Origin of the sequence: Algibacillus agarilyticus, assembly GCF_003286125.1 — a bacterium.
In the GTDB taxonomy this organism is placed as follows: Bacteria; Pseudomonadota; Gammaproteobacteria; order Enterobacterales; family Alteromonadaceae; genus Algibacillus; species Algibacillus agarilyticus.
The window spans coordinates 115,343-166,801 of the sequence record NZ_QMED01000008.1 but is presented as its reverse complement, the minus strand read 5'-3'; the positions used below and the strand labels follow the sequence as shown (position 1 = coordinate 166,801).

At 38.9% G+C, this 51,459-nt stretch carries 44 protein-coding genes and 1 rRNA gene; 27 read left to right on the top strand and 18 right to left on the bottom strand.

Annotated features, from left to right (window positions below; translation table 11 throughout):
- Positions 1 to 109 precede the first annotated feature (109 nt).
- The 5 genes from rrf (at position 110) to DPX34_RS08840 (ending at position 8,019) form a co-directional block, all read left to right on the top strand.
- A 5S ribosomal RNA gene (gene rrf / locus DPX34_RS08865) occupies positions 110 to 224 on the top strand.
- Positions 225 to 922: 698 nt separating this feature from the next.
- On the top strand, positions 923 to 1,315 hold the full coding sequence (locus DPX34_RS08855) for a helix-turn-helix domain-containing protein (RefSeq protein ID WP_111978053.1): 393 nt from the start codon (positions 923 to 925) through the stop codon (positions 1,313 to 1,315).
- 671 nt (positions 1,316 to 1,986) lie between these two features.
- On the top strand, positions 1,987 to 2,286 hold the full coding sequence (locus tag DPX34_RS08850) for a hypothetical protein (RefSeq protein WP_111978052.1): 300 nt from the start codon (positions 1,987 to 1,989) through the stop codon (positions 2,284 to 2,286).
- A gap of 149 nt (positions 2,287 to 2,435) precedes the next feature.
- Positions 2,436 to 5,288, top strand: a complete 2,853-nt coding sequence (locus DPX34_RS08845; RefSeq protein WP_198673659.1) for an EAL domain-containing protein — start codon at positions 2,436 to 2,438, stop codon at positions 5,286 to 5,288.
- A 244-nt stretch (positions 5,289 to 5,532) separates the two neighbouring features.
- Positions 5,533 to 8,019, top strand: a complete 2,487-nt coding sequence (locus DPX34_RS08840) for an EAL domain-containing protein (RefSeq protein ID WP_111978050.1) — start codon at positions 5,533 to 5,535, stop codon at positions 8,017 to 8,019.
- 88 nt (positions 8,020 to 8,107) lie between these two features.
- Here DPX34_RS08840 and rraA read toward each other — a convergent pair whose 3' ends face one another.
- The gene (gene rraA, locus DPX34_RS08835) at positions 8,108 to 8,638 is read right to left on the bottom strand and encodes a ribonuclease E activity regulator RraA (RefSeq protein WP_111978049.1); all 531 of its coding nucleotides are present in this window, start codon (positions 8,636 to 8,638) and stop codon (positions 8,108 to 8,110) included.
- A 223-nt stretch (positions 8,639 to 8,861) separates the two neighbouring features.
- On the opposite strand from rraA, the gene DPX34_RS08830 reads away from it, so the two are divergent.
- On the top strand, positions 8,862 to 9,362 hold the full coding sequence (locus tag DPX34_RS08830) for a phosphatase PAP2 family protein (protein WP_111978048.1): 501 nt from the start codon (positions 8,862 to 8,864) through the stop codon (positions 9,360 to 9,362).
- A gap of 8 nt (positions 9,363 to 9,370) precedes the next feature.
- Positions 9,371 to 10,435, top strand: coding sequence for an MJ1255/VC2487 family glycosyltransferase (locus DPX34_RS08825; RefSeq protein WP_111978047.1), 1,065 nt, complete (start codon positions 9,371 to 9,373; stop codon positions 10,433 to 10,435).
- A 246-nt stretch (positions 10,436 to 10,681) separates the two neighbouring features.
- Here the strand turns inward: DPX34_RS08825 and DPX34_RS08820 are convergent, their stop codons facing one another.
- Positions 10,682 to 13,648 carry a TonB-dependent receptor gene (locus DPX34_RS08820; RefSeq protein WP_157964670.1) on the bottom strand — a complete coding sequence of 989 codons (2,967 nt, stop codon included), beginning with the start codon at positions 13,646 to 13,648 and terminating at the stop codon, positions 10,682 to 10,684.
- Between the two features lie 555 nt (positions 13,649 to 14,203).
- Here DPX34_RS08820 and DPX34_RS08810 point away from each other — a divergent pair.
- The 8 genes from DPX34_RS08810 to DPX34_RS08770 all read left to right on the top strand — a co-directional run bounded on the left by DPX34_RS08810 (position 14,204) and on the right by DPX34_RS08770 (position 22,525).
- On the top strand, positions 14,204 to 15,805 hold the full coding sequence (locus DPX34_RS08810) for a sugar porter family MFS transporter (protein ID WP_269815517.1): 1,602 nt from the start codon (positions 14,204 to 14,206) through the stop codon (positions 15,803 to 15,805).
- A 147-nt stretch (positions 15,806 to 15,952) separates the two neighbouring features.
- Entirely contained in the window at positions 15,953 to 16,927 is a 975-nt protein-coding gene (gene mltB / locus DPX34_RS08805) for a lytic murein transglycosylase B (protein ID WP_111978044.1), read from the top strand.
- The gene (locus tag DPX34_RS22280) at positions 16,917 to 17,645 is read left to right on the top strand and encodes a septal ring lytic transglycosylase RlpA family protein (RefSeq protein WP_269815516.1); all 729 of its coding nucleotides are present in this window, start codon (positions 16,917 to 16,919) and stop codon (positions 17,643 to 17,645) included. The genes mltB and DPX34_RS22280 overlap by 11 nt, the downstream gene beginning before the upstream one ends.
- A 152-nt stretch (positions 17,646 to 17,797) precedes the next feature.
- The gene (locus DPX34_RS08795) at positions 17,798 to 18,943 is read left to right on the top strand and encodes a serine hydrolase (RefSeq protein ID WP_111978042.1); all 1,146 of its coding nucleotides are present in this window, start codon (positions 17,798 to 17,800) and stop codon (positions 18,941 to 18,943) included.
- 79 nt (positions 18,944 to 19,022) lie between these two features.
- The gene (gene ybeD, locus DPX34_RS08790) at positions 19,023 to 19,286 is read left to right on the top strand and encodes a DUF493 family protein YbeD (RefSeq protein WP_111978041.1); all 264 of its coding nucleotides are present in this window, start codon (positions 19,023 to 19,025) and stop codon (positions 19,284 to 19,286) included.
- A 57-nt stretch (positions 19,287 to 19,343) separates the two neighbouring features.
- Positions 19,344 to 19,997: a lipoyl(octanoyl) transferase LipB gene (gene lipB / locus DPX34_RS08785; RefSeq protein ID WP_111978040.1), complete on the top strand. Its 654-nt coding sequence runs from the start codon at positions 19,344 to 19,346 to the stop codon at positions 19,995 to 19,997.
- Positions 19,990 to 20,955, top strand: a complete 966-nt coding sequence (lipA, locus tag DPX34_RS08780) for a lipoyl synthase (protein WP_111978039.1) — start codon at positions 19,990 to 19,992, stop codon at positions 20,953 to 20,955. The genes lipB and lipA overlap by 8 nt, the downstream gene beginning before the upstream one ends.
- 481 nt (positions 20,956 to 21,436) lie before the next feature.
- On the top strand, positions 21,437 to 22,525 hold the full coding sequence (locus DPX34_RS08770; protein ID WP_157964669.1) for an ABC transporter substrate-binding protein: 1,089 nt from the start codon (positions 21,437 to 21,439) through the stop codon (positions 22,523 to 22,525).
- A 15-nt stretch (positions 22,526 to 22,540) separates the two neighbouring features.
- Here DPX34_RS08770 and DPX34_RS08765 read toward each other — a convergent pair whose 3' ends face one another.
- The gene (locus DPX34_RS08765) at positions 22,541 to 23,731 is read right to left on the bottom strand and encodes a XylR family transcriptional regulator (RefSeq protein WP_111978037.1); all 1,191 of its coding nucleotides are present in this window, start codon (positions 23,729 to 23,731) and stop codon (positions 22,541 to 22,543) included.
- A gap of 282 nt (positions 23,732 to 24,013) precedes the next feature.
- Between DPX34_RS08765 and DPX34_RS08760 the strand changes: the two genes are divergently transcribed.
- From DPX34_RS08760 to DPX34_RS08745, 4 genes are all read left to right on the top strand, one after another.
- The gene (locus DPX34_RS08760; protein ID WP_111978036.1) at positions 24,014 to 25,498 is read left to right on the top strand and encodes a xylulokinase; all 1,485 of its coding nucleotides are present in this window, start codon (positions 24,014 to 24,016) and stop codon (positions 25,496 to 25,498) included.
- Between the two features lie 88 nt (positions 25,499 to 25,586).
- A complete protein-coding gene (xylA, locus tag DPX34_RS08755) occupies positions 25,587 to 26,921 on the top strand; it encodes a xylose isomerase (protein ID WP_111978035.1) in 1,335 nt (444 codons plus the stop codon).
- Positions 26,922 to 27,311: 390 nt separating this feature from the next.
- Positions 27,312 to 28,496 carry a XylR family transcriptional regulator gene (locus DPX34_RS08750; protein ID WP_111978034.1) on the top strand — a complete coding sequence of 395 codons (1,185 nt, stop codon included), beginning with the start codon at positions 27,312 to 27,314 and terminating at the stop codon, positions 28,494 to 28,496.
- 182 nt (positions 28,497 to 28,678) lie between these two features.
- Positions 28,679 to 29,539: a transporter substrate-binding domain-containing protein gene (locus DPX34_RS08745; protein WP_111978033.1), complete on the top strand. Its 861-nt coding sequence runs from the start codon at positions 28,679 to 28,681 to the stop codon at positions 29,537 to 29,539.
- 88 nt (positions 29,540 to 29,627) lie between these two features.
- On the opposite strand, the gene DPX34_RS08740 is transcribed toward DPX34_RS08745, so the two are convergent.
- The 3 genes from DPX34_RS08740 to DPX34_RS08730 form a co-directional block, all read right to left on the bottom strand.
- Positions 29,628 to 30,617: a hydrolase gene (locus tag DPX34_RS08740; RefSeq protein ID WP_111978032.1), complete on the bottom strand. Its 990-nt coding sequence runs from the start codon at positions 30,615 to 30,617 to the stop codon at positions 29,628 to 29,630.
- Positions 30,618 to 30,734: 117 nt separating this feature from the next.
- Positions 30,735 to 31,268 carry a hypothetical protein gene (locus DPX34_RS08735; RefSeq protein WP_111978031.1) on the bottom strand — a complete coding sequence of 178 codons (534 nt, stop codon included), beginning with the start codon at positions 31,266 to 31,268 and terminating at the stop codon, positions 30,735 to 30,737.
- Positions 31,269 to 31,413: 145 nt separating this feature from the next.
- Positions 31,414 to 31,557, bottom strand: a complete 144-nt coding sequence (locus DPX34_RS08730) for a DUF3149 domain-containing protein (RefSeq protein WP_111978030.1) — start codon at positions 31,555 to 31,557, stop codon at positions 31,414 to 31,416.
- Positions 31,558 to 31,828: 271 nt separating this feature from the next.
- Here DPX34_RS08730 and DPX34_RS08725 point away from each other — a divergent pair, with 271 nt between their 5' ends.
- Positions 31,829 to 32,671, top strand: a complete 843-nt coding sequence (locus tag DPX34_RS08725; RefSeq protein WP_111978029.1) for a peptidylprolyl isomerase — start codon at positions 31,829 to 31,831, stop codon at positions 32,669 to 32,671.
- A gap of 102 nt (positions 32,672 to 32,773) precedes the next feature.
- Here DPX34_RS08725 and DPX34_RS08720 read toward each other — a convergent pair whose 3' ends face one another.
- On the bottom strand, positions 32,774 to 33,076 hold the full coding sequence (locus DPX34_RS08720; protein ID WP_111978028.1) for a hypothetical protein: 303 nt from the start codon (positions 33,074 to 33,076) through the stop codon (positions 32,774 to 32,776).
- A gap of 6 nt (positions 33,077 to 33,082) precedes the next feature.
- Positions 33,083 to 33,433: a hypothetical protein gene (locus DPX34_RS08715; RefSeq protein ID WP_111978027.1), complete on the bottom strand. Its 351-nt coding sequence runs from the start codon at positions 33,431 to 33,433 to the stop codon at positions 33,083 to 33,085.
- Between the two features lie 553 nt (positions 33,434 to 33,986).
- Between DPX34_RS08715 and DPX34_RS08710 the strand changes: the two genes are divergently transcribed.
- On the top strand, positions 33,987 to 35,729 hold the full coding sequence (locus DPX34_RS08710) for a bifunctional lysophospholipid acyltransferase family protein/GNAT family N-acetyltransferase (protein ID WP_111978026.1): 1,743 nt from the start codon (positions 33,987 to 33,989) through the stop codon (positions 35,727 to 35,729).
- A gap of 18 nt (positions 35,730 to 35,747) precedes the next feature.
- On the opposite strand, the gene DPX34_RS08705 is transcribed toward DPX34_RS08710, so the two are convergent.
- The 6 genes from DPX34_RS08705 to DPX34_RS08680 form a co-directional block, all read right to left on the bottom strand.
- Positions 35,748 to 36,506, bottom strand: coding sequence for an NRDE family protein (locus DPX34_RS08705; protein WP_111978025.1), 759 nt, complete (start codon positions 36,504 to 36,506; stop codon positions 35,748 to 35,750).
- Positions 36,507 to 36,545: 39 nt separating this feature from the next.
- Positions 36,546 to 37,664, bottom strand: a complete 1,119-nt coding sequence (locus DPX34_RS22275) for a methyl-accepting chemotaxis protein (RefSeq protein ID WP_111978024.1) — start codon at positions 37,662 to 37,664, stop codon at positions 36,546 to 36,548.
- A 149-nt stretch (positions 37,665 to 37,813) separates the two neighbouring features.
- Positions 37,814 to 38,344, bottom strand: coding sequence for a DinB family protein (locus DPX34_RS08695; RefSeq protein WP_111978023.1), 531 nt, complete (start codon positions 38,342 to 38,344; stop codon positions 37,814 to 37,816).
- A gap of 196 nt (positions 38,345 to 38,540) precedes the next feature.
- Positions 38,541 to 39,203: an HAD family hydrolase gene (locus DPX34_RS08690; protein ID WP_111978022.1), complete on the bottom strand. Its 663-nt coding sequence runs from the start codon at positions 39,201 to 39,203 to the stop codon at positions 38,541 to 38,543.
- Between the two features lie 11 nt (positions 39,204 to 39,214).
- Positions 39,215 to 39,727 (bottom strand): TIGR02444 family protein, encoded by a 513-nt coding sequence (locus tag DPX34_RS08685; RefSeq protein WP_157964668.1) that lies wholly within the window; start codon positions 39,725 to 39,727, stop codon positions 39,215 to 39,217.
- Between the two features lie 35 nt (positions 39,728 to 39,762).
- On the bottom strand, positions 39,763 to 41,685 hold the full coding sequence (locus tag DPX34_RS08680) for an ABC transporter ATP-binding protein (protein ID WP_111978020.1): 1,923 nt from the start codon (positions 41,683 to 41,685) through the stop codon (positions 39,763 to 39,765).
- A 129-nt stretch (positions 41,686 to 41,814) separates the two neighbouring features.
- On the opposite strand from DPX34_RS08680, the gene DPX34_RS08675 reads away from it, so the two are divergent.
- A complete protein-coding gene (locus DPX34_RS08675) occupies positions 41,815 to 42,015 on the top strand; it encodes a YheV family putative zinc ribbon protein (protein ID WP_198673658.1) in 201 nt (66 codons plus the stop codon).
- A 13-nt stretch (positions 42,016 to 42,028) separates the two neighbouring features.
- Here the strand turns inward: DPX34_RS08675 and DPX34_RS08670 are convergent, their stop codons facing one another.
- Together DPX34_RS08670 and DPX34_RS08665 are read right to left on the bottom strand one after the other, a co-directional pair.
- Positions 42,029 to 42,244, bottom strand: a complete 216-nt coding sequence (locus DPX34_RS08670; RefSeq protein WP_111978019.1) for a SlyX family protein — start codon at positions 42,242 to 42,244, stop codon at positions 42,029 to 42,031.
- A complete protein-coding gene (locus DPX34_RS08665) occupies positions 42,222 to 43,223 on the bottom strand; it encodes a WD40 repeat domain-containing protein (protein ID WP_157964667.1) in 1,002 nt (333 codons plus the stop codon). The genes DPX34_RS08670 and DPX34_RS08665 overlap by 23 nt, the downstream gene beginning before the upstream one ends.
- A gap of 108 nt (positions 43,224 to 43,331) precedes the next feature.
- On the opposite strand from DPX34_RS08665, the gene bamJ reads away from it, so the two are divergent.
- The gene (gene bamJ, locus DPX34_RS08660; RefSeq protein ID WP_111978017.1) at positions 43,332 to 44,093 is read left to right on the top strand and encodes a BamJ family beta-barrel-assembly machinery protein; all 762 of its coding nucleotides are present in this window, start codon (positions 43,332 to 43,334) and stop codon (positions 44,091 to 44,093) included.
- A 604-nt stretch (positions 44,094 to 44,697) separates the two neighbouring features.
- On the opposite strand, the gene DPX34_RS08655 is transcribed toward bamJ, so the two are convergent.
- Positions 44,698 to 46,059 carry a hypothetical protein gene (locus tag DPX34_RS08655; protein ID WP_111978016.1) on the bottom strand — a complete coding sequence of 454 codons (1,362 nt, stop codon included), beginning with the start codon at positions 46,057 to 46,059 and terminating at the stop codon, positions 44,698 to 44,700.
- A gap of 145 nt (positions 46,060 to 46,204) precedes the next feature.
- Here DPX34_RS08655 and DPX34_RS21715 point away from each other — a divergent pair, with 145 nt between their 5' ends.
- From DPX34_RS21715 to DPX34_RS08645, 3 genes are all read left to right on the top strand, one after another.
- On the top strand, positions 46,205 to 46,375 hold the full coding sequence (locus DPX34_RS21715; protein ID WP_157964666.1) for a hypothetical protein: 171 nt from the start codon (positions 46,205 to 46,207) through the stop codon (positions 46,373 to 46,375).
- Positions 46,376 to 46,395: 20 nt separating this feature from the next.
- Positions 46,396 to 47,298 (top strand): histone deacetylase family protein, encoded by a 903-nt coding sequence (locus DPX34_RS08650; protein ID WP_198673657.1) that lies wholly within the window; start codon positions 46,396 to 46,398, stop codon positions 47,296 to 47,298.
- A gap of 275 nt (positions 47,299 to 47,573) precedes the next feature.
- The gene (locus DPX34_RS08645; protein WP_157964665.1) at positions 47,574 to 48,914 is read left to right on the top strand and encodes a LamG domain-containing protein; all 1,341 of its coding nucleotides are present in this window, start codon (positions 47,574 to 47,576) and stop codon (positions 48,912 to 48,914) included.
- A 251-nt stretch (positions 48,915 to 49,165) separates the two neighbouring features.
- Here DPX34_RS08645 and DPX34_RS08640 read toward each other — a convergent pair whose 3' ends face one another.
- On the bottom strand, positions 49,166 to 50,350 hold the full coding sequence (locus tag DPX34_RS08640; RefSeq protein WP_111978013.1) for an MFS transporter: 1,185 nt from the start codon (positions 50,348 to 50,350) through the stop codon (positions 49,166 to 49,168).
- A gap of 149 nt (positions 50,351 to 50,499) precedes the next feature.
- Here DPX34_RS08640 and DPX34_RS08635 point away from each other — a divergent pair, with 149 nt between their 5' ends.
- The gene (locus DPX34_RS08635; protein WP_111978012.1) at positions 50,500 to 51,387 is read left to right on the top strand and encodes a LysR family transcriptional regulator; all 888 of its coding nucleotides are present in this window, start codon (positions 50,500 to 50,502) and stop codon (positions 51,385 to 51,387) included.
- Positions 51,388 to 51,459: the final 72 nt, after the last annotated feature.

The window sequence follows — 51,459 nt, the reverse complement described above, 5'->3', positions numbered from 1 at the left end:
TAGCACACTGTCAGGCACTTATTAAGATGAAGCCCAGTTTTATGACTGGGCTTTGTTGTATCTACTACTTTCTTCTGCGTTTTAAACGCCAAGTAGTGAACCGTTTATGCCTGACGGCAATAGCATTATGGTCCCACCTGATCCCATCTCGAACTCAGTAGTGAAACATAATAGCGGCGATGGTAGTGTGGGAGTTCCCATGTGAGAGTAGCACACTGTCAGGCACTTATTAAGATGAAGCCCAGTTTATGACTGGGCTTTGTTGTATCTGGCGCTTGGGTTTAGCTAATCTCTCAGAATGCATCCAGCGTTTTTTGAACAAGGCGTCGGTGTACTTCAGGCAACCTGCCTTTCGCTAAAGCCAGCAAATCTATTCAAAAGTATTCCAGACATTTTTGCGTAGGAATGGTTGTTCCCTTTCAAATACCGATAACACAGGTCAAAAGCCCTTGGGGCGTTCTTTTCAGGCGAGTTTTAAATGCGCTTACTCTGTGTTGCTCGAACTCGAAAGAGCACCAATATTCTTTAATTCAAGCACCTTGATTAAGCGCATTTCATATGTAGGATCTTAAGAAAAAAAGAGGTGTCTTCATGTTCAATTTGTGANCGGCGATGGTAGTGTGGGAGTTCCCATGTGAGAGTAGCACACTGTCAGGCACTTATTAAGATGAAGCCCAGTTTATGACTGGGCTTTGTTGTATCTGGCGCTTGGGTTTAGCTGATCTCTCAGCATGCATCCAGCGGTTTTTGAACAAGGCGTCGGTGTGTAGGAATGGTTGTTCCCTTTCAAATACCGATAACGCGGGTCAAAAGCCGCTGGGGCATTCCTTTCAGGCGAGTTTTAAATGGGCTTACTCTGTGTTGCTCGACCTCAAAAGAGCACCGCTATTCTTTCATTTAAGCGCATTTAAACGCTCGCTGAGTGGGCACTTATTATTACGGATTGGTATTAGCAGTATCATATTTCCTTGATGGAAAAAATAGAGCCGAAATCGCTAGAATATTAAAAGTGAGTAGGCGCTCAGTCAACGACTGGGTTTCTAATTACCTAGCATCAGGCTTAAAAGGCTTGGAGACTAAAAAGCAGAAAGGTCGCGAACCTTACCTATCAGAGCAACAACAACAACAGCTTCGTGAGTTTATTACTGAAAGTAGTCAGTCTGATTGCGGTGGTCGGTTAATTGGCGCTGATATTCATGCCTATATAGTTGAGCATTTTGACATTAATTATCACAGTAACTCTATTTATCGTTTATTGAATTCATTAGGGTTCAGTTGGATAACGTCGCGCTCTCGCCACCCTAAGCATCAGTAGACGCTCAAGAAGCGTTTAAAAAAACTCATATTGGAAGTGATCAAAAAACTCCAGGTCACCTACCACTTGAACGTGTTGATATCTGGTTTCAGGATGAAGCTCGATTCGGCCAGAAAAATACCACAACACGTTTATGGGCACCTAAAGGCACTGTCGAAGCATATACAGTCCTTGGAATGCATTTGTTGAAGACACAAAAATGTTATTTAAATATGCACAAGAAGCTGGGCTAAAGTAAGCAGAGATTAAAGAGGATTGGTTTAAAAAAGGTGAGCAAACGTTAGCGGGTTAATTTTTGCAGGAATTAGAGAAATTCAATTTTATTATTTCAATTAGCTTTAGATTTATAGCCCTAAATAAATCAAGATAATCAGCGTTTACCAAGGTATTTTTTCAAGTATTTAAGATGTTACTATTTGGCTAAAAATATCGTGAGTGTTTACTGATAGATGTTAAACCGGATAGATTTAGGAACCGTAAAATGAACAAAATAAACGCCAAATTTATTTTAGAGAATATTTAGCTCAAGAAGCAATCGCTGCTGTGCCAATTAACGTCTATACTAAAGTTCAGTAATTACATGATGTAGTTACTTAACCATTTGGTGAGCAAGATTCATTTAATAATTATGCGAAGCCCGAACCTAATTGGGCTCAAGAGTTGGAAATATCATGCAGCAGTTAACTTACTCAATTCTTGAGTGTGCGGAAACGCCGGATCATTGGATAGTTGAATGTACTATGTCTTATATTCCTGATTGGGAAGTTTGTCAGCAAGACATTAGTGATTGGCTTTTATCTTTAGGATTTATTATAAAAGAGTTCAGCTTGGGTGCTGATCGATTTTCTTGGCGACTCGATTTAGCTGGCTTAATTTGCATGTTTCATGTTGAATTTTTAACTGAAACATTTTGGTTTGATTGCGATGATGCAATAACAAGAGACACTATTGTATTAGGGCTTGTTAATTAATTGCATTCGAATGACATCCATTTTATTAATTAATACGCGTGATATGATGTGGCGTTTTCCGCATTATTATAATTAAATCATTATTTAGGCTGTTTATGAGAATTAGTTCGTTTGCGTCAATATTATTAGTGAGTTGTATATTGCTCTTTATGAGTTTTATAACTAATAGTTATGCATCTAACTCTCTTGATTTGATCGGTAATGAAACTAAGATAAAAATGGGACAATTTCTTAGTTATGTCGAGGCCGATAGTGATTTATCAATAGAGCAGCTTTTGCAGAACCATCGCTCAATTGATTGGCATGCTAATACTCGGCAATCTCCTTCTTTTTATAGTACAGATCAAGCTTGCTGGCTCAAATTTAAATTAAACAATTTAAATGATAAGTCAAATGAATATTTTCTCGCGATTGATTTTCCTCTACTTGATGAAGTTGAAGTATACGTTGTTGATCCTCTTGCTAACGTTAGCCAACAGATCGGTCGTTCTGGTTTGTCCCAGCCTGTATATGAACGTGATATACAGCATCGTAGTTTCGTGTTTCCTTTGATGATAGAGCCTGAAACACAGGTTGATATTTACCTCAGAATTAAAAACGATGGTTTTACTCAACTTCCTATTACGTTGTGGACGCCTAGCACATTTTATCAACTTGAATCGCTCGCTATCGGCTTAATAGCGGCCTTACTGGGCGTTATTTTAGCGATTAGTGTTTATTCTATTTTTGTTTATAATGCCGTAAAAGATAAAACCTTCCTTTATTATTCATTATATGCCCTTTGCTTTTTTGGTTTTTATGTCAGTTTAAAAGGCTTTGGCTTGCAATTTTTCTGGGACGACCAACCTAACCTGAGTCAAAGTTTGTTTATTGTTTTTATGGGCTTTGCTTTAGCATTTTTAGGTTTATTTAATATTTCGTTTCTGAAAATTCAGTCTCATAGTTATTACGCCTACCGTCTCTTTAGAATTCTGATCTTTAGTTGTTTTTCATTAATTTTAGTTCCTTTTATATTTCCGCATATTGTCGGTATTGTTATCGGCATGAGTTTAGCGCTAATTATTTCGTTATCGACTTTGTACGTTGGCTACCGCGCTTATCAACATAAACTAGAAGGCAGTGGCCGATTTTTAATGAGTTGGATATGTTTTGCGATTGGTATTTTTATTATTATATTAAATCGTAGTGGTGTCATTGATCGGACTATATTCACTGAATTTGGTTTGGTTATAGGGCAAATCGTCAGTTTTGTGATTTTATTCCATGCTTTAATGGGAAGAATTAAATTAGCACAAAGTCAAAGTGTGGCCGCACAAGATAAAGCGATGAGCCACTATCAAATGTTTCATGATATATACCAACATGCTGTTGAGGCGCATTATACAACCACTGAAGATGGACGTATTGTTCGAGGCAATCAGGCTTTTGTTGATTTATTAAAGTTTGAAACAATTGAAAATTTACTATCTGAACAAACTAATATGGCACACTTTTATTTAGATGTTAAAGATCGCCAACAGCTCGTTCGCAAAGCTAAAGAGTTAGGGCGGATGATTGGCTATCATGCACAGTGGCGCAGAAAAGATGGGCGTAATATTTGGGTTTCTATTAATTTACGGTATCAAGCTGATACGATTGATGGCAACGTATTAATTGGTTCTATTATTGATATAACCGAAAGTAAAAAAGCGGAAAAGCAACTTGAGTTTATGGCAACTCATGATGCTTTAACGGGTTTGTATAATCGTAGAGAATTTGAAAAACGCCTTAATGATGCCTTGTTTGAGTGCAATGATGAAGTAAGTCACACCTTACTGTATATGGATTTAGACCAATTTAAAGTCGTGAACGATACTTGTGGTCATAAAGCGGGTGATATTTTATTACGCCAGTTAACCGAAGAAATGCGCGATATAATCGAAGGTAAAGGAACTCTAGCTCGTTTAGGTGGCGATGAATTTGGCGTGTTGTTAATGGATTGTACCGGCGATGAAGCTTTTGTTCTGGCTTATCAAGTTAAGCAATCTGTGCAAGAGTTTCGCTTTGTATGGGATAGTCGAGTTTTCACGGTTGGTGTGAGCATTGGCATGGTTGAAGTGAATGAAAAAATACAATCTATTGATGAAGTTTTAAGCATTGCAGATACCGCCTGTTTTACTGCTAAAGAACAGGGGCGTAACCGGATCCATACCTATACCGAATTAGATAAAGATGTTAAGCGCCATCATGCCGAAATGGAACAAGTCACACAAATTAATAAGGCTTTAGAAGAAGATCGCTTCTTTCTCGAATTTCAAATCATTATGCCTATTAAAGTGCACGAAAAATTGCATTATGAGTTACTCATTCGTATGCAAGGTGAAAATGGCGAGCGTATTCCACCCGGTTTATTTTTGCCCGCTGCGGAACGATATAACTTAATGGCACAAATCGATCAATGGGTTATTAATCATTACTTTAATTGGTTAAGTGAACATCCTGATCACATGCAAAATTTAAGTAAGTGTGCGATTAATCTTTCGGGTCCTTCGCTTGGTAATGAAGATATGCGGTTATATATTTTAAATGCATTTGAACAATATAAGATCCCTTATAATAAAATTTGTTTTGAGATCACCGAAAGCTTAGCTATTACTCAATTAGATAAAACACTTGGTTTTATTAAAACGTTTAGAAATTTAGGTTGCCATTTTTCATTGGATGATTTTGGTAGTGGTTTTTCATCTTATGGTTATTTAAAAAACTTGCCGGTTGATTATTTAAAAATTGATGGTGCATTTGTGAAAGACATGCTCGTTGATCCAATCGATTGCGCAATGGTTAAATCTATTAATGAAGTCGCTAAAGCTATTGGTATGTCAACTATTGCAGAGTTTGTTGAATCAGAAGAAATTTTACTACAATTGCAGGAAATAGGGGTTGATTATGCACAAGGCTACTTTGTTAATAAACCTAAGCCATTAGCGGAACTGCTCGACATTTCGATACCTGAGATCAAATAATCGCTATATCTCAGTGACTTGGGGGTATATGATTACTTTACAATTTGTAATATCGGCACTAGGCTAAGAGCTAAATTCGATTTAAGTTCATACTTTTTAGTTTTAATATCTGATGATTTAACTCACTATGAGCTTACATTCTACTGACAAATAGATGGTTGTAATTTATAAACTTTAGTCTAATTATATGTTTATATTATTCAATCTATGTGTATAAGACTCATTACAGTAAGCTAAAAATAATATGAAAAATACAGCTGCATTCACTTACTTCACTTTTATCTCTCGCATTATTCTCTTCATATATTGTGTATTTAATACGGCGAACTTACAGGCTGCTGATATTCAATGGAAACACAGTATTGATGAGCGTTGGCAACAGTCGGCGCAGCAAAGTTTAAAAGTTAATAGTGTAGATAAACTTGAATTATCTATTGCGCCAGCCCCCGATATTTTATACCTGGTTATTGAAAACCCTAGAGTTAAATTGACAATTGATCAACGAGTCGAATATGTTGCGAATATGTTCGGGCAAGTTATTAAACTACAGCCAAATACCGCTTACCATTTTCAGCTTACAGCTCCTTATACTGCTTATACTACAGTTGAGTTATTGAATGCTGAACAACTTGTGAGCCAACAACAGCATGAAGCTTGGATCTGGGGTGTAATTTGTAGTGTATTGGTTGTGTTAGCTATGTACGCCATTATTAGTGGTAATTGGTGGCAGCAAACCATGCACTACTGGTTTTTAGGCCTTGTAATTGCTGCTCTTAGTTTTATCTCAATTCATTCGGGTATGATCCAAAATTGGCTTAAATTACCTAATGCTGTCTTGAGTAGTGGTTTGTACCATTTTTCGATGGTGTTAATGACATTATGTTTTGTTGGTATAACCAAAAGCGTATTAACGTTTAAATGTGCAACTCGCGCTTTTCGGCAGTTATTTAATATTGTGATCTCATTGTTAGCGGTTGTTTCGTTAGCTTGTTTATTTGTGCCATTACCATTTGGTTATTATTTGGCATTGAGTTTTGCGTTACTTAGCGCTTTGATTTGTACTTATAGCAGTTTAGTCGCAAAACCAGATAAAAAATCGGGTTCATCGCAGCGAGGGTATACTGGTAGTTGGGTTATTTTTTCAATCATGCTAGGGGCTATTTTAATCTCTAGTGTTTTACCGTTAAGTGCTAATTTTAATTATTTGTTACCTGCGGTCATTACATTACATATATTTACGATGGCTTTGATTTTAGCTGAACGGCAAGTGGGAATGCTAAAACAAACATTATCGGTTGTTAATCACCGCCGTAAACAAGGCTCTTCTCTACAGTATGCGGCTTTACACGATAAGTTAACCGGTTTGCCCAATCAGCTAGCGCTTGAAACTTATTTTATGCAAGTCATAAAAAAGCACAATTCGTCCAAGTATGCGCTTGTCTTACTTAAATTGAAAAACTTTGAAACCTTAAATCATAATTTAGGTTATTCGACAGGTGATATGGTCATTGTGCAAATGGCTCGCCGTTTAAACCGATTATTGGCCGAGCGAGCAGAAGTGGTGCCTCTTGCTTCAAATGGAACAGATGAGCAATTATGTTTAGCCGCGTTGAGTGGGGTTACCTATGCATTTGTTTTAGACGTAACAGAGCAAAAACATGTACTCGAATATTTAGCGCTAGAATTACGCCAGCAGTTACCCGATCCAATCGCGTTAGATGCGTTAGTCATTGAGAATGATATTTCAATGGGCGCTGCTTATTTTCCTGCCGATGGTGATAATTTTGATACATTACTTAACTCAGCCCATACGGCACTTGAATTTGGCGTAGTCAATAATCAACTACTGTCGGAATTTACGCCTGATCAGGAGCCTATTTCGATTGAACAAAGAGAGTTAGCGGCAGAGTTAAAAGAAGCGCTTAAGCAAGATCAATTACAATTGATGATTCAGCCTGTGGTTGAAATTAATTATAAAAAAATTGTCGCTGGTGAAATTCTAATCCGCTGGCGGCACCCTGAAAAAGGCTTGATCCAACCCAATGACTTCATTCATTTGGCTGAAAAAACCGGTGCTATTTATGGAATAACACGTTGGGTTATTAAATCTGCGGTTGAAGCTTTAGTTGATTGGCGTAAACAATCGATTGATGCTCAGGTCTCGGTAAATATTTCTAATCGAGATTTACTCCAACATGAACTTATTGATTACATTGCTGATTTACTCAAACAACACGATATTCCTGCTAATAAATTAGTGTTAGAAATTAATGAAAACGCTTTAACATCAGACACGTTACAAGCACATGATGCTTTGTTACGTTTACATAAGTTGGGTGTACACACCGTTATTGATGATTTTGGCACGGGTATAACATCATTAAGTTTGATTAGAAAGCTACCGCTAAATGGTGTGAAAATAGATCGTGCATTTGTGCAAAGTTTAATGGAAGGTGAAACGGCAAAAACCATTGTTAATACGGTTATTGATATAGGACGTAATCTCGAACTAGATGTCATTGCCGAGGGCGTGGAAGATCTTGAATTAGAGGATAAGTTACGTCGTATGGGTTGTAACTTAACGCAAGGCTTTTTGTATTCAAAGCCTTTTGCTTTAGAAGGGTTTGTGAGTTGGGTGCAGCAGTGGGAAAAAAGCCGCTCTAGTACAAATAATATGGCAAAAAAGAATAACCAAGAAACGGATATAAGCACTGATCTCCAGAATGATTAATTGGGTCTGAGTGGAAATGTGCAGCTTATAAAAAAGCCTGATTTATCATCAGGCTTTTTTAATGGATAGAAAGATAAAATGGATAAAATTACTTATCGTCTAAGTCGTTTAAGCCGTCTTCATCATCACTGTCATCGGGGAGCGCTAAAACTTCTGGAGATAAAACAACACCTGTTGAATCTGCATAAATAATATCTTCAGGTAAAAAAGTAACGCCCGCAAAATTCACCGGTATATTTTCTTCGCCATGCAGATCATCATCTGCACCAACGGGAATCGAAACGAGTGCCATAATACCAATATCCATTTCTTCAAGTAAATCGACATCACGTACGGCTCCGTAACAAATAATGCCGCTCCAGTTATTATAAACGGCTAAGTTAGCGAGTTCAGCATCAATTAAAGCGCGTCTCATTGAGGCGCCACCATCAATTAATAAAACTTGGCCTTCACCATCTTGTTCTAATACTTGCTTAATTAAACCGTTGTTTTCAAAGCATTTAATGGTGGCTATTGGGCCCGAAAAAGAAGCGATAGCGCCATAATGACTAAAAATAGGTTCAACAACGTCGATCATATCGGTATATAAGTCACAAATTTCAGAGGTACTGTATTCCATAAAGTTTTATCCCGTTTCTTTTTATGTCTTCAGTATATAGAAAGCCTAACGACTGTCTAGCTCACATTGATGATTTTACGGTTAACAAGTAGGCGAATGATTAAATCAATAACGAACTAACTCCTTTTTTAAGTTTGTCATCTATTTGCAGTAATTCGGTCAATTATCCGTCACATAACCCTCTTAGAATTAGCCGCAAATAAGGTTATTGTCGAGGTCGCTAATGAATAAAGTCACAACGGTAGATTTACAATTATTTTATTGGTTGTTCACCCGTACACATAACCGCTCTACTTCTTGGGTTAAGCGTTTATCTAAAACAGGCGATGGGCCGGTATATGCGTTATTAGCGCTCATATTATATTGCTTTGCTGAACAAGGGGACGATTTTGTTGCTACTGGGTTATTAGCTTTTGCTATCGAATTGCCTATTTATATGCTACTAAAAAATATGTTTAAACGTAATAGACCATCGGCGGTGGTTATTTCTGCGCATATTATACCGTCTGATCAATTTAGTTTGCCTTCTGGGCATACTGCCGCGGCTTTTTTAATGGCCGCGGTTTTAAGTCATTTTTGGCATGATCTTTACTTATTTTTTTATGCATGGGCAAGCTTGATTGGTATTTCAAGAATTTTATTAGGTGTGCATTATCCTTCTGATGTGATCGCAGGAGCCCTTTTAGGTATAGCTTGCGCGTCGATTAGCCTTTCGTTTATTTAGGATCGAATATGAAAATATTTTATGGAGTACAAGGAACCGGCAACGGTCACATAAGTCGTGCGCGTATTATGGCTAAGCAATTTGCTAAAATGAACATATCGGTTGATTATTTGTTTACAGGCCGGCCTGCTGATAAATATTTTGATATGGAATGCTTTGGTGATTACCAAACACGCAATGGAATATCTTTTACCAGTGCTAACGGACGAGTCCAGCATTTTGAAACACTGCGTAATCTTAAACTTGCTACTTTCATTCAAGATGTAAAAAGCCTTGATCTGTCAGGCTATGATTTAGTGTTGAATGATTTCGAACCTGTTTCGGCTTGGGCCGCTCGTAAACAAAATGTGAAATGTATGGCCATTAGTCATCAAGCATCTTTTTTACGTCCAGTACCGACTAAAGGCTTAACATGGCTCGACAGTGTGATTTTACAACATTTTGCGCCATCGGATATTCAGCTTGGGGTGCACTGGTATCATTTTGGTTACAATATTATTCCACCTTTTATTGAGCCTATGGTTCAAAACGAAACGTCCTCAAATAAAATAATGGTTTATTTGCCGTTTGAATCACTTGATTATGTGACCTCTATTTTAACGGGATTAAGTGATTATGAATTTTGTTGTTACCATCCTGATGCGCAAAATTTAGTGTTAGATAATATAGAGTTTAAAGCTTTATCACGTGAAACATTTAAATTTGATTTAGCGGCGTCAACCGGTGTCATTGCCAATGCGGGGTTTGAATTATCAAGCGAAGCGATAAGTTATGGTAAGCCTTTATTGTTGAAACCCTTAAATGGTCAGTTTGAACAAAAGAGTAACGCCCATACTTTATCGTTACTAGGGTTAGCTGATGTGCTACCTGACCTTGATATGGATGCAATCGAAACATGGTTACAAAAACGCGATGCCGGTAAAGTTGTTTTCCCATCTAATCCAGACGTTTTTGCCGAATGGATTATCGCAGGGGACTGGAGTAATACTAAAGCGTTAAAAGATAAGTTATGGGCAGATGTTGAATTTCCACAATTTGTTTATGATAAATTATCACGTATGAAAGCGGCGTAACATGAATTGTCGTTGACGGCAGATTGCCATATCGGGGTATAAACTTGATAACAGCGTTAAATTTACCGGTAGAATAGCGACTTAGTTGAATTATTGCCTTGTTAATTGAGAAAGGGATAACACGCATTTTAGATTGCCCTTATGTGTAATTCTTTCGAGTTATCGCCTTTTATTAACAAGAAAAGCCAGCGTTTGATTGCTGGCTTTTTAGTTTTTAAACGTAAGCTAAAAATGAGTCAGTGTGCCTTAAAACTTACCGCGTAAACCCACATTAAAGCGTGCACCAAAAGCTTGCGCGCTAACAAGTTGATTATCAAAACGACCGTGTTGACGTAAGGTTTCATCGGTTAAGTTTAAAGCCTCAACAAAAACAGTGAAATTATCGTTTATGTCATAGCTCGCATTTGCATCGAATTGGCCATACGTCTCAGTATAAACCGGTTCGCCTGGTGAGCGTAACTGACCTACATAGGCTAAGAATTCATCACGCCAGTTATAAGCAACACGTACTTGAAAACCATTTTGGTCATAAAAAGCGACAAAGTTAGCTGAATCACTTAAGCCCGTTAATGATGTTTGCTCTTCAACAGAGCTAACATCGAACTCGACATCGCCATCCACGATTGTAAAGTTGGTTTGTAAGCCAAAACCTGTATCAGCAAATAGATGCTGTAAGGCAACTTCGATACCATTTACAGACGCAGATTCTTTATTAACAGGCGTCGTGATTGTCCAATCGATTTCAGGGGCGCCGGTAACAACACTGCCATCACAAATAGCGACATCTGAACCATTGGTTGGGCACTGACCTGGCCCCCCAACATCTCCTTGACTCGGATCGGTATAAGCTACGTTATCAGCGTTATATAATTTACCGGTTGTTGTTTCATTTGAAATGTAGTTATCAACCCACTTTTTAAAATAGCCAATTGATGCATAACTACCTTCGTCGTAATACCATTCAAGTGATACATCAAAGTTGGTTGATAAATACGGTTTTAAATTTGAGTTACCTTGGTAAGCTAAATAGGGGCCAGAAGGGCGTGAAGTCGCGATGGTAGCTGCGGGGCGCAATGCGGTTAAATCATTACGGGTCAAACTTCTGCCGATCGATACACGTGTGATTAAGTCATCTTGCACTTCTAAACTTAAATCAATGCTCGGTAAAAAATAAGAATATTCGCCGTTTAATTGTGTTGTACCAAATTCAGGTGTATCAGCGTATTGTGCTCGTAGCTCAGTTAAACTTTCAAAGCGTAATGCATAAGGCGTTACTTGACGTGTTGAACCGCTAACATCAGTGCTTTCATAACGAGCACCCGCTGTAATGTTTAAAGGCATATTATCAATATCGCTTTCAAACTCGGATTGTACATATACTGAGGTCGTTTTTTCGTTGATTGAATTATAAACCTCAGGGTTAAATGTAAAGCCATAATCTTTTTCAAGTTCACGATACATCGTACCCACATCAAATTCTAAAAAGTGAGTAAATAAAGTTTCGCTGCCACTGAAGTCATTACCCACATCTCCACGAGGAACTAAATTGACTTGATCGGCTGTTGGGTTCCAAGCTCGGCCTAATGTGGTCATATTCATACGCCAAGTTGTATCATATTGGAAATCAACAATGCTGGTGCCAAATTTAACACGTGCTAATGGGCTATCAGCATCATTTACCCAAGTAAAATCAAGTTTTGCTTGGTCAATCGTATTTTCCACTTCATTACCACGGCCAATAACTAAATTTCCACCGAGATAATCTAAATCATATGGGCTATCACCTGTATCTGCGTAGTCATATAAGTAATGCATATAGCCATTAAAATTAGCATCTGCAAATGAATCAGCACTGTTTAATAAAGGTAAATCACTGTCGTCGTTATAATCTAAAGTAAATTGACCTGCATAGCACTGCTCATAAGTAGAGCAATTAAAGTCTGCATTGGTTAATAAAATCGATTGTTCTGATAAATTACCCTCTGGCTGCGCGTGAGATGTTGAGCTATGGATATCAAACTTCATTGCAAGCGTGTCATTAATTTGCCAATCAACGTTAAAGCCCACAGAGTCGTTAACGGTTTCAATTTCATCATAATAACCAATGAAATCGGTACCGCCGCCGCCATTTACTATTTTTGCTAATGTACCGTTTTTATCTGCAGTCGCCGTGACCCAATTCCCAATCCAGTGAGCGGTTTGGTAGCGTTCAACCGTATCGGTATAATCTGAGAAGAAGTAATCTAAGCCAAACTTTATATCTTTAGTGGGCGCGAATTGCACAACAATTTGGCCATTTGTTCTGTCTCGTTCATGGTGGCTTACATCCATGTTATAGTTTTGTGGTAGCCAAATGTTACCTTTCGGATTTATGTTTGGATCAATAGCATCAACATTAGCAGTGCCACTGGCACCGCCACAATCTGGCGAAAACGTTGTATTGTAGCCTAATTGGCAAGCACCACCTTTTTGTAATAACCAACCATCGGTTGCAATAATTTCTTGAGCGCTATCACGTTGAGAGCTAGAAAAAGCAGCTAAAACACCTAGTTTTCCCGCTAAGAATACATTACTGATCATGCCTGATATTTCTGGTGTGATGTCACGGCCTTGTTCGTTAGAGGTGTCCATCATACCTTTAATACCAAAAGCGGCTTTAAATCCATCATAATCTAATGGTTTAGCTGTTTGTATGTCTACTGTGGCGCCAATTCCACCGGTTGCTTGGCTAGCCCGAGCCGTTTTGTAAATATTTACACCACTCACTGATTCAGATGCGATCTGTTCAAAATTAAAACTACGGTTTTGAGTGCCCCCCGCGCCTTCTTGTTTAGGCGAATCTGCAAATGGCATTGAACGACCATTTAGGGTGACTAAGTTAAAGCTAGGCCCAAAACCCCGAACCGTAATTTGATTACCTTCACCGTTTTTGCGATCGATGGATACGCCAGATACACGCTGTAAAGATTCTGCTAAGTTGGTATCTGGGAATTTACCCATATCTTCAGATGATATGGCATCAACAACACCGCTTGATTCACGTTTTACATCCATTGACTTGATCATTGAGCCGCGAATACCGGTTACTTCAATCGTTTCCATTTCTTCGGCTGCTTCTCCAGCCGCAATAGCATGTGTTGCTGACATGCTTAAAATACTGGCTACTGATAAAGACAATAGGCTTGGTTTGAAAAATGCTGTGTTCTTTTTCATTTGGTTGTTCCCCATTCACTTGTGATTGCTCTTAACCTGTTAAGGCCGAAACCAACAGGACAAAGAGTGTGATTGACTCTGTTGTTATTGTTGTGTTTCTTATTAGTTAAAAAATCAGTGTTTTTTGCTTTATCAAAAGTGTTGTTATTAATAGCCGTTATTAATACTAGTACACTTTTTAACATAACAAATGTTAACGATAACAAATCTAACAACAATGAAAGTTTGAGTCAAATTAAAAATGTTACTATTTTTTATCAAATCGTTAATGTTTAATTAATAAATCTGTTTATCCATAGTTTTTAGCCTATTAATAGGCTTTAACGCGATCCTAATATAGTGTTAAATCGATTTTATGTGGTTTTATATAGCAAATTAATCTGAGTTAACTATTTTTAAAATTACATTTTTATTGTTTTTGGTATTGATAACATTTATGTGGTTAAGTGCGATGTGCTTTGTTAGTCTTTTATCATCAAATTAACAATGTGTTAATTTAAAGTTGGTGTTTTGTGTTTAAGCGTTTTTAGCAAAACAACAAAAAGGAGAGCGTTTGTGGTTCAAAATAACTATTACACATACATGCTGGCTATTATTGTTTCGATAGGTGGTTTTATTTTTGGTTTCGATGCCTCGGTTATTTCTGGTGTTGTTGGCTTTGTAACGGCTGAATTTAGTTTAAATGCATGGCAGCAAGGCTTTGTTGTGAGTGCGCCAACTTTGGGGGCTGTTTTGGCCAGCATTGGCGCCGGGCCATTAAGTGATCGCATCGGTCGGCGAAAGGTGCTTATTATTATTGCCGCCTTATATGTTGTTTCTGCCATTATATCGGCTTTTGCACCGAGTTATGCTTTTTTGGTTGTCGCGCGTTTTATTGGCGGTTTAGCATTTGCGTCATTGTTATTGGCGCCTATGTATATCGCCGAAATAGCGCCTTCGCATTTACGTGGTCGGCTGATCTCAATTAACCAACTTAACATTATGATTGGCTTTTCGGCTGCTTATTTTTCTAATTATCTGTTTTTACAATTAAGTCAAACTGCCGGAGTGGGTTGGTTGGGTTTTTCATTTAACGAAAATACATGGCGTTGGATGCTCGGTATAGAAGCTATCCCTGCCATTGCCTATTTTGCTTTGTTGTTTCTCATTCCTGAAAGTCCACGTTGGCTGATTATTAATGGCCAAGCAGATAAAGCCGAAAGTATATTTGCTCGATTATTGAATAAAGCGCAAGCGCAAGTCCAAATAAATGAGATTAAAAATACACTGTCAGAAAAACCACTTTCTATTTTTCAGGCACTTAAGCAATTATTTGGTTCAAAAATGCGTTTAGCTTTACTTGTCGGCTTAAGCATTGCGGTTGTGCAACAAGTTACCGGTATTAACGCCGTTTATTTTTATGCCCCCAGTATATTTGAACTCAGTGGTGTCGGTAAAAACGCGGCGTTTATTCAAGCTATTTGGATTGGTTTAATTAATTTGTTTTTTACCATTTTTGCTATTTTCATGATCGATAAATTAGGGCGTAAACCGTTATTACTGATTGGCTTATTTGGCGTTGTAGTTAGTATGGCAACGATAGCTTATGGGTTTAGTCAGGCGACTTATCGAATTGATCAGCAGTCGGTACACGATTTTAGTACAACCATTGATAAGCAAGCGTTAACACCGGTACTTGATATTGAATTTCATTCTGATGTTGAATTTAAACAAGCGCTCAACAGCGCGTTAGGTGAAAACGTTGTTAGTGAGCACCAGGGTGAATTAATGAAAGCAGCAACAACAATGAACTCGACACTTATTTTAGTGGGGTTATTGGCTTTTGTTTCATCATTTGCGATCTCGTTGGGCCCTGTCATGTGGGTATTGCTCGCCGAAATTTTCCCTAATCAGGTGAGGGCTGTTGCGATTTCCGTATGCGGTATTATTAACAGTGGCGCTAGTTTTTTAACCCAGCTCGTATTTCCTAGTGAATTAGCCACTTTTGGAGCCGCTTGGACATTCAGCCTTTATGGTCTATTTGCCGCCGTGGGCATTATATTAATGTATTGGTTATTACCCGAAACCAAAGGCAAATCATTAGAAGAAATGGAAGCCGTTTTTGCAAAAAAACAACAGGGAAACTTGGCTCCCAATCTCGATATAAAATCGGCATAAAGCAACTTGGCTATCAAAGCGCTAACATGTATTTGTCAGCGCTATTTTATTTACGTAAGGTATAAATTTAAGCCATAATTCAGTGTTATTAGCCAAAAAATAATGCTACCGTTTGCGTACATTTTTTTAGGTTATGCACTCTATTATATGTTCAAAGCGTTACTCTTCAGTTTCTTATCTTTATCTATTCCTTTTTCTTCTTGGGCTGTTAACCAAACCAACGACGAGTTTATTGCACAAACCGCCGAAAAATATAAATTACCGGTTACTCGAATTAAACATTGGCTCGATCAAGCTAATAAAGATCAAACCGTGCTTGATGCGATGGCTAAGCCATGGGAAGCCAAACCTTGGCATCAATACGCGCCTATTTTTTTAACTGAAAAAAGAACGCAAGCCGGGGTTAAATTTTGGCAAAAACACCGTTTAACTTTAGACCGAGTTGAAAAAGAGCTCGGTGTAGATGCGGCTATTGTTGTTGCCATTATTGGTGTTGAAACGCTATACGGGTATTACAAAGGCAAATACAGTGCGTTAGATAGTTTATATACGTTAGGTTTTTATCATAAATCGCGCGGTAAATTCTTTAGGAAAGAACTAGCTGAATTAATGGTATTGGCAGAAGACGAACAGTTTTCAGTCACCGATATAAAAAGCTCTTACGCAGGGGCCATGGGCTGGGGGCAGTTTATGCCATCAAGCTACCGTTATTATGCGGTTGATTTTGATGGTGATGGCAAACGTGATTTATTTAACAATGAAGTGGATGCAATCGGCAGTGTTGGTAATTATTTTAAAAAACATAGATGGCAATTTGGTCAGCCCGTGGCATTTAAAGCCCGTGTAACAGGGAATGAACATAAAGCTATTTTAAGCCGAAACTTAAAACCTAAGCGAATAATATCGGATATTTTAAGCCAAGGTGTATTTGTAAATGCCGATATTAATACCCAAGATAAAGGTCATTTAATTAAATTAAAAGGCGCGACCGAAGATGAATATTGGCTGACGCTACAAAATTTTTATGTGATATCTCGATATAATCACAGCCCTTTATATTCAATGGCGGTATACCAATTAAGTGAAGCGATTAAAGCTGAAATGGCAAAGCATGATGAATAAAGGACTTATCGTTTTATGTTGTGTGTTACTCGGGGCGTGCACGGCTAATACTAGTCGTTATGCATTAACAAATGATTTAGCCCCCACCCGGATCCCGACCACAAAAGAAATGCAAAACCCGATCGCGTATTACACCGAAAAAAGCCGCGGCGGCAATAAACCTTATGAAGTCAATGGTCAAGCGTACGATGTGATTCAAGATGCAAAGGGATTTGAAGAAACCGGTATCGCAAGTTGGTACGGACGTAAATTTCATGGCCATTTAACGTCTAATGGCGAAATTTACGATATGTTTACCATGACCGCCGCACATAAAAATTTACCTTTGCCCATTTATGTTGAAGTGACTAACTTAGATAACAATAAAACGGCTATTGTGCGGGTGAATGACCGTGGCCCATTCCACCCTGAGCGAATTATTGATTTATCCTATTCTGCCGCTTATAAGTTAGGCATGACCGATACCGGTACGGCGAATGTTAAAATTAAAGCGTTAGCTACCACCCCCGGTGGGTATTTATTTATCGAACGCAGCCAAGATAAAGCCGCCCTACAGGGCTCGGCTTCGGTATTGGCCTTGTTATACAATGTTGATTCAAAGATAGTTGAAAGTGAAGGAGCGTTTGAGCTGATCATGGGGCCGATTGCTGAAGAAGAAAAACTCCTTGAGTTGCAAGCATATTTAACACTCTCGGGGTACAGCCCTAAGCGATTATAAGCGTGTCATCGCGGCTAAATCGTCATAGCATTAAGGTTATGACAATAAACTTAATGATATAGATGAAACCTGAACAACTGCTTGATAGTTTGTTACAATTTACGCTGTATTTTTAGCCGATTTATTCATTACAGGATCAAAAATAACTCACTATGAAAAATCTTCGATTACGCGTGCTATTCGTCGCTGCCATTTTCTCATCATCAGCCTACGCTATTACGCCCAAAGCACCCGATATTAACGCCAAAGGCCATTTATTAATTGATTCTAAAACCGGTATGGTTTTATCAGAAGAAAATTCACATACCCAATTAGCACCTGCTAGTTTAACTAAAATGATGACTAGTTATATTATTGGTATGGAAATCAAAAAAGGGAACATTAGTCTTGATGATAAAGTGACCATTAGTGAAACGGCTTGGGCTAAAAACTTCCCTGAATCATCAAAGATGTTTATCGAAGTGGGGAAAGAAATTTCTGTTGCCGATTTAAACCGCGGCATTATTATTCAATCCGGTAACGATGCCTGCGTGGCCATGGCTGAGCACATTGCTGGATCAGAATCGGCGTTTGCTGATTTAATGAATGCTTATGCTGTTGAGTTAGGCATGAACGATACACATTTTGAAAACAGCCATGGGCTGTCAAGTTCAGAGCATTTCACTACACCCACTGATATGGCGACTCTTGCCAAGGCCTTAATCAACCATGTGCCAGAAGAATATGCAATTTACAGTGAGAAATCTTTTACTTTTAACGGTATAAAACAATATAACCGAAATTCACTTTTGTGGGATAAAAGCTTAAATGTCGATGGCATTAAAACAGGTCACACCCAAGAAGCGGGTTACAGCTTAGTTTCGTCGGCGATAAAAGATGAGATGCGACTCATTTCAGTTGTGATGGGCGCTGATTCAGAGCGTGGCCGTAAAACAGAAAGTAAAAAATTATTAAACTATGGCTTCCGTTTTTTCGAAACGATTACGCCATACAATGCGGGCAAAAAATTTGCTGATCAAAAAATCTGGTTAGGCAATAAAGAAACCGTTCGTTTAGGTATTAATCAAGACACGTCGATTACGATCCCACGTGGTAAACGCAAAGATTTAAAAGCCAACTTAGAACTTGATAACGTTTTAGAGGCTCCAATTACAAAAGGCGCGGTTGTTGGCACATTATATTTACAGCTTGACGGTGAAGATATTGCTTCATACCCACTTGTAACGCTAGAAAGTGTTGAAGAAGGTGGTTTTGCGAGCCGTATGATTGACAAGATCAAAATGAAATTTGCTGAGTAATACTGAACGCGATTTCTAATTATTATTTATAAGGCGAAGCATTTATGTTTCGCCTTTTTACCTTAGTAGAGAAGAGTATATGAAAACAAAATTCGATGAGTATTTAGAGTTTCCTTGTCGTTTTCCATTTAAAGTTTTGGCTTTAAAAGATCCTGCTTTAGTCGATAATGTTGTGGCTGTTGTGCAGCAGTATGTTCCTGGTGAATACTCACCAAAAATGAAAGATAGTGGTAAAGGCACCTATCAGTCAGTTACCATAGATGTCACGGTAAGCAGTAAAGAACAAGTAGAGACGTTATACCAATCACTGTCTGAAGTGAAGGGTGTGAGAACGGTACTGTAGTCAACCTATTTACACTTGTTTTTCTTGGTCTGTATATAAAGTAAAAAGGCATGTTAGTTGTTAGATAATGTAATTGTTCGCGATTTAGGCAGACAAAACTATATACCTATTTTTGAAGCGATGCGCAACTTCACCGCAACGCGTGATGAAAGTAACGCCGACGAAATTTGGTTTGTTGAACATGAACCCGTCTTTACTCAAGGACAAGCAGGCAAAGACGAACATGTATTACTGGCGGGTGATATTCCTATTGTCCAAGCCGATCGTGGCGGTCAAGTGACCTATCATGGTCCAGGGCAATTGGTTGCTTATGTGCTTATTAATATCAAACGAAAGAAAATGGGCGTACGCGATTTAGTCACCGCAATAGAAACCGCTTTGGTTAATATGCTTGCCCCCTATAACATTAAAGCTTATCCCAAAGCCGATGCACCGGGTGTATATGTAGATAATATGAAAATAGCCTCACTTGGCTTACGTATACGCCGTGGTTGTTCATTTCATGGTTTAGCCTTAAATGTGGATATGGATTTATCTCCTTTTAAGCGAATTAACCCATGTGGTTACCAAGGTTTAGAAATGACTCAATGTAAAACATTGGGTGGTCCGCAAACGATTGAACAAGCAAAACAAGATTTACTTGTTGAGCTTAAAAACGTGCTGAATTTTGAACAGCACAGCCTAGAATCAGGAAACGTAATAAATGAGTAAAGCTCCGCGTCCACAAGTCGGCGAAAAACTTCGCGACGAAGATAAAATGCGCTTGATCCCTATTCAAGTATTACCAACAGAAAAAGAAGATATGTTGCGTAAACCAGAATGGATTAAGATTAAGTTGCCTCGCACAACTGATAAAATAGATGCTATCAAACAAGCGATGCGTAAAAATAATTTACATTCAGTTTGTGAAGAAGCGGCTTGTCCTAACTTATCAGAGTGCTTTACTCACGGTACTGCTACCTTTATGATTTTGGGTGACATTTGTACTCGTCGTTGTCCTTTCTGTGATGTAGCACATGGTCGACCACAAGCACCTGATGCAGGTGAACCAGAAAAATTAGGCAAAACCATTGCGGATATGAAGCTAAAGTACGTTGTTATTACTTCGGTTGATCGTGATGATTTACGTGATGGCGGTGCTCAGCATTTTGTTGATTGTATTAATGCTATTCGTAAATATAACCCAAACATTAAAATTGAAGTGTTAGTGCCAGATTTCCGTGGTCGTATGGATATCGCACTCGATATTTTAAATACGAGCCCACCCGATGTCTTTAATCATAACTTAGAGACCGCTCCACGTTTATATAAAATGGCACGTCCAGGCGCTGATTATAAATGGTCACTTGAATTACTGCGTAAATTTAAAGAAGCTAACCCAACCGTTAATACCAAATCGGGTTTAATGATGGGCATGGGCGAAACAAATGAAGAAATCGCTGAAGTGTTAAAAGACTTGCGTGAGCATGATGTTGACATGCTTACTTTAGGTCAGTATTTACAGCCATCAAAACATCATTTACCGGTTAAGCGTTATGTACACCCAAAAGAGTTTGATGCCTTAAATGATATCGCTAATGAATTAGGCTTTGAACATGCAGCTTGTGGCCCAATGGTGCGTTCAAGCTACCATGCCGATCGCCAAGCGGCGGGTGAAGAAGTTAAATAATACTTTAACTTTTTAGGGTATTACCAATGAAAAGCCGAGTTAACTAACTCGGCTTTTTTGCATATTTAATACGTTTAACAACCATTTATACCAATCCGTAATAATAAGTGCCCACTCAGCGAGTGTTTAAATGCGCTTAAATGAAAGAATAGTGGTGCTCTTTTTAGTTCGGGCAACACAGAGTAAGCGCATTTAAAACTCGCCTGAAAGGAATGCCCCAGCGGCTTTTGAACTGCGTTATCGGTATTTGAAAGGGAACAACCATTCCTACACACCGACGCCTTGTTCAAAAACCGCTGGATGCATTCTGAGAGAGCACTTATTTATATGAATTGGTATTATTTAAAAAATCATTATTTCCCACTTTATGATATTTCATTCTTTGTAGTTACTGTATTAAATATAGACTAACCTTAAATAATCGAAATAAGCTCTGTTAATGAGGTTAATAATGAAGCCTGCTTCTTGGTTGTTAAGCCTTATGTTTCTGCTTTTAATTTTCCCTTCTGTAGCACAAGAGTGCGCTTACCAAAAACCAAAAGTACATTTTTATATGCCCGATGAAAATCACTTTTTTTGGGATAATATGTCTCGTTTTATGCAACATGCCGCTAATTCATTAGGTATTGATCTAACGGTGAAAGTAATACCTAAAGCTGATCGTAATCGGTTTACTGCATCGATAGCGACTGAAAAATATTTACTCAGTGGTACTAAACCAGACTATTTAATTAGTTATTTATGGTTGGGTGGTGAAGATCGCATTTTACAAGTCGCCGACAAACTCAATGTCCCGCTGATTACCTTAAACTCAAACCTTAGCGACGACATTATAAAAAAAACGGGATTTCCACGGCAAAAGTATAAAAATTGGTTGGCGCACATTGAACCTGATGACTTTATAGCGGGTTATCAATTAAGTAAATCATTACTTAAACAACAGCGAAAAGTGAATTCAGCCGCGGCCAATATTGTAATTGTCAGTGGCTCTCATGATTCATCAGCACACAAAATGCGTTCTTTTGGTTTAAACGCTAATATTGAACAACACCCTGAACACCAAATATTACAATATATTTATACGGACTGGTCTGCAGATGATGCTGAACAAAAATCGATCGCGGTATTGAAGCGATTTAACGATATTGATGTTATTTGGGCGGCAAGTGATAACTTGGCCTATGGTATTAATCGAGCAATTAAAAAAGCGACGCCAGAGCGTTTAACCAACATTATTTTAGGGAGTATTGATTGGTCGCCAGAAGTTTTACCGCTTATTAAAAAAGGTGAGGTGACATTGAGCTTAGGAGGCCATTTTTTAGATGGTAGTTGGGCGTTGGTATTGCTGTTTGATCATTTTAATGGTTTTGATTTTATTGAACGCAGCGAACTCGTCATTAATACTCAATTGAGTGTTATTAATAAAAATAATGTTGAACGCATGCAACGACTCATCAATCCGCCTGAAAAAGTAAAATATGACTTTACTTATTTAAGTCGCTGTTTTAATAACAATATTTCGGACTATCAATTTGACGGCCGTGCTTTTTTTAATCGTTCTGAACATTAATCATGGGCTCCTGCTTTAATGCTGAAACAGTTCCAATTTACTTGATTTTCGGTATTCCGACGGGGTCATATTAAAATGTTTTTTAAAAACCATCATCATATATTGTGAGGTTTTGTAGCCCGTTTTTTCGGCTATTTCGGCCAACGTTAAATTGGTGTTTTGCAGTAAACGCTTAACTTGTGTGAGTTGCACGTTGTTTATTTCTTGATGAATACTGCTATTTAATAAACGTTTAAAGCGATTTTCAACATTAGCACGTGAGAGGTTTAAATGGTTAAGCACGTGTACGGCTTGTATACCTTTACACGCGTTTTCTCTTATATAAATAACCGCCGCTTTTACCACTTCGTCTTTTACGGCTAAATAATCGGTAGATGCTGATTCGGCTATGCCTTGTGGATCAACCAGGCTAATTAACGGCGTTATTTTTTCGCCATTCATTGCGCGATCAAGCTGCGCCGCGGCTTGAAATCCCATATGTTCAGTACCCTGAATAATCGTGCTAAGAATATTACCGGTAATATCGCTGATGATTTCATCATCGTCGACCCCTAACACGGCGACTTCGTCAGGTATTTTTATATTGGCGGTTTGGCAGGCATCCAAAATTTGTCTCGCCCGCATATCGGTTGTTGCTAAAATGGCGACAGGCTTGGGCAAACTACCTAACCAAACGGCTAATTTTTGCTGTGATAAAGCCCAACTACGAGAATGAATGGCATTGCCTTTAAAGTGGTAAACATTGGCTTTGTTATGAGAGAGTGTTTTAGCCCACATTAAAAAAGATTGCTCTCGCTCTAAAGCCCATTTGGTATTTAAGCTTTTGGGCATGCCATAAAAAGCTAAATTTTGATAACCCAAGTTTAAAAAATATTCAACAGCGAGCTTCGCAATGGCATCGTTATTCGTGGCAATGTAAGGAATATTAGGAGGATAAAGAGTGACGTCTTGATATGAGCCGCCAATACCGATCGTGGTTATATTTTTGCTTAAAACAAAATCAACAATTTTAGGATCGTCTAAATCCGCAATGATGCCATCGCCTTGCCATTTGGCTAAACGCTCTAATCGAGTGATGAGGTCTTCCTCAATAAATAGCTGCCATTTCACACCTGCCCGTATGTATTTAGCTATGCCTTGAATTATTTTTCGGTCGTAACCTTTGTTGGCATTAAACAGGAGTGTGACTTTCTTATTCTTTTGCATGTTAAATTCACAAAATTACAACGTTATTGGAATATGAAATATTATACCTTAGCAATAAAATTTGATACTTGTTTGTTTTTTGTTCCAAACCTAAACTGAGCTCCAAGTTAAGGCACACCCGCTGTTGAGCAAAAAGCCGATTTAATAACGTTTTTTGATTTTTACATGACATCGTAAGCAGATTGTAAAAATAAGCAATAAACAAACTGTAAAGAATACGTTAAAAAATAGGCATAAGATTTCAAGCGATAAAGCGCTTGGTATAAAACAAGGTTTCGAGTTATGTATTTTTTAGGTCTTGATATTGGTAGTTCATCAACAAAAGTTTCTGTGGTTGATGCGAAGAGCGGCGCATGCATAGCAGCAACGCATTTTCCAAAAACTGAATTAGCTATTAATGCACCGCAAGCAGGGTTTGCCGAGCAAGATCCTGAAACATGGTGGAGCTGCATTAAATCAGGTTTTGCTGAGTTATGTGCAAATAATGATTTTAATCCACAGCAAATAGAAGCCATTGGTATTTCTTATCAAATGCACGGTTTAGTTTGTGTTGATGCTAACCAGCAAGTTATTCGCCCTGCGATTATCTGGTGTGATAGCCGCGCGGTAGAAATTGGTCAATCAGCATTTGACACGATTGGAAAAGAAAAGTGCTTAAGCGCCTTATTAAATTCACCGGGTAATTTCACCGCCTCTAAATTGAAATGGGTTAAAGACAATCAGCCTGACCTATACAGCAAAATAGACAAAATGATGCTGCCAGGTGATTACATTGCCATGCGTTTAACAGGTGAAGTAACGACCACAAGCTCTGGTTTATCTGAAGGCGTATTGTGGGATTTTGAAAACGGTGAAGTGTCACAAACTATATTGTCGCACTATGGCTTTGAAAGTAGCTTAATTCCAACATTAGTACCGAGCTTTGGTGATCAAGGCTCAGTGTCGGCAACGGCTGCGATCGAACTGGGTTTACGTGAAGGTATTAAAGTAACTTATCGTGGCGGTGACCAGCCGAATAACGCGATGTCGTTAAACGTAATGGAGCCAGGTGAAGTTGCCGCAACAGCGGGCACATCGGGTGTTGTTTATGCTGTGACCGATAAAAATGCATTTGATGCTGATTCACGTGTAAACACTTTCCAGCATGTTTCACATACCGATGACGCAACACGCAATGGTGTTTTGTTATGTGTAAATGGTACCGGTCGTTTATATAGCTGGGTACGCAGTTTGTTATGCACGCAAGGTAACGATATTTCATACCCAGCATTAAATGCACAAGCTGATGACGTGCCAGTGGGTTCAGACGGCTTAGTGCTGCATCCATTTGGTAACGGAGCCGAGCGTGTATTGCAAAACCAAAATATAGGCGGGCATATGCGCGGTATCGATTTTAATCGCCATCACCTAGGGCACATCGTTCGCGGTGCGCAAGAAGGCATTGTTTTCGCGCTTAAATATGGTTTTGATGTTTTAAAAGAAATGGGCGTCAGCAGTGAATTAGTTCGAGCTGGTAAGGGCAATATGTTTTTAAGCCCGATTTTTGTCGATGCCTTTGTAAATAGCTGTGAAACCAGCGTTGAATTATATGACACGGATGGTGCTGAAGGTGCCGCTCGTGGTGCAGGATTCGGTTTAGGTTATTACACCAACCGTGCAGAAATGTTTAAAGGTTTGGCTATTGTTGAAAGTTATCAACCTCAAGCTGAGCGTGTTGAGCAGTATGCTGAAGCATACGAAAACTGGAAACAGTATTTAAACCTGTAAGTGAAAGCTTACATACACAAGAATTGAGCCTAGGCTCGTATTACCCAGAAAAAACCACACAACACTTTTAGAGTGAGAGGATTACATCATGACAGTATTAATCGGTGATAAAGAGTATTTCCCAACGGTATCAGAAATAAAATATGAAGGCCGTGATTCAGACAATCCATTTGCATTCAAATGGTATGACGCAGACCGCATCGTAGCCGGTAAAACAATGAAAGAATGGTTACGTTTTTCGGGTTGTTATTGGCACACTTTTTGTGGTCAAGGTCATGACCCATTTGGTCCAGGTCCACAACGTTTTGAGTGGAATAACCCCAAAGATGCGCGCGGTCGTGCTGCGGCTAAAATGGATGCTGCATTTGAATTTTTCACTAAAATGCAATTACCGTACTATTGTTTCCATGACACGGATTTAATCGACGAAGAAGATTCAACGGTTAGTGAATTCGAAGAAAAAATTCAATTCATTACTGACATCGCACAAAAGAAACAAGACGAGTCAGGCATTAAATTGTTATGGGGTACATCAAACTTATTTAGTAACCCTCGTTATATGAATGGTGCAGGTACTAACCCACACTTTCCAACGTTAGCCCGTGCCGGTGCTCAGTTAAAAGTAGCGATGGACGCTACAATGAAGCTAAACGGTGAGAACTATGTTTTTTGGGGAGGCCGTGAAGGTTACATCACATTATTAAATACGAAGATGGAACGTGAGCAAGAAAACTTCGCACGTTGGTTGCACATGGCTAAAGATTACATGCGTGGTCAAGGTTGGAACGGTACATTCTTTATTGAGCCTAAGCCAATGGAGCCGACTAAGCATCAATATGATTTTGATACCGCAACGGTTGCTGGTTTCTTACAAAAGTACGACCTAAGCACTGATGACTTTAAAGTCAATATTGAAGTTAACCATGCAACACTGGCGAGCCATACATTCCAACATGAGCTACAAGTAGCGGCTGATAACAACATGTTAGGTTCGGTTGATGCTAACCGTGGTGATTACCAGAACTCTTGGGATACCGATCAGTTCCCGAACAACATCAATGAAACAACTGAAGCGATGTTAGTGTTCTTAGAAGCGGGTGGTTTACAAGGTGGCGGCGTTAATTTTGATGCTAAAACGCGTCGTGAATCAACTGATATGGAAGATATCTTTATTGGTCACATTGGTGGCATGGATACATTTGCGCGTTCATTAATTATTGCAGATGATATTTTAACTAAGTCTAAATACACTGAAATGCGTAACACGCGTTATGAAACGTTTGAAACGGGTCAAGGTAAAGACTTTGTAGAAGGTAAATTATCAATTGAGCAATTAGCAGAAATTGGTAAAGCGGTTGGCGAGCCAGAGCAAATTTCGGGCAAGCAAGAGTTATTCGAAAACATTGTTAATCAATATATCTAATTGATTATACAGCTCTTTTTATTGCTACAGAGGCCCAGTTTTGCTGGGCTTTTTTTTGCATTTTTTTAACTTAAGCCTCTAATTATAATAGGCTCAACTTTATTATGTTTTTTTATTACGATTTTAATTTGGTGTTACCGGTAACATATTTATCTGATCTGAGAACTGATGATAAATTATAATAACATCAGTAGGTTAAGTCTTTTTTACCTCTGTTTAAGTCGTTATAATATGACGTTATTAACAAAATATCATAATTAATGTTTGACATGTTACCGATAACAAATTAGTATTTTTGTAATGGAATTGTTAAATTGCAGGTTGAAATCACGACTATACTTACTTTCAATATGCGATCCCTAGGACTCAGGCCATTCACGTGAGGTTATTATGTTTGATAAAAAACACAGTATTACACTGCTTTTCAATGCCAATAAAGTTTACGATCGCAAAGTGATTGAAGGTATCGGTCATTATTTACAATCAACCAAAGTCGATTGGGATCTTTTTCTTGAAGAAGACTTTTTATGCCGAATAGACGATATCGCAGAATGGGGAGGGGACGGCATTATTGCCGATTTTGATGACCCGCTTATTCGCGAAGCGTTACATAATAGCCAGGTACCGGTTGTTGGCATTGGTAGTTCTTTTTCAAGCGAAGCGCAGTTTCCTAATGTGCCTTACGTTGCAACCGATAATTTAGCGGTTATTAAAACCGCTTATGATCATATAAAACAGAAAGGTTTAGATAGCTTTGCTTATTATGGCTTACCTGAAAGCGAGAGTAAGTTATGGGCCTCTGAGCGTGAAAAAGCCATGCTGTCGGTCTGTGCGCAAGATGGTTATGAGTGCACCGTTTTTCGTGGTCAAGAAACACAAGCTGATACCTGGAAAGAATCAATGTCAGTACTGGGTGACTGGCTAGACAGTTTACCTAAACCCATTGGCATTGTTGCGGTTACCGACGCGCGCGCGCGTCAAATATTACAGGTGTGCGAACACAAAGGCATTTTAGTGCCAGACAAAATTAGTATTATTGGCGTTGATGACGATGAGATCGCCCGTAATTTATGTCGTGTTAGTTTAAGCTCAGTTGCGCAAGGGTGCGTTAATATGGGGATCCAAGCCGCGAAGTTATTACATAAAACATTAGATGGCTTAGCTTTAAAACATAAAAATATACTCATTCCGCCTCTAGGGATCGTAGAGCGTCAATCGACTGATTTTAAATCATTAAAAGACCCGTTTGTTATGCAAGCCATGCATTTTATTCGTCAAAATGCCAGCAAAGGTATAAAAGTGGACCAAGTACTCGATTATGTTGGGATCTCTCGTTCTAATCTTGAGCAACGATTTAAAGAAGAACGTGGCCACACTTTACATATTGAGATCCACAACGCCAAATTAAGCAAAGCCTGTAAGATGCTCAAAAATAGTGATTTACCAGCCGCTAAAATTGCAGATATTTGTGGTTATCCTTCTTTGCAATATATGTATGCGGTGTTTAAGAAGCATTTTAATAAAACCCCTAGAGAGTTTCGTAACGAAGGTGAAATAACGGCTATTGCCGTTTAGTTAACCTCAACTCTGGTCAAAATATACAATAACATTAGAATATTAATTTGTTTTTCAGATACTTACGAATTTAGTCGGCGTAACAAATGCCCTATTATTTTCTAATAAGATATTTTCGACTCAGTCTATCCATAGCTGCGGTTAGCGCAATAACTCGATAAATGAACTAGGTAGGTCAACACATGCGAATTATTCAATTTTTACTATTAGTTTTATGTTGTATTTCGGCATCGGCAACGGTGGCGAAACAAATTATTAACTTACCCGGAAAAGACGGTGATGCATTAGCCAATACCATGCTGAAAGAGGCGTTTAAGCGTGGTGGGCGTTACGAAATTAATTATCCATCAGGTGATAAATTTATCAATATGTCACGCCAAATTGAATTGGTAAAAAGTGGCGAATATCACCTTAATTGGACATTGACGAGTGCAGAATACGAAGAAATGTTTATTCCTATTCGTATTCCTTTATACCGTGGCATGCTAGGTATGCGCGTTGGCATTGTCAAAAAAGACCGCGTTAACCTATTCAGAAATGTGCGTACCTTAGATGATTTACAAGCTTTCACCGCTGGGCAAGGTCGCTATTGGGGGGATACGGCTATTCTAGAAGCCAATGGCGTGACGGTGGTAAAAGAAGAAAAATACCCTAATTTATTTCCGATGCTAGAAGGTGAACGTTACGATTATTTTCCTAGAGGTGTGCATGAGCCTTGGGCTGAAGTGGCAAATAATGCCGACTTAGATTTAACCGTTGAGCCTTATGTATTAATTCGTTACACCGCGCCTTTTTACTTTTTTGTTAGCCGTGAATACCCTGAAATAGCACGTCATTTAACCGAAGAGCTTGAAAAAATGGTCGCGGATGGCACATTCAATAAAATATTTTTTGCCGATAGCCAAGTGAGAAGCGCGTTAGAGCAAGCGAATGTGCAAGATCGCATTGTATTTGATTTTCATAATCCGTCTTTAACTAAGCAAACGCCACTTGATAGAAAAGAGTTATGGTTTGATCCGCTTACCTATAAACCTGAAAGTTAAAAACAGGGTGTCAAAATAGCCAGCCAAAATAAAAAAAGCCTCAATTGAGGCTTTTTATGCGTGGGTTTTACGGCAATTTAAAATGGGCTTAAACGCCAATTAAATGATTGCCGATAAATTGTAAACTACGCTCTTCTAACCAGTAATTTGCTTTTAATGGCGATTCGCCATTAACAAATCCCACATGACCACCAAAATCACTTAACTCATAAGTAATACGGTGCGATAGTTCTTTAGCCGTTGGAATACAGGTCGCAGATAAAAAGGGATCGTCTTTAGCATGAATGATCAGTGTGGGCTTTTGAATAAAACGTAAAAATTGTTTACCACTGCATTTTTGATAATAGTCATCAGCGCCTTTAAACCCGTGTAAAGGCGCTGTAATAAGCTCATCAAATTCATACAAGGTTTTGATGCTTTCAAATGATTTACGGTCTAAATTGACGAGATGGCTGACATCTGAACGCATGATCTTTCGACTAAATGTTTCTTTAAGCATATCAAGTAAATATTTTTGATAAACCCAAGAAAAACCTTGGCGGATTCGTTGGCTGCTGGCCGCTAAATCTAACGGTGGGCATATCGCGATATTGGCAGTGAAAATATTGTTTGGGGTTTCGCCTAAAAATTTGATTAAGGCATTTGCTCCCAAGCTAAAGCCAACACACGAAATCGCTTGATCAGGGTAGCGCTCATATAATATACGGCTAATGTGGGCAATATCTTGGGTTTCCCCCGAATGATATAAGCGATAGTTGCGGTTTATTTCGTGGCTGCATCCTCTAAAGTGCATTAAAACACCGATCCAGCCTTTTTGCTGGATCGCATTCATCATGCCTTTAGCATAGGTGCTATTGATTGAACCTTCTAAACCATGCAACACCAGCACAATAGGGCGAGTATCGTTTTCAAGCGGTTTGTCAGTCCAGCTTAAATCAATAAAATCACCATCGGGTAGCTCTACGCGTTCATTAATAACAGGGCAGGTGGTCGTGAAGCGATCTAACTTTTGCCAAATGGTTTGAACGTGTCGGTTCTTTAGCCACCAAGCAGGCTTAAATTGACTTTCAATGATCATGAATAAACTAAACTCTAAAAGACGACAAAACAATTAGTGACAGTATTCAATTGTCTTACTGACAATGCAAGACAAGCATTGTAATAAATAGTGATTAATTATGCTCTGTTCGTTGTTTTATTTAATTATTTTTGTGTTCGGTAAATGGCGTTGAAAGAATTCAGTTAGCTCTGTCACTTGCTCAGTCGGAAAATAATACAATAATTTTCCACCTCGATTAAAAGCAAAATGTAATAAGCCCACGTGTTGTTTACTTTTAAACTCAGAGAAGTTTTTTTGTAATAAAGCGTGATCTGTCGTTAGGTTGATTTGGTCAATCACCACGGTACTAATATCAGCAATGTTTAATTCGTCTTCGCTCACGATCAAGCGGTCATTATTGAGTGTCAGTAAGGCAAATATATCGTCATGGTATTGATTTATTACTGGCTCAGTCTGCACTTGATAATAAAGCTGATAAGCCATGATGACTGGCCAAATAAAGGTTAACGGCGTTAAACCATTTAGTAAATATAAGAATACGCCCACGCTTAACACCACTAATGCTTTTTGCATGCGCGTTAAATTGCTTAAGATCGTATTTAACTTATTTATTTTGATTCGCATTTTTAACCTTAAAGAAGGTTTGTTTTGCGGGGTGTCCGTTGTCATTGCTGCTTCCTTGTTAGCGCTCATTTTGCAGAGCAGAAGCAAATATAATAGTGGATAAGCGTGGGCAATTAAAGGGTTATATACTTAAGTCACTTTAACGTATTTTCTTTAAAGTGACTTAGTCTAAATAGGATAGCCGCGATAATTATTCTTTTATTTTTTCTTCCGCTTCAATAACATGGCTAACAAAGTACCATGCATAATAGCCAAACATGGCAACCATTAAAGCGATACCGAATAAAGAGCACCACGCGATTGGATCGTTTACAATTACTTGCCAAATATTCATAACTTGTTTCCTCTTTAGTTGATAACGTTAAGATAGCGGTAAGTAGGCTATTTTTCTTTGATCTAGATCATACGGCAGAACAAGCTATCAAGAGTGTGAATGAATGTTGATCTAGCGCAATTTTTCAACTTTCAGTTTTAGGTTTAGCGTTTTTTTATTAGCTGTAAAATTGAGTTATTGCTAATGATTTACAATTCTTTACCAAAATTAGACAAAAACTATGGCATGATGTTTTTATTAATATATTAATTACTTACTAAAGGTTAACTAAATGTTCAAAACTCGTTTTAGTCAAAAAGTGGCAGGTATTGCTTCTGTTATTGCTTGTTGTTTAATCGCCCCTGCTCAAGCAACTATTGTTCAATTTAAAACTAGCTTGGGCGACTTTGAAGTTAATTTATATGATGAAACCACGCCTAAAACAGTGGCGAATTTTTTATCATACGTAAATGAAGGTGATTATAAAAATATTGTAATGCATCGTTCTGTGCCTGGTTTTATTATTCAAGGCGGTGGTTTTTATTGGGGATTAGATACAGCATCGGCAACGGCAGACGATTATAAAGTCTTAAGTTACCCCGCTAAAGCGTCAGTAGAAAATGAGCCCAAATGGTCTAGCCGTCGTGGCACCATTGCCATGGCTAAATTAGGTGGCCAGCCAGATAGTGCGACTAGCCAATGGTTTTTTAACCTAGCCGATAACCAAGCTATATTAGATAACCAAAACGAAGGTTTTACCACTTTTGGTCAAGTGATTGGCGATGGTATGGAAATCGTTGATGCCATGGCTGCTGTCCCTATTTTTACTTATGCAAGCCCCTTTGGTGAAGTGCCTTTACGTAATTTTAGCGAAACCGATCGAAACAATAATGAACCTGTAACCGATAGCCAGTTTATATTGATTGAAAGCATTGAAATTGTTAATGCTAATGTGGATACCGCTGCTGATCTAACGTTAATTGAGAATACAACGGCAACGAGCACTCCTGACAATGGTGGAACCGATACACCAGCAACAGGCGGCTCATCAAGTGGTGGCAGTGCAAACTGGTTTATGGTTATGTTACTTATGCTTGGTATTACACGTAAGTTTGCTGGGCGATTAAACAAGTAAATTATCGTTTTGAGTAAACAAAAAAAGCGCATTTATGCGCTTTTTTTGTTGGACGGTGCTGTATGAATGAAATAGGTTAAATAACGTTTTTAACAATGAAGATTAACGTTGTGATGTCAGCCAACTACGTTGTAAAGATTGTAACGTTGCTTTAATTTCTTCAAAGTTACCTTGCTGGTTGCAGTGCAAAAGGTGTTTATATATTTTGGTTAATGAAGCTGCCAATGCGGCATTAGCCTGCTTATCTAATTTTTTATGTAATAAAAATAAAACTTTAGTCACCCGATAATCATCTTGCTGTTGGCATGCCTCGATACCAATTTGATATAAACGAGCGAGTCTACTAATACGAGACTCGGCGCTCATTTGAATAACATGATAACGATTAATTCCTGCAGCCGGCATTCAGGCTTATACTCCTACCACATCTTCAGGTGTCACATTCGCTTGTGTATCTTGCGCTTGCTCTGGTTCTTTTTCTATTTGTTGCTGAGCTTCAGCAAGTGCGGCTTCGGCTTGGCCTTCAGATAACGATTCTGCTGATAAAGTATCAGTTGGGGCTTGTGTCTCACCTGCAGGAGGCGGTGTCTCACTTTCAATATTCGCTTCAAGCTCTGCTTGTTGAGTTTGTTGCTCTACGGCCTGTGCTTGTTCTGCATCGGCTGCCAGTTTAGCTTGCTCGGCGTGTTGATTCTGCTGGGCTTGTGCCTGTTGCGTTTGCAAAGATGCAGAGTTATCTGGGTAACTAATATTGTCAGGCATGATAATAATCCTCAAAAATAATTTAATGCGCTTAAACGGCACACTGAACTTTAATTATAGCTGAATTAAGTACGGTTGTGTTTAAAAAACAAGCGCTTTTTATGCCGCTTTAATATGATTCAATCGCTTATACTATATCTAGTTATAAGCTTAACGATACAGGTGAATAGTTAGATTAAATAAAGGGTTCAAGTTATTGGTCTATAGTCAAAGCGATCGGGTTTTAGGGGCCGGTTTCTCGTTCCAGACGAAACCGAAGTACTTACATCCATGTAAGCAAAGCAGTCAAAGCTACCGCGTCCTGCTCTCGCCCCTTACCTGCATCCATGCAGGCAAGCTTCGAGACGCCATGAGCATATGATCTACTATGTGATTGGGGCCGCCTAAATGGATTTAGGTGTTAGAACGACGCAGGAGCCAAAGTCGAGTGTAAGCGCTGACAATGAACCATAAAATCTGAGCGAAAAGACTATATTTATCAAACGTTAAGCTATTGTATTGCTTAAGTTCGAGTTATGATTAACGTTAAGCAAGCCGATATAAGAATGGATTCATGCCTTCACATCAAATTTCAATAAAACACTTTTTCACTGCTAAACCTTTAAATTACTTTGCGCGTATCGGTTTAGGCATTATTGATAAATTACTGGGTATCAGTTATTTAAATAAATTGTATCAAGCTAATCAATTTAATGGTTTGTCGGCTCACGCATTTACCGACAAGTTTATTCACGTTTTTAAATTATCCGCTGTGGTGAGTGGGTTTGATTTAACCGCATTGCCCAAAAACAAACCGATTGTTGTGGTTGCAAACCATCCTTTTGGCGGTGTTGAAGGTGTTGTGCTTGCTAACCTAATGGCACAAGTTCGCCCAGATGTTAAAATATTAGCGAATGTCGGTTTGTCTATTTTTCCTGAACTCGCGCCTTATTTTATTTACACTAATCCACTAAAAACCGGCGCGAAAGGTAATTTTGAATCGCTTAAGCGATGTCGTAAACACTTAGAAAATAAAGGATTACTCGTTATTTTTCCGGCGGGGCGAGTGAGTTACCACCGTAATGAATTTAAAGGCATTGCCGATCATGACTGGCATCGAAGTTTGCAATTTTTAGCTAAAGTGGAGGGGGTGCAATTATTACCCTTGCACATCGCGGGTCAAAATAGACCGTTGTTTTATCAATTAGGGCGTGTGTATTTTCGTTTTAGATTATTAATGCTGATCCGTGAAATGATAGCCAGTAAAGGACGTAACATCCCAATGACATTTGCCAAAAAATTAGTAACCCCGTATACCGAAAAAAATGATCAACAGAACACTGATTTAACGCGTTTGCTTACTTACTTACAAGATCCCAAATTACAGCTAAATTGGCCTAAAATTGATTCAGTCACTTTACAACCTTTAGCGACTTTTGTTGAGCCCGCTTTATTATTGGCCGAGGTGCAATCGTTACCTGAAGAGCAGCAGCTCGCTAAGCACAAGCAGTTTGTTGTTTATTATGCGCAATACGATCAAATCCCACACATCTTGCAAGAAATCCGGATCCGGCGTGAAGAGGCGTTTCGTTTATATGATGAAGGTAGTGGTCACCCGCAAGATGGCGATGAGCGCGATAAAACCTATACTCATTTGTTTGTGTTTGATCGTGAAGTGTCTAAATTAGTGGGGGCCTACCGAATGGGGCAAACCGATATTTTGCGTGAGCAAGGCGGAAATCAGGCGTTATATTTAGCACAAATGTTTAACTTTAATGCTGATTTTATTAATCAGCAGCAACCCTGTTTAGAAATGGGACGCTCGTTTGTCGTGCCAGACTATCAAAAAAGTTACCATTCGCTTTTGCTTTTATTTAAAGGCATTGCTCGATTTATCGCGCGTTTTCCACGCTATCAAACCTTGTATGGAACGGTTTCATTAACAACCCAATATAGTCCGTTGAGTGTGTATTTGATCCAACGTTTTTTGGTTAAACCAACCGATGCTGCTTTACCTAAGTTAGCCTTTGAACATGCTCACAGCCAAGAAGTGAGTCATTACTTATCTCAATACCCAGCCGACATTAATGAGTTAGAGTGGCTAGTAAAACAGATAGAGCCAGATGGCAAAGGCTTACCGGTATTACTCAAACAATATCATCAGCTTGGGGCGCAGTTTTATTGTTTAGGTATTGACCCTAACTTTGCGCAAACACCAGGCTTGTTGTTAAGTGTTCATTTACCGACTGCGCCTAAACGGTTTCTTAAGTTATATTTAGGTGATGAGCTGGAACGATATCTCGCACGACAGTTTTAGCGGTACCTAAATCTAAACCTAAATGTGTGTCATGCGTTGCATCGATGACGTTTTAAATTCGGTTAATAAGCAGGGAGAGGTGTCTCGGTAATTAAACTGCACGTGCTCATTAGAAACGATAATATGCGTTAAACTTTGCGTTTGCGCATCGTCGCGATGCATACAAACTGAATAAGCCTCTTTAGCAGGCTGATGACTTGCATGAAACACGAGTAAATCCAATGTGCCATTTTGGCTTTGCGCTTTCATTGCTTGATAGGTGGCTAAACGCGCTTTTTTAACTTCGGTAAAATTAAAGCCCGATGACGTTAGTGGAGCTTGTGCTACCGAAAGGGATAACTGTTCGCCATTCCAATCAAGTTGATTAACCAATGATTTTTTTGTCGATGTGTCGGCTGTAAATACACAAAGTGTGAAAGGGGCAAAATCGGCTAAATATTGGGGCGTAAGCTTTTTTTGAACTTGTTCAATCTCTTTTTCTGGCTTGGTAGGGCAAAGCGATAATAAATCGATAATAATTAGTCCTCGACTCCTTTTCGCTTTTTTACCTTTTAAAAGCGCCTGCTCACTTGCTTGATAATTATTTAATAAACAGTAAGTTGAGCCCATTTTGTTGGTTGCAATCCAAGTGCCGCCGGCTTGTGGGTCTATCGGATAAATCGCTTGTAAAGCATTATCAAATTGTGGATCTATCGCTTTAGGCCGTGTTACCTGTTCATCACGATTAAAGAAAACTTCATAACCCTTTGGCATTAATTGCCAACTTAATGTGCACATGTTTTGCTCTGTGATTTATATATAAAAAGGCTTGTTTTTTTATATTGTCATGGGGATATCGTGCTTTATATCATTAGACAAAGCGGTTAATAAATCGACAACCTTAAAGCTAGCATTTTCCATTTGCGTAAGACTCGTGACGACTTGTTCTGTATTTCCTTCCGCATAGGCTTTTAATGCCGCTATTCCTTGGTTATGAACATCTGCATGCGGTTTTTCTATTTGTTTAAACGCGTTAAACGTTGAATATTTTGTTGCGCCTTCACCAGTATAATACCATTGCCCTAAGCGACACATTGTGTGGTCGGCAAAGTCTTCAGGCGACTTATCTGACATACCTAACATAACTTTATAAACATCTAACTTCCAGACGACATGATCCATTTTTACTGTTTGTATAAATGCATTGGCCGTTGAATTTGTGATAACGGAATACATATTTTGCGACAGGTGTACTATTTTATCGGCGGTTTCTTCGATCCTCGAGGTGCTTGCATTTATCTCTGTGCTTTTTTGACCCACATGAAGAATACCTTTTATAACGCTTTCCATTTGTTGATTAACTTGTTCAATCAAATTGGATATCTCATTTGATGCTTCAGATGAGCGTTGTGCTAAGGTTCTTACTTCATCAGCGACAACGGCAAAACCTCTGCCTTGTTCTCCTGCTCGAGCGGCTTCAATTGCTGCATTCAGAGCTAATAAATTAGTTTGGTCAGATATACCTTTAATAATATCTACGAATTCATTAATGCCAGCGGTCACCGTTTTCAATTGATCAACGGAATCTGAAGCCGATTTAGTGTCTGTAGATATTTTTGCCGTTGATATCACGGTCTCTGCTAGCATATTCATGATGTGATCAAATAATTGCTGAGCCGATTGAAAGTCGTCTCGATGAGTTATAAGTTCAGCAGAAGACTCAGCTAGGTTTTCTCTAATTTGGTTAACAAGAGTGGATGATTGCAACCACAATTTATTTATATCTTGTTGATTATTCGCTCTTATTGTTACATCTGTCATGTCTGAAGACAGCTCAGTATTGGCATATGCAGCTTGGCTTAATTCGTCGGTGAGAGCTTTATTTTGTTGCTTTAAAGCTTTAATTTCATTTTTAAGGTTTTCTATTTCCGTATTTTTATTAAAGTTGAATATCATCAAACACCTCGTTATTAAATGAGTTAGCTAAGCGAATACATGATACCCAAGTGACTTGGGTATCATGTATATAAAACAGTAATATTTCCGAATGATAAGATCAACCCAAGGCTTTAACTTGACATAAAAATAGCGGAGATATAGACGGGCTAAGATTCACTTTTATTAAATTGCACCGTTGAAGGGGCTACGCCAAAGTTTGCAATATGATCGGATGAGGCTTGTGTATGTGTGGGTATTTGCGTCGATAAAATATTTTTCATTAACGCATAATGATGTACAGCGTGACTGGCGGCAAACATCAGTTCGCGGTTGATACTTGAAGGTACGCTGACAATACAGGTTTCGGTAATACTAATTTGAGATTCAACACTAATGAGTTTATCTAACTGAGTGTGGTCTAATTGACCCAACCAAGTGATTAATTTATTAATGCTTTGGATCGCGAGTTGTTTATCGGTTTCAACCTGGCTACCACGTTGACGATTCTCGTAGTTTACGATTGCTGAGTCCTGCTCTATGCAATGTTTTATCACAATAAAGTGATCAAGAATATGGCGAACATGTGCTCCAATCGAACTCATGTTTGAGCTGCAATATTGGTATTCTTGTTCAGATAAACGACTTAAAAAGATGATGGCTTGCGCGAGGCTATCTTGATAGTGTTTTATCATCTGCATTGGGCGCTTCCTGCAATTATTTTTGATTATTATTCGTTATAAATGAGACCGCTGTCTAGGACTTTCTATTTCAAATATTCTATTGTGCTATTTGGTTTATGTGCTACTTGGGTTATGTGATATTTGGTTTATGTGCTCATTGAAGCAATGTGATCGCAATTAAGTATATTAAGCTCAATGTTAGCGCATAGATTATTTATTTTAGTAAATTGATTAACGGTTGTGCTGCGACTAGGTCAGGGTACATTGCAAATAAGCGTGGCTCGATTTCCGGTTCTACTGGCTTCATGTCTGGGATCATGACCGTTTTACATCCCGCTTTAATAGACGCTAAGCAACCAGGATTTGAATCTTCAAAAACTAAGGTGTGTTCAGGCTTTACACCTAACTGTTCACAGGCGAGTAAATAACAATCTGGGGCGGGCTTTCGGTTGACTACATCTTCAGAGGTCACAATCGACTTCAATTTTTCAAAGCCGGTAAAGTAATTAAAATTGGTGTGCACATCGTCTAGCGAACTTGAGGTAACAATACCTATGTTGCCGCAGCGGGATGCGCACTCATCAAAAAAAGACTGCGCGCCTTGCATTAATGTGACTCCTTCCGCTTTTATCGTTTTTTGCAGCTTACTTTTGTGATTTATAAAGTCTTGAATTGGAAAGTCCGCGCCCCACTTTTGGTGAATGATTTGATGGCATTCATCAGTTACGACACCGACAAAGGCTTTATAATCGGTTTCCGTAAAGCTTTGTGAGAACGCTTTTGCTGCTTGTATCCAACCTTGCATATGAATTATTTCAGTGTTGAACAGTGTGCCATCCATATCAAATAAAACGGCATCAATTCGAGGTTGAGACATGGCTACATTCCTTATATTGAGCTTAAAGCTAACGTGAAGTTTTTAATTGAATGGGGAAGACTCGCTTCTTTTTCTAATGTGGTTAGCTGTTGTATATATTGTTCGATTAAAACAAGGCAAGGTGATTGCTTAAGACTATTCAATTTAGGGTTTTCAATGGAAAGTGTTGCGAGCCAACTCAGTAATCTATCTTGCTCTATTTTTTCAGCCGTGAGCTCAACCGTTAGTAGTTGTTTTTTTATTTCAGCTTGCTCAGTTTGCGTTAAGGTTTCACTGCCTTGTAGTTGCTTGCGTGTGGCTCTAATTATTTGAGTATTGGTTTGACTAAAACTGTCAATTTGCTGATGCAGTTGTTGGATAAACTTGGCATCAATCATCATATTATGATGTGATAAATAGGCCAGTAATAGTACTAAATTGATATTAGCGCCTAGGGAATTTTGTAACGCTAATAACTCCGAACTGACGTGCGGTTGAGCGTACAAATCACAAGCAAAGTTCCAAAACTGTTGTCTGTCTATCATGGTTAGGAACTTAGACTTGTCATTTAACATAGTGTTTAGACCTGGGCGTTAAACGCTTCTTGTTCCACTTCTAAAGCTTCTTCTGCTTCCATCCATGCTTCTTCTACGGTGGCTAATGCTTGTTTCACATCTTTTTGCTGTGTGAGCAAAGTGGTGAGTTTAGCTTTATTTTCGGCTTGATAAATTTCACTTTCAGCTAATTGAGCTTCAATGTCATCAAGCTCGGTTTGTAATTTCTCGACTTGTTTTTCTGCTTTGTCTATTGCTTGACGAATAGGACGTGTTTTTTGTCTAAACTCGGCATCTAATCGTTTTTGATCTTTACGTGAAATAGTGGGTTCTTTGTCAACATTGTTAGCGGCAATCGCTTGTTGTTTTTGCTCTTTGGCATCATTGCTTAACCATTTTTCATAATCCATTAAGTCACCGATAAACGGGGTAACTTGGCCCTGATTAACTAAGTAAAAATCATCACACGTTGAGGTTAAAATATGACGGTCATGCGAGACGATGATCATGGCACCTTCAAAGTTTTGTAAGGCCATGGTGAGTGCTAAACGCATATCCAAATCGAGGTGATTGGTTGGCTCATCCAGTAAAAGTAGGTTGGGTTTTTGCCATACTAGAAGCGCGAGTACTAATCGCGCTTTTTCACCACCCGAAAAGTTTTCGACAGGATCAAGTGCTTGATCGCCTTTAAAACCAAAGCCGCCTAAAAAGTCACGTAATACTTGCTCTAATGCCCCATTGGCGATACGGGTTATAGCACTTAACGGGCTGTCGTCGGCACGTAATTGTTCAAGCTGATGCTGAGCAAAATAGCCAATGTTTAAACCATGCCCAACGGTCATATCACCTTGTAAAGGCGAAAGCTCTTGCGCTAATAACTTAACTAAGGTCGATTTACCTTCGCCGTTACGACCCAGTAATCCTATACGGCTACCGGGAACTAAGTTCAGCTTTATCGTTTTAAGAATAGGGTTGGCATCTTCATAACCGACTGAAACTTTATCAAGGGAGATAAGCGGGTTTGGGTTCTTTTCGGGTTTTCTAAATGCAAAATTAAATTCAGAGTCGACATGCGCAGGGGCTAAATCTTCCATTTTTGAAAGAGCCTTTAAACGCGATTGGGCTTGTTTGGCTTTTGATGCTTTGGCCTTAAAACGATCAACAAATGATTGAATATGGGCTTTTTCGCGTTGTTGTTTTTCAAACATCGCTTGCTGTAATCTTAAATTCTCGGCACGCTGACGTTCAAAAGCAGAGTAGTTACCTTTGTATAAGGTCAATGTTGAATTTTCAACGTGGACTATTTGCTCGGTGACTTCATCTAAAAACTCGCGATCATGCGATATTAATAGCAACGTACCTTCATATGCTTTTAAAAAGCGGCTTAACCAAATAACCGCATCTAAATCTAAATGGTTAGTCGGTTCATCGAGTAATAATAAATCGGAACGACTAATTAAGGCTTGCGCTAGGTTTAAACGCATGCGCCAACCACCCGAAAAATCACGCACACTTGATTGGTGTTTATCTTGGCTAAAGCCTAAACCATTTAATAACTGACCGGCTCTTGCATTAATCGTGTAAGCATCAATCGCATCCAGTTTTTGGTGTAATTCACCAATTTTTTCACCTTGGTTGTTTGCTTCTGCTTTGGCTAATTCGGCTTGTAATGTTCTGAAAGGCACATCACCATCAATCACATAGTCAATCGCAGATTGGTCAAGCGCGAGTGTTTCTTGTTTAACATGTGAAATAAGCCAATTTTGTGGAACATTCACATCACCTGCGTCAAGTTGGATTTCATGTTTAAGCAGGGCAAATAAACTGGATTTACCACAGCCATTTTTACCAATTAAGCCGGTTTTTTGTTTTGGATAAATACTCAAAGACGCATCTTTAAGTAAGATGTTTGAGCCGCGCATTAAGGTGATTTGATTTAAAGTAAGCATTTATCTCGTAGTTTGTGATTAATCATTGGCTAATAATCGCGTATGATACAGGGATTAACAGGCACTGTTAAGCGATGTCTGAACTGGAAAAATAGACCTTGTATTTTACAAGGAATAAGCGAGATAAATATGAAGCAGAAAAAGCGTTTTATTGCTGGTGCAGTATGCCCTGCGTGCTCAGCACTTGATACCCTAAAGTTGTTTTTAGAAAACAATGTTGAAAAAGTAGAATGTGTTGATTGCGGTTATACCAAGAGCCAAACTGAATCAGGCGTGCAAGAAGCCAGTAAAAATGCCGATAATGTGATCGGCGTTTTCAAACCGGAATAAGCTCGTTTGATGGTTAATAATGAGGTGGCGGTGTTTCTTGTGACATAGGCGCCACTGCATCTGGCTGCATCGATTTCATTTTTTGTCCAACAAGATGCAGCTGACGATCTAACAGCAGTAATTGTTCTTGCTGATCACTTAAAGCCTTGTTTAACACTTCTATAGTATCTTCTTGGAAGCTCAGTCTCATTTCGAGCTCTTCTATTCTATTTTCTAACGCTTGCGTCATGATAACTCCATTGTTCTAAATACCCCGACGAGCTAAAGCTTACGAGCGAATGGTTGGATGGGTGAAATGCGGCAGAGTATACCACTGCGCTTCTGGTTTTACTGTTAGGTTTAGGGTTAACCGTAAAAGATTTTACGAGCAGTCCATTTTTAGTTTGCCACAATTCTAAGGTGCGATCGGGTGAACCAGTGACGAGTTGCGTACTATCGTGATTAAACCGTGCTGTATTAAACATACGCTGTTGTTGAGCTAAATTGAGCGTGGCTTGACGTTGACCACTGGCTTGTTGCCAAATATGCGCTTGACCTTGGCTGTCGGCGGTAAATAAAAAAGCGCCATTTTGATCAAGCGCCACTTTAGTAACTCTATTGGGGTGAACAAAACGGTGGATCACATCACCCGTATCAACTCGCCAAAAATAAGCAACATATTCATTACTGCCCGAAATCGCAAATTCACCAGAAGGCGATATAGCCACGCTATTAATTTTATCTTGATGCGCTAAAAAGGTTGTTCGCCGCCCATTACGGGGCTCAAAACTAACCACTTTGCCATCACTTTGACCAATTAAAATAACCTGTGCTTGAGCACTTACAGCAATATCACGAATACGGGCATCGGTTATTTGCCAAAAACCAAGGGCTTTACCATCGCTTACACGCCATAATGCAAACTCAGTAGGGCTGGCGGTAACCACATATAAATTGTCGCTACTAAATCGTGTAATAAAAATATCACTGTTTTGATTGCTCTGATGCTGCCAATGAAAAAGTGCTTTTTTAGTGCCTACATGCCAAATTTGCACGCCAGCGCCTGCTTGTGCAATTAATAAGTGCTGACCATCCGAACTAATTTGGCCGTCAAAAGTGGCTTGATCGCCGACATGCCAAAGCCACTCGGCCTTGTCTGCCTCTGGGCTACAGCCGGCTAAGCAGATTGCAATTGTATATAAAATATTAAAAAAGTATTTTTTAAGCACGTTATTCACTTGGTTTACGGCTGTTTATGAGGTTATTATAGCCGCTTTCGCGTAATCGGCGCTACGAGACCGTTTCGCTTATACACTCAAGTGATGGAGAATAATTATATGAAAAAGTTAGCGAGTGCATGCGCAGTTGCGGCCGCACTAACCTTATCTGCTTGTGGCGCTGAAAACGGCACAGAAGCAAAAACCGAAACTACAAAGCAAGAGGCATCTACATTGCAAACTGAAATTCAAAAACAATCTTATAGCCTAGGCGTATCTATTGCGACTAACATCCAACAACATGTTGAACAGTCTAACGAAATGGGTATTGCTTTAGAGCAAGACTTAATCGCAACTGGTTTTGCAGAAGCATTAGCGGGCAACCCACAAATTAAGATTGAAGATGCTCAGCCTTTATTAATGGCTTTACAACAAGCACAACAAGCTGCTCACGCTGAAAAGCAAGAAGCTGATCAATCTAAATTCCAAGAAGAAAGCGCTGCATTCTTAGCTGAAAACAAAACTAAAGAAGGTATCGTAACAACTGAGTCTGGTTTACAGTATCAAGTTGTTCAAGCTGCTGAAGGCGCTAAGCCAGCTGCTGAAGACACTGTAACAGTACATTACACGGGTACATTAATCGACGGTACTAAATTTGATAGTTCTGTTGATCGTGGCGAACCAGCTAGCTTCCCACTTAACCGCGTAATTAAAGGTTGGACTGAAGGTCTACAATTAATGCCTGTTGGTTCAAAATACCGTTTCTTCATTCCTTTCGATTTAGCATACGGACCACAAGGTACGGGTAGCATTCCTCCATTCGCTGCGCTTATCTTTGATGTTGAGTTAATCTCAATTGATGCTGCAAACGAAGAAGGTTAATTAGCTTTTAAGCTAAACCTGAAAAAAAACCGGCATTTGCCGGTTTTTTTGTATTTACGCCTAAGGCATGAGGTATACCACTTCTTATTTCGTCAGCCCAAACCAATGCACTTTAGCATAAGCTGGTGTGTTCAAAACGCGACCCCAACGTTCTTTTTTCTTACGCAACCCTACTACCCGAAAATGAAAACTTTGTGTAGGTTGGTGCTGAGGAACGAAGCCCAACTGTTACCAACAATGCTTAACCGGGTAATAAAGGGCTTGAAAGTGGATAACCGACATTCATCATCAAGCTTTTGCAAGCATTAACCTCAATGATTGATAACGATGCAAATGGCTGCACGCGAAAATAAATACAGGTAAGTTTATTACCTATAAAAAAGAGTCGAATGGCGGTTTTTAAATTTGAATTGACTTACGTTGGGCTTCGTACCTCAGCGCCAACCTACATAGATGCAAGAAATACCAAGTGGTTTTTGGGTCGCTGTTCTCGATAGTTTTTAAATTCAAGATGCGCCCCCAAAGCCCTTTATGCAATCAGCGATAGATAACGAAAGGGCTCGGTGCAAAAGTAAAGACCAGCCCCTGATGGTGCTGATGACTCTTAACTTGGGGTTTTGTCTCCACAATGTGCTGCTAATTGAATAAACTCTATCGGTTTATTAGTTTTCGGAATTTCATAAAAAGCAAAAGGGGTACTTATAGCGGGTTGGCATACGCCAATAGTTGGTGAATTATCCAGAAGGCGTCCGGAGTAATAATAAACAAAGATCTTGTCATCAAGTTCGATGATCTTGTCTATCCCTACATTTACCGAATTAGGTTGGTTGCCTGGGAAGATAGCAAAATATGTATACTGCTCCATATCAACTGTTTGTAGGTAAGGGGAGGCATCTGCTTGTTTTGTTTCAGTTGTATCACTTCCTACTACGATTACTGTATGGGTTAAGGCTGCTGCCATATCTTGTTCTAATTCGTCTAAGTTCGTATAAACCACATTGTGTTTTGATTTGGTTTTATCGTTGCTATAGTGTGTTGATAACACGGCTCGTGGTTCAAGTAAGTCAACTAAAGCAGAATCAGATTCGGTGCAATTTTGCAGCGGGTTATCTAGTTCAATAAACTCTACTGGTAAATCTTTTATATTTTCGACTATAGCAAAAGCATATGCTTGGCTTGGTTTAGCATATGTGTAACAGCTATCGTTAAGTAACTCATAACTTTGGCTATATTCAACAATGTATTTAAGGTTAGATTGTTTAATGCTCTGGATACTAATTGTAGCAAACGACCGAGTTAGTGTTGGGGTAACAACCGTAAACACCCCAACGTTGTGTTCTTCAATAAATAAAGGTGGTGTTTGCTTTTCAAATCCTGCCAGTTCAATATCATGACTTTGTAAAAATTGATTTAGTTTTGCTGTATCAGTGAACAGCGTAGATTCTGTAATATTGGTTGGTGTTGGTATTTGCCCTTGGAAGATTGTACTCAATGTCTCAACGTTTATTGGATTACAGTCTTGAGTCGATATTAACTCGGCTTCAATTTTCAAATCTGGCTTTGATAATTCGATAAAGGCTGAAGTAAAAAAGTCGGTGTTCGAGTTAGGTTGACAGTCTGGAATCGCGTCAGCGAATTCTAATCGGTAGCTGATCTGAGCAGTATCCTCAGTTTGACTCATGGAATCAATTTTAAGTGTATAACCTGGTGTTTGATATGCCGGACTATTAATGGCTATACGGGTTGTGCCATTACTGCTAGAAGTCGTTATGTTTTCTTGATCAATCGCATTGTCGAACGCTTGGGCTGTGTCAAAAGACTCTACTCGTTCTACCTGATTATTGAACTGCTGCTCTTGTTGATAAACCAGTTGATAGCTAATTGAAGATTGATTGTTATCGTCGTTATTGCAGCCAAGTAAACTGCTAGATATAGCTAAACTAAATAGAAGGGGTTTCCATTGCATTACGTTTTTCTCCCTAAAATACCCATAAAATAAAAGTTAATAATTAACGAGTATATTAGGCTAATGTTACAAGTTTGTGGTGGTTAAGTATTTCTGCTGAGCCGTCGATTATCGTTTTGGGGTGGCTGTCCTCGATGGTTCACCGATGGTTCAAAGCCAATGGCAAATGCGATCGCTATATAACGAAGATATTGTGCAAAAAAAGAAGCAAGAAATGGCCGATGTGATCGATTATTTAGCATGGTGGGTTATGTTTTTCATTGGTGATCGTTCTCAATTTAAAAAATGTATAAATCATGATAGATTTATTGTTTAGCCATTGTAAATACCTATTGCATGATCCCACTTATTACCAACCCCGTTTATAGTTATGACTTTCCGCACAAGCATCGTTTTCCTATGGAAAAGTTTGGTTTGTTACATACTTACCTGCAAGAACAAGGTATAGCAACACGTGCTAATACGTTTAGGCCGGGCAAAGCTAAAACTGAATTACTCGCGTTAGGCCATTGCCCTGAATATTTACAGCGTTTTATCACCGGCACTCTGTCGGCTAAAGAAGAGCGCCGTATGGGGTTGCCTTGGAGCGAAGGCTTATTAAGGCGTACCTTGATTTCGCCCAATGGCACGTTTTTAACCGCTCAACTTGCTTTAAAAAACGGCATTGCTTGTCACTTAGCCGGCGGTACACATCATGCACATTATGACTTTGCTTCAGGCTTTTGTATTTTAAATGACTTAGCCGTAACCGCTAAAGCGCTGATCAAGTTAGGCAAAGTAAAGCGGGTATTAATATTTGATTGCGACGTGCACCAAGGTGATGGTACTGCAACCATCTTACAAAATGACCCAGATGTATTTACGTGCTCGGTGCATTGCGATAAAAACTTTCCGGCTCGTAAAGCGCAAAGCGATTTAGATGTTGATATTGCCAAAGGCACAACCGATGAAGCTTATTTAACCACCGTGGTTGATACGTTTTGCCAATTATTAACGCAATTTAAACCCGATTTAGTGTTATATGATGCGGGTGTTGATATTTATAAAGATGATCCACTCGGGTTACTTAATATTAGTTTACAAGGCATCACGCAACGTGACCGCCATGTTTTAATGTTATGTAAACAAGCTAATGTGCCCGTTACCACGGTTATTGGCGGTGGCTACGACAACGACCGACTTGCACTGGCTAAGCGCCATGCGATAGCCGTAGAGCAAGCAAACTTGATTTTTAAATAATGGTTTTAATTTTGTTCGACTCTTCTTTTTTGCGCGCATTATCTATATCGACTGCTGGATAAAAAATTGCCATCTGGCTGAATTTAGCGAGGCTGTTCTAGATTGTTGGTTGTAGATTATTGCTCGTGGTCTTTGAGTGTTCTCGATCATTCATCTTTTTCGTTTTAAATAGCGAGGCAACCGATCTAAACAGGATTAACAAAAAATATACGTTCAGCTTGAAGTTTTAATATAAATCTTATAGTTTATATGTAAATTTAATGTTGAGTGTATATATGAAGTTTAATCCTGTTTTTGCCGCTGTTTGCCTTAGTGTATTGTCTGGTTGTAGTGCTACCCAGTTAACCGAAACAAAACAGACTGACTCACCCGCTGTTGCTTCTTTTTTGCCCAAAGCGCCCATTGGTTACCAATGGCAGTTAATTGAAAACATGTCTGATGAATTTAATGGCGATAGCTTAAATCAAGATAAATGGCTCAATTACATTCCTACTTGGCGAGGTCGACCACCTGCTAAATTTTTAAAAGAAAACGTGACCGTGAATAACGGTAATTTAGAGCTAAAAACCTCAACTTATTCAGGTGAAGATAAAGAAGATTTCACGATGGGCGGTGCTGCGGTATCAGGTAAATATGGCCAAACATTTGGTTATTTTGAATCTCGAGTAAAAGCGTCTAAAACAAAATTATCGACTACTTTTTGGTTGCATTCAGATAAAGCGGAAAACCCAAAGGGTGACTGTGAAAACCGTCACTCAATAGAAATTGATATTTTAGAAGCAATAGGCGGCTGGCCACAAGCGTGGTGGGCCAATATGATGCATTCAAATACGCATTACAAGCCAAGTGCTTTAAAAGACGGTAAATGTCGAGGCGCAGACTACCTTTCTAAAGGTGTAAAATACGATACAAAACGCAAATTATCTGACGATTTTAATACCTATGCCGCATGGTGGGTTACTCCTAATCAGGTACATTATTACTACAATGGCATACTCACTGGCACGGTCAACTTAACCCACGAAAAAGATCCGGTGGCGTTTAATGGGGATATGTCATTACGCATGGTGGCTGAAACTTACACATGGCAACAAAAGCTAATTAAAAATATACCGGGTAATCATTTGCCTTACCCAACGGCGGCAGAGTTAAACGATGCGAGCATTAATACGGCTTATTATGACCATGTTCGCAGTTATCAACTGGTGCCAATGGCCGATAATTTATTGGTAAACCCTGATTTTGAAGATGCTAATTTAGCTTGGCAATTTGCTTCTGGGGCAACGATATCAGCGGCCGCAAAACACAGTTACACGCAAGGCAAAGGTTTACGGGTTCAAGGTAAGGCGACAGCACAGCAAACGGTAAAGGTGAATACTAACAGCCATTATCGGTTAACGGGTTATAGTCGTAACCAAGAGGTGAATGCGGGTGGAAAGATTGTTGTAAAAGACCAACAGCAAAATATTATCGCAACAAGCTTGATTAACACGACCGAGTTTAAGCTTAGTCGTATTGAATTTAATACAGCCAATAACAGCCAGATCACGGTTGAGATCCAAGGTAGTCGGGGCAATGTGAGTTTGGTGGATAACTTAGCGTTAATTAAAATGTAAAGGCTGGGAATAAGTCATTTAATGGATTAGTCAATTTTCGACCTAACAGATTCAAAAAGATCGCTTAATATAAACTCACAATTACACGTGTTTTTTGAACTATTAAAGAGGCTGCTTTCTGCAAATAGCCAAAATCTGACTTTGGCTTTTGAATTACTCGCGGCAGCTCAGAGTTTAAAGCAGGCTTAATTTACTCATTAAGCCTGCTTGTATAAAACTGTTGTTTTCTTAGACGAAAAGTCAATATATATTTAATTGTTAACCAAATTTAGACTTGTACCTTTCCTATCAAGCGCTCCACTATAACGTGTTAATACAAGCGCAACTAAAACAACAATTGCGCCTACCCAAGGTGTATTCATTAGGCCATGTTCAGCGACAATATTACCTCCACCCCACGCACCAATTGCAATACCAACATTAAAAGCGGCGATATTTAATCCTGATGCTACATCTACTGCATTTGGTGTGTGTTTTTCAGCTAACTTAACCACGTATACCTGTAAGCCTGGAACATTCCCAAAGGCAAATGCTCCCCAAACCAAAATAGTAAGCACAGCTGTAATCGGGTTGTAAGCGGTATAGCTCAACATAAGTAATATGCCCGCAAGACCTGCGAAAATTATTGTTAACGCTTTAATTGGCCCCAAATTATCAGCCATTTTACCCCCCCAGATATTACCAATAGCAACTGACACACCATAAACTAAAAGTATCAAAGCAACAGAGCTTGAATCAAAACCACTCACTTCATTTAGAATCGGGGCTAAGTAAGTAAATGCGATGAAAGTTCCACCGTAACCAATAGCCGTAATCGCATAAACTAATAGTAATCGAGGATGAGTTAATACTTTTAACTGTGCTGTAATCTTAGTCGGCTTAGCTTGTTTTAAATTATTAGGCACTAATATCGCACTACCAATCATGGCTAATAAACCTAAAATAGATACGGTTAAAAAAGTCGCTTCCCAACCAAAAATTTGACCGATATAAGTGCCTAGAGGAACTCCAGTGACTAAAGCTACCGTTAATCCTGTAAACATAATGGCAATAGCACTTGCGCCCTTTTCTTTAGGCACTAAACCTGTCGCAATAGTCGAGCCTATTGAAAAGAAAACACCATGTGCTAACCCTGTTAGAATTCGGGCTATTATCAGCGCTTCAAAACTTGGTGCTTGCCAAGCCACTAAGTTGCCAATAACAAACAAGCCCATAACCGATAGCAACACATGTTTTCTGTTCCATCTACTGGTTAGTGCTGTTAACACAGGTGCGCCAATAGCAACGCCTAAAGCATAAAGACTTACCAATAAACCCGCTGACGGTATTGATACATTAAGGTCTTGTGCCATTGTTGGCAATAATCCAACAATTACGAATTCTGTTGTTCCTATAGCAAAGGCGCTAAGTGCTAATGCTATCAATGCGAGTGGCATGATGATCTCCAAATAAGTTTATTTAATAGATATAAAGTAAGGCGTTAAATTAAATCGCTTTCTTTATTTGTTGACGCCATTATTAACTGATAAACTTTTGTTATAAATAGCACTATTTGCAAATTACTTTTGTAATAAACGAGGTTAATTTGAGTTTAAAAACACGATCTGATGACTTAGAGCTTTTATTAGCTGTCATTGAATTTGGTGGCTTCTCTGCCGCAGCTGATGCACTTAATATTCAAGTAGCTCGTATATCCCGCTCAGTGTCTAAAATTGAAAAAGCACTTAACACAGCTATTTTAATTAGAACAACTAGGCGAGTAATGCTGACAGATGAAGGAAAAAAATTTATCGATGCGGTGAGCATAGGTTTACAACAAATCCAAAGTGCGGAATCAGACCTTATTCTTAAAGGAAAAGTGTCACAAGGAAAATTGCGTGTTGACGCTGTGAGTCCTTTTATATTTCACCAATTAACACCCCATATGAGTGCGTTTACTAAGGCTTACCCTGAAATAGAGATTGAACTCAACTCTAACGAAGGGATCATTGATTTAATTGAAAAACGCACTGATGTAGCAATAAGAATTGGCAAACTAGAAGATTCAACTCTACATGCTAGCGCCTTAGGAAAAAGCCCGCTTTTTATTGTCGCATCACCTGAATATATTGCACAAAATGGTTTACCAAAAACGCCTGATGACCTTAAAAGTCATAAATTAATCGGTTTTTCCAATATCAAATCACTTAACCAATGGCCTGTAAAAAGCTTGAATAACGTAAATCCGACTATGACAGCGAGCAATGGAGAAACCATTCGCCAGCTAGCTTTATCTGGAAGCGGTATCACTTGTTTATCTGGTTTTATGGTTAATACCGATATTGCATCAGGTCGGCTAATATCGCTTCTGGAGCCATACAGGCTATTTGGTACGGATCGTGAGTTAGTAAATGCTGTTTACTATAAATCTTCAGCGGTTGCAGAAAGGGTTACTGCATTTATTGAATTTATTAGGCCAAGATTAACATTGTAATAATTGATGTTTATGTCAGCCTTACCGGATAATTTGTTGTTATGAAACAAGTGCTAACGTCCATTTTTGTAT

Excerpts from the sequence above, each read along its gene's own strand:
- DPX34_RS08770 (WP_157964669.1), top strand. The coding sequence starts at position 21,437 with ATGTTTCTGCTTTTAATTTTCCCTTCTGTAGCACAAGAGTGCGCTTAC.
- DPX34_RS08650 (WP_198673657.1), top strand. The coding sequence starts at position 46,396 with ATGATCCCACTTATTACCAACCCCGTTTATAGTTATGACTTTCCGCAC.
- mltB (WP_111978044.1), top strand. The coding sequence starts at position 15,953 with ATGTTCAAAGCGTTACTCTTCAGTTTCTTATCTTTATCTATTCCTTTT.
- DPX34_RS08725 (WP_111978029.1), top strand. The coding sequence starts at position 31,829 with ATGTTCAAAACTCGTTTTAGTCAAAAAGTGGCAGGTATTGCTTCTGTT.
- DPX34_RS08750 (WP_111978034.1), top strand. The coding sequence starts at position 27,312 with ATGTTTGATAAAAAACACAGTATTACACTGCTTTTCAATGCCAATAAA.
- DPX34_RS08705 (WP_111978025.1), bottom strand. The coding sequence starts at position 36,506 with ATGTGCACATTAAGTTGGCAATTAATGCCAAAGGGTTATGAAGTTTTC.
- DPX34_RS08690 (WP_111978022.1), bottom strand. The coding sequence starts at position 39,203 with ATGTCTCAACCTCGAATTGATGCCGTTTTATTTGATATGGATGGCACA.
- DPX34_RS08715 (WP_111978027.1), bottom strand. The coding sequence starts at position 33,433 with ATGCCTGACAATATTAGTTACCCAGATAACTCTGCATCTTTGCAAACG.
- DPX34_RS08710 (WP_111978026.1), top strand. The coding sequence starts at position 33,987 with ATGCCTTCACATCAAATTTCAATAAAACACTTTTTCACTGCTAAACCT.
- bamJ (WP_111978017.1), top strand. The coding sequence starts at position 43,332 with ATGAAAAAGTTAGCGAGTGCATGCGCAGTTGCGGCCGCACTAACCTTA.
- DPX34_RS08675 (WP_198673658.1), top strand. The coding sequence starts at position 41,815 with ATGAAGCAGAAAAAGCGTTTTATTGCTGGTGCAGTATGCCCTGCGTGC.
- DPX34_RS08765 (WP_111978037.1), bottom strand. The coding sequence starts at position 23,731 with ATGCAAAAGAATAAGAAAGTCACACTCCTGTTTAATGCCAACAAAGGT.
- DPX34_RS08760 (WP_111978036.1), top strand. The coding sequence starts at position 24,014 with ATGTATTTTTTAGGTCTTGATATTGGTAGTTCATCAACAAAAGTTTCT.
- DPX34_RS08645 (WP_157964665.1), top strand. The coding sequence starts at position 47,574 with ATGAAGTTTAATCCTGTTTTTGCCGCTGTTTGCCTTAGTGTATTGTCT.
- DPX34_RS08655 (WP_111978016.1), bottom strand. The coding sequence starts at position 46,059 with ATGCAATGGAAACCCCTTCTATTTAGTTTAGCTATATCTAGCAGTTTA.
- DPX34_RS08745 (WP_111978033.1), top strand. The coding sequence starts at position 28,679 with ATGCGAATTATTCAATTTTTACTATTAGTTTTATGTTGTATTTCGGCA.
- xylA (WP_111978035.1), top strand. The coding sequence starts at position 25,587 with ATGACAGTATTAATCGGTGATAAAGAGTATTTCCCAACGGTATCAGAA.
- DPX34_RS08840 (WP_111978050.1), top strand. The coding sequence starts at position 5,533 with ATGAAAAATACAGCTGCATTCACTTACTTCACTTTTATCTCTCGCATT.
- lipA (WP_111978039.1), top strand. The coding sequence starts at position 19,990 with ATGAGTAAAGCTCCGCGTCCACAAGTCGGCGAAAAACTTCGCGACGAA.
- DPX34_RS08795 (WP_111978042.1), top strand. The coding sequence starts at position 17,798 with ATGAAAAATCTTCGATTACGCGTGCTATTCGTCGCTGCCATTTTCTCA.
- DPX34_RS08670 (WP_111978019.1), bottom strand. The coding sequence starts at position 42,244 with ATGACGCAAGCGTTAGAAAATAGAATAGAAGAGCTCGAAATGAGACTG.
- DPX34_RS08720 (WP_111978028.1), bottom strand. The coding sequence starts at position 33,076 with ATGCCGGCTGCAGGAATTAATCGTTATCATGTTATTCAAATGAGCGCC.
- DPX34_RS08640 (WP_111978013.1), bottom strand. The coding sequence starts at position 50,350 with ATGCCACTCGCATTGATAGCATTAGCACTTAGCGCCTTTGCTATAGGA.
- ybeD (WP_111978041.1), top strand. The coding sequence starts at position 19,023 with ATGAAAACAAAATTCGATGAGTATTTAGAGTTTCCTTGTCGTTTTCCA.
- DPX34_RS08680 (WP_111978020.1), bottom strand. The coding sequence starts at position 41,685 with ATGCTTACTTTAAATCAAATCACCTTAATGCGCGGCTCAAACATCTTA.
- DPX34_RS08730 (WP_111978030.1), bottom strand. The coding sequence starts at position 31,557 with ATGAATATTTGGCAAGTAATTGTAAACGATCCAATCGCGTGGTGCTCT.
- DPX34_RS08820 (WP_157964670.1), bottom strand. The coding sequence starts at position 13,648 with ATGAAAAAGAACACAGCATTTTTCAAACCAAGCCTATTGTCTTTATCA.
- DPX34_RS08685 (WP_157964668.1), bottom strand. The coding sequence starts at position 39,727 with ATGATAGACAGACAACAGTTTTGGAACTTTGCTTGTGATTTGTACGCT.
- DPX34_RS08850 (WP_111978052.1), top strand. The coding sequence starts at position 1,987 with ATGCAGCAGTTAACTTACTCAATTCTTGAGTGTGCGGAAACGCCGGAT.
- DPX34_RS08825 (WP_111978047.1), top strand. The coding sequence starts at position 9,371 with ATGAAAATATTTTATGGAGTACAAGGAACCGGCAACGGTCACATAAGT.
- DPX34_RS08740 (WP_111978032.1), bottom strand. The coding sequence starts at position 30,617 with ATGATCATTGAAAGTCAATTTAAGCCTGCTTGGTGGCTAAAGAACCGA.
- DPX34_RS22275 (WP_111978024.1), bottom strand. The coding sequence starts at position 37,664 with ATGATATTCAACTTTAATAAAAATACGGAAATAGAAAACCTTAAAAAT.
- DPX34_RS08830 (WP_111978048.1), top strand. The coding sequence starts at position 8,862 with ATGAATAAAGTCACAACGGTAGATTTACAATTATTTTATTGGTTGTTC.
- DPX34_RS22280 (WP_269815516.1), top strand. The coding sequence starts at position 16,917 with ATGATGAATAAAGGACTTATCGTTTTATGTTGTGTGTTACTCGGGGCG.
- DPX34_RS08735 (WP_111978031.1), bottom strand. The coding sequence starts at position 31,268 with ATGACAACGGACACCCCGCAAAACAAACCTTCTTTAAGGTTAAAAATG.
- rraA (WP_111978049.1), bottom strand. The coding sequence starts at position 8,638 with ATGGAATACAGTACCTCTGAAATTTGTGACTTATATACCGATATGATC.
- DPX34_RS08845 (WP_198673659.1), top strand. The coding sequence starts at position 2,436 with ATGAGTTTTATAACTAATAGTTATGCATCTAACTCTCTTGATTTGATC.
- DPX34_RS08695 (WP_111978023.1), bottom strand. The coding sequence starts at position 38,344 with ATGCAGATGATAAAACACTATCAAGATAGCCTCGCGCAAGCCATCATC.
- DPX34_RS21715 (WP_157964666.1), top strand. The coding sequence starts at position 46,205 with ATGGTTCAAAGCCAATGGCAAATGCGATCGCTATATAACGAAGATATT.